At 60.0% G+C, this 57,671-nt stretch carries 49 protein-coding genes and 1 tRNA gene (1 of these 50 only partly in view); 28 read left to right on the top strand and 22 right to left on the bottom strand.

Features of this window, described 5'->3' with window-relative positions; translation table 11 throughout:
• Both AC3IT9_RS26585 and AC3IT9_RS26590 read left to right on the top strand, forming a co-directional pair.
• Positions 1–2,923, top strand: partial view of a bifunctional diguanylate cyclase/phosphodiesterase gene (locus tag AC3IT9_RS26585; protein ID WP_489271359.1) — the 3' portion only. The gene continues 824 nt to the left of window position 1, outside the view; 2,923 of the gene's 3,747 nt are visible here — the last part of the coding sequence; its start codon lies beyond the left edge, outside the window; its stop codon occupies positions 2,921–2,923.
• 15 nt (positions 2,924–2,938) lie between these two features.
• Positions 2,939–3,015 (top strand) — tRNA-Ile (locus AC3IT9_RS26590).
• Positions 3,016–3,090: 75 nt separating this feature from the next.
• On the opposite strand, the gene AC3IT9_RS26595 is transcribed toward AC3IT9_RS26590, so the two are convergent.
• Positions 3,091–3,396 carry an XRE family transcriptional regulator gene (locus tag AC3IT9_RS26595; RefSeq protein WP_150725189.1) on the bottom strand — a complete coding sequence of 102 codons (306 nt, stop codon included), beginning with the start codon at positions 3,394–3,396 and terminating at the stop codon, positions 3,091–3,093.
• Positions 3,389–3,754 (bottom strand): type II toxin-antitoxin system RelE/ParE family toxin, encoded by a 366-nt coding sequence (locus AC3IT9_RS26600; RefSeq protein WP_150756409.1) that lies wholly within the window; start codon positions 3,752–3,754, stop codon positions 3,389–3,391. The genes AC3IT9_RS26595 and AC3IT9_RS26600 overlap by 8 nt, the downstream gene beginning before the upstream one ends.
• A gap of 581 nt (positions 3,755–4,335) precedes the next feature.
• On the opposite strand from AC3IT9_RS26600, the gene AC3IT9_RS26605 reads away from it, so the two are divergent.
• Positions 4,336–4,644: a DUF3077 domain-containing protein gene (locus tag AC3IT9_RS26605; protein ID WP_489271360.1), complete on the top strand. Its 309-nt coding sequence runs from the start codon at positions 4,336–4,338 to the stop codon at positions 4,642–4,644.
• A gap of 7 nt (positions 4,645–4,651) precedes the next feature.
• Here the strand turns inward: AC3IT9_RS26605 and AC3IT9_RS26610 are convergent, their stop codons facing one another.
• Both AC3IT9_RS26610 and AC3IT9_RS26615 read right to left on the bottom strand, forming a co-directional pair.
• Entirely contained in the window at positions 4,652–5,329 is a 678-nt protein-coding gene (locus AC3IT9_RS26610; RefSeq protein WP_489273541.1) for a zinc metalloprotease, read from the bottom strand.
• Between the two features lie 158 nt (positions 5,330–5,487).
• Positions 5,488–7,839, bottom strand: a complete 2,352-nt coding sequence (locus AC3IT9_RS26615; protein ID WP_489271361.1) for a glucose/quinate/shikimate family membrane-bound PQQ-dependent dehydrogenase — start codon at positions 7,837–7,839, stop codon at positions 5,488–5,490.
• A 185-nt stretch (positions 7,840–8,024) separates the two neighbouring features.
• Between AC3IT9_RS26615 and AC3IT9_RS26620 the strand changes: the two genes are divergently transcribed.
• The 10 genes from AC3IT9_RS26620 to AC3IT9_RS26665 all read left to right on the top strand — a co-directional run bounded on the left by AC3IT9_RS26620 (position 8,025) and on the right by AC3IT9_RS26665 (position 18,998).
• Positions 8,025–8,486 carry an Lrp/AsnC family transcriptional regulator gene (locus AC3IT9_RS26620; protein ID WP_046039454.1) on the top strand — a complete coding sequence of 154 codons (462 nt, stop codon included), beginning with the start codon at positions 8,025–8,027 and terminating at the stop codon, positions 8,484–8,486.
• 222 nt (positions 8,487–8,708) lie between these two features.
• Entirely contained in the window at positions 8,709–10,391 is a 1,683-nt protein-coding gene (locus tag AC3IT9_RS26625) for a flavin monoamine oxidase family protein (protein WP_057713046.1), read from the top strand.
• Between the two features lie 12 nt (positions 10,392–10,403).
• Positions 10,404–11,198: a carbon-nitrogen hydrolase family protein gene (locus tag AC3IT9_RS26630; protein WP_489271362.1), complete on the top strand. Its 795-nt coding sequence runs from the start codon at positions 10,404–10,406 to the stop codon at positions 11,196–11,198.
• Between the two features lie 38 nt (positions 11,199–11,236).
• Positions 11,237–13,666 (top strand): pyrroloquinoline quinone biosynthesis protein PqqF, encoded by a 2,430-nt coding sequence (pqqF, locus tag AC3IT9_RS26635; protein ID WP_489271363.1) that lies wholly within the window; start codon positions 11,237–11,239, stop codon positions 13,664–13,666.
• A gap of 158 nt (positions 13,667–13,824) precedes the next feature.
• Positions 13,825–13,899, top strand: a complete 75-nt coding sequence (gene pqqA / locus AC3IT9_RS26640) for a pyrroloquinoline quinone precursor peptide PqqA (RefSeq protein WP_003444522.1) — start codon at positions 13,825–13,827, stop codon at positions 13,897–13,899.
• Positions 13,900–13,980: 81 nt separating this feature from the next.
• Positions 13,981–14,892, top strand: coding sequence for a pyrroloquinoline quinone biosynthesis protein PqqB (gene pqqB, locus AC3IT9_RS26645; RefSeq protein ID WP_489271364.1), 912 nt, complete (start codon positions 13,981–13,983; stop codon positions 14,890–14,892).
• A gap of 139 nt (positions 14,893–15,031) precedes the next feature.
• Positions 15,032–15,784, top strand: coding sequence for a pyrroloquinoline-quinone synthase PqqC (gene pqqC, locus AC3IT9_RS26650; RefSeq protein WP_007993179.1), 753 nt, complete (start codon positions 15,032–15,034; stop codon positions 15,782–15,784).
• The gene (gene pqqD, locus AC3IT9_RS26655; protein ID WP_008051583.1) at positions 15,781–16,056 is read left to right on the top strand and encodes a pyrroloquinoline quinone biosynthesis peptide chaperone PqqD; all 276 of its coding nucleotides are present in this window, start codon (positions 15,781–15,783) and stop codon (positions 16,054–16,056) included. Before pqqC ends, pqqD begins: the two co-directional genes overlap by 4 nt.
• Positions 16,057–16,063: 7 nt before the next feature.
• Positions 16,064–17,200 carry a pyrroloquinoline quinone biosynthesis protein PqqE gene (gene pqqE / locus AC3IT9_RS26660; RefSeq protein ID WP_489273542.1) on the top strand — a complete coding sequence of 379 codons (1,137 nt, stop codon included), beginning with the start codon at positions 16,064–16,066 and terminating at the stop codon, positions 17,198–17,200.
• Positions 17,166–18,998, top strand: coding sequence for a S9 family peptidase (locus AC3IT9_RS26665; protein ID WP_489271365.1), 1,833 nt, complete (start codon positions 17,166–17,168; stop codon positions 18,996–18,998). The genes pqqE and AC3IT9_RS26665 overlap by 35 nt, the downstream gene beginning before the upstream one ends.
• A gap of 145 nt (positions 18,999–19,143) precedes the next feature.
• On the opposite strand, the gene AC3IT9_RS26670 is transcribed toward AC3IT9_RS26665, so the two are convergent.
• From AC3IT9_RS26670 to AC3IT9_RS26685, 4 genes are all read right to left on the bottom strand, one after another.
• Complete coding sequence (locus tag AC3IT9_RS26670; protein WP_003228885.1) at positions 19,144–19,302, bottom strand: YqaE/Pmp3 family membrane protein; 159 nt, start codon at positions 19,300–19,302, stop codon at positions 19,144–19,146.
• A gap of 83 nt (positions 19,303–19,385) precedes the next feature.
• The gene (locus tag AC3IT9_RS26675) at positions 19,386–19,706 is read right to left on the bottom strand and encodes a helix-turn-helix domain-containing protein (RefSeq protein WP_046039442.1); all 321 of its coding nucleotides are present in this window, start codon (positions 19,704–19,706) and stop codon (positions 19,386–19,388) included.
• Positions 19,699–20,055, bottom strand: a complete 357-nt coding sequence (locus AC3IT9_RS26680; protein WP_095944832.1) for a type II toxin-antitoxin system RelE/ParE family toxin — start codon at positions 20,053–20,055, stop codon at positions 19,699–19,701. Before AC3IT9_RS26680 ends, AC3IT9_RS26675 begins: the two co-directional genes overlap by 8 nt.
• Positions 20,056–20,306: 251 nt before the next feature.
• Positions 20,307–21,590: an aspartate aminotransferase family protein gene (locus AC3IT9_RS26685; RefSeq protein ID WP_489271366.1), complete on the bottom strand. Its 1,284-nt coding sequence runs from the start codon at positions 21,588–21,590 to the stop codon at positions 20,307–20,309.
• 169 nt (positions 21,591–21,759) lie between these two features.
• On the opposite strand from AC3IT9_RS26685, the gene AC3IT9_RS26690 reads away from it, so the two are divergent.
• Positions 21,760–22,689, top strand: a complete 930-nt coding sequence (locus tag AC3IT9_RS26690; protein ID WP_150725177.1) for a LysR family transcriptional regulator — start codon at positions 21,760–21,762, stop codon at positions 22,687–22,689.
• A gap of 227 nt (positions 22,690–22,916) precedes the next feature.
• On the opposite strand, the gene AC3IT9_RS26695 is transcribed toward AC3IT9_RS26690, so the two are convergent.
• The 10 genes from AC3IT9_RS26695 to bioB all read right to left on the bottom strand — a co-directional run bounded on the left by AC3IT9_RS26695 (position 22,917) and on the right by bioB (position 35,369).
• Positions 22,917–24,695 carry an acyl-CoA dehydrogenase C-terminal domain-containing protein gene (locus AC3IT9_RS26695; protein WP_150725176.1) on the bottom strand — a complete coding sequence of 593 codons (1,779 nt, stop codon included), beginning with the start codon at positions 24,693–24,695 and terminating at the stop codon, positions 22,917–22,919.
• 175 nt (positions 24,696–24,870) lie between these two features.
• Positions 24,871–26,667, bottom strand: coding sequence for an acyl-CoA dehydrogenase C-terminal domain-containing protein (locus tag AC3IT9_RS26700; RefSeq protein ID WP_489271367.1), 1,797 nt, complete (start codon positions 26,665–26,667; stop codon positions 24,871–24,873).
• 85 nt (positions 26,668–26,752) lie between these two features.
• On the bottom strand, positions 26,753–28,045 hold the full coding sequence (locus tag AC3IT9_RS26705; protein ID WP_489271368.1) for a GGDEF domain-containing protein: 1,293 nt from the start codon (positions 28,043–28,045) through the stop codon (positions 26,753–26,755).
• Between the two features lie 198 nt (positions 28,046–28,243).
• Positions 28,244–30,049, bottom strand: coding sequence for a phenylacyl-CoA dehydrogenase (locus tag AC3IT9_RS26710; protein ID WP_150756146.1), 1,806 nt, complete (start codon positions 30,047–30,049; stop codon positions 28,244–28,246).
• 278 nt (positions 30,050–30,327) lie between these two features.
• Positions 30,328–30,624, bottom strand: coding sequence for a pyrroloquinoline quinone biosynthesis protein PqqE (locus AC3IT9_RS26715; RefSeq protein ID WP_489271369.1), 297 nt, complete (start codon positions 30,622–30,624; stop codon positions 30,328–30,330).
• A gap of 123 nt (positions 30,625–30,747) precedes the next feature.
• Entirely contained in the window at positions 30,748–31,428 is a 681-nt protein-coding gene (gene bioD, locus AC3IT9_RS26720; protein ID WP_150725171.1) for a dethiobiotin synthase, read from the bottom strand.
• Positions 31,425–32,237 carry a malonyl-ACP O-methyltransferase BioC gene (bioC, locus tag AC3IT9_RS26725; protein WP_489271370.1) on the bottom strand — a complete coding sequence of 271 codons (813 nt, stop codon included), beginning with the start codon at positions 32,235–32,237 and terminating at the stop codon, positions 31,425–31,427. Before bioC ends, bioD begins: the two co-directional genes overlap by 4 nt.
• Positions 32,230–32,961 (bottom strand): alpha/beta fold hydrolase, encoded by a 732-nt coding sequence (locus AC3IT9_RS26730; protein WP_150725169.1) that lies wholly within the window; start codon positions 32,959–32,961, stop codon positions 32,230–32,232. The genes bioC and AC3IT9_RS26730 overlap by 8 nt, the downstream gene beginning before the upstream one ends.
• Positions 32,954–34,132: an 8-amino-7-oxononanoate synthase gene (gene bioF, locus AC3IT9_RS26735; RefSeq protein ID WP_150756150.1), complete on the bottom strand. Its 1,179-nt coding sequence runs from the start codon at positions 34,130–34,132 to the stop codon at positions 32,954–32,956. The genes AC3IT9_RS26730 and bioF overlap by 8 nt, the downstream gene beginning before the upstream one ends.
• 181 nt (positions 34,133–34,313) lie before the next feature.
• Positions 34,314–35,369: a biotin synthase BioB gene (bioB, locus tag AC3IT9_RS26740; protein WP_150725167.1), complete on the bottom strand. Its 1,056-nt coding sequence runs from the start codon at positions 35,367–35,369 to the stop codon at positions 34,314–34,316.
• Between the two features lie 93 nt (positions 35,370–35,462).
• Here bioB and AC3IT9_RS26745 point away from each other — a divergent pair, with 93 nt between their 5' ends.
• The 5 genes from AC3IT9_RS26745 (at position 35,463) to rarD (ending at position 41,275) form a co-directional block, all read left to right on the top strand.
• Positions 35,463–36,203: a ComFC family protein gene (locus AC3IT9_RS26745; protein ID WP_489271371.1), complete on the top strand. Its 741-nt coding sequence runs from the start codon at positions 35,463–35,465 to the stop codon at positions 36,201–36,203.
• A 63-nt stretch (positions 36,204–36,266) separates the two neighbouring features.
• Positions 36,267–37,031, top strand: a complete 765-nt coding sequence (locus tag AC3IT9_RS26750; RefSeq protein WP_150756152.1) for a TOBE domain-containing protein — start codon at positions 36,267–36,269, stop codon at positions 37,029–37,031.
• A gap of 67 nt (positions 37,032–37,098) precedes the next feature.
• Entirely contained in the window at positions 37,099–39,000 is a 1,902-nt protein-coding gene (locus AC3IT9_RS26755) for a PhoX family protein (RefSeq protein WP_489271372.1), read from the top strand.
• A 196-nt stretch (positions 39,001–39,196) separates the two neighbouring features.
• A complete protein-coding gene (locus AC3IT9_RS26760) occupies positions 39,197–40,171 on the top strand; it encodes a serine/threonine protein kinase (RefSeq protein WP_150756154.1) in 975 nt (324 codons plus the stop codon).
• Between the two features lie 216 nt (positions 40,172–40,387).
• A complete protein-coding gene (gene rarD, locus AC3IT9_RS26765) occupies positions 40,388–41,275 on the top strand; it encodes an EamA family transporter RarD (protein ID WP_046039417.1) in 888 nt (295 codons plus the stop codon).
• A gap of 215 nt (positions 41,276–41,490) precedes the next feature.
• On the opposite strand, the gene AC3IT9_RS26770 is transcribed toward rarD, so the two are convergent.
• On the bottom strand, positions 41,491–42,009 hold the full coding sequence (locus AC3IT9_RS26770; protein WP_095944918.1) for a glycine cleavage system transcriptional repressor: 519 nt from the start codon (positions 42,007–42,009) through the stop codon (positions 41,491–41,493).
• Positions 42,010–42,577: 568 nt separating this feature from the next.
• Here AC3IT9_RS26770 and AC3IT9_RS26775 point away from each other — a divergent pair.
• Positions 42,578–44,755, top strand: a complete 2,178-nt coding sequence (locus AC3IT9_RS26775) for a malate synthase G (protein ID WP_489271373.1) — start codon at positions 42,578–42,580, stop codon at positions 44,753–44,755.
• Between the two features lie 74 nt (positions 44,756–44,829).
• On the opposite strand, the gene AC3IT9_RS26780 is transcribed toward AC3IT9_RS26775, so the two are convergent.
• Together AC3IT9_RS26780 and AC3IT9_RS26785 are read right to left on the bottom strand one after the other, a co-directional pair.
• A complete protein-coding gene (locus AC3IT9_RS26780; RefSeq protein ID WP_150725160.1) occupies positions 44,830–45,741 on the bottom strand; it encodes an EamA family transporter in 912 nt (303 codons plus the stop codon).
• Between the two features lie 361 nt (positions 45,742–46,102).
• Positions 46,103–46,561, bottom strand: coding sequence for a response regulator (locus AC3IT9_RS26785; RefSeq protein WP_489271374.1), 459 nt, complete (start codon positions 46,559–46,561; stop codon positions 46,103–46,105).
• A 253-nt stretch (positions 46,562–46,814) separates the two neighbouring features.
• Between AC3IT9_RS26785 and AC3IT9_RS26790 the strand changes: the two genes are divergently transcribed.
• The 8 genes from AC3IT9_RS26790 (at position 46,815) to AC3IT9_RS26825 (ending at position 56,043) form a co-directional block, all read left to right on the top strand.
• Complete coding sequence (locus AC3IT9_RS26790; protein ID WP_489271375.1) at positions 46,815–48,755, top strand: putative nucleotidyltransferase substrate binding domain-containing protein; 1,941 nt, start codon at positions 46,815–46,817, stop codon at positions 48,753–48,755.
• Positions 48,752–49,459, top strand: a complete 708-nt coding sequence (locus AC3IT9_RS26795) for a 3'-5' exonuclease (RefSeq protein ID WP_489271376.1) — start codon at positions 48,752–48,754, stop codon at positions 49,457–49,459. The genes AC3IT9_RS26790 and AC3IT9_RS26795 overlap by 4 nt, the downstream gene beginning before the upstream one ends.
• Positions 49,460–49,685: 226 nt before the next feature.
• Positions 49,686–50,204, top strand: coding sequence for an RNA polymerase sigma factor (locus AC3IT9_RS26800; RefSeq protein WP_008048225.1), 519 nt, complete (start codon positions 49,686–49,688; stop codon positions 50,202–50,204).
• A complete protein-coding gene (locus AC3IT9_RS26805; RefSeq protein WP_489271377.1) occupies positions 50,201–51,175 on the top strand; it encodes a FecR domain-containing protein in 975 nt (324 codons plus the stop codon). Before AC3IT9_RS26800 ends, AC3IT9_RS26805 begins: the two co-directional genes overlap by 4 nt.
• A gap of 243 nt (positions 51,176–51,418) precedes the next feature.
• Positions 51,419–53,863 (top strand): TonB-dependent siderophore receptor, encoded by a 2,445-nt coding sequence (locus AC3IT9_RS26810; RefSeq protein ID WP_489271378.1) that lies wholly within the window; start codon positions 51,419–51,421, stop codon positions 53,861–53,863.
• A 72-nt stretch (positions 53,864–53,935) separates the two neighbouring features.
• A complete protein-coding gene (locus tag AC3IT9_RS26815; RefSeq protein ID WP_489271379.1) occupies positions 53,936–55,066 on the top strand; it encodes a PepSY-associated TM helix domain-containing protein in 1,131 nt (376 codons plus the stop codon).
• Positions 55,063–55,242, top strand: coding sequence for a hypothetical protein (locus tag AC3IT9_RS26820; protein ID WP_489271380.1), 180 nt, complete (start codon positions 55,063–55,065; stop codon positions 55,240–55,242). The genes AC3IT9_RS26815 and AC3IT9_RS26820 overlap by 4 nt, the downstream gene beginning before the upstream one ends.
• A gap of 171 nt (positions 55,243–55,413) precedes the next feature.
• Positions 55,414–56,043 (top strand): glutathione S-transferase family protein, encoded by a 630-nt coding sequence (locus AC3IT9_RS26825; RefSeq protein WP_489271381.1) that lies wholly within the window; start codon positions 55,414–55,416, stop codon positions 56,041–56,043.
• 181 nt (positions 56,044–56,224) lie between these two features.
• On the opposite strand, the gene creD is transcribed toward AC3IT9_RS26825, so the two are convergent.
• Positions 56,225–57,595: a cell envelope integrity protein CreD gene (creD, locus tag AC3IT9_RS26830; RefSeq protein ID WP_489271382.1), complete on the bottom strand. Its 1,371-nt coding sequence runs from the start codon at positions 57,593–57,595 to the stop codon at positions 56,225–56,227.
• Positions 57,596–57,671 lie beyond the last annotated feature (76 nt).

Below are 57,671 nucleotides of genomic sequence, written 5' to 3' on the forward strand. Positions count from 1 at the left end.
ATTGCTGCTGCTGACTATCGTGCTGGCGGTGGTTATCCGCATCAACCGCCGCTTGAGCTCGGAAATCGCCCGCCGGGTCGACCTTGAACAGGAACTGCGCAGCAGCGAATACCACTACCGTGGCCTGGTGGAGAGCCTGTCGGCCATCGCCTGGGAAGCAAAAGTCACCGACTTCACCTACAGCTATGTATCGCCCCACGCCGAAGACCTTCTCGGTTATCCCCTGTCCCATTGGCTGATTCCGGGCTTCTGGCGCAACATCATTCACCCCGCCGACCTGACCCGCGCCCAGACCTTCTGCGATCACGAAGTACTGGCCGGGCGCGATCACCGACTCGATTACCGGGTGATCACCGCCGACGGCCGCTGCCTGTGGGTGCGCGATATCGTCAGCCTGATCGAACACGGGCATGAGCCGGTTCTGCGCGGGTTGATGATCGATATCACCGACGCCAAGCGCACCGAAGAAGCATTGCGCCTGTCGGAACAGAAATTCGCATCCGTGTTCCAGCAATGCCCGGACATGCTGGTGATCGCGCGCCTGAGCGACGGCTGCCTGCTGGAAGTCAACGAAGCGTTCGAAGAACAGATCGGCCTCAAGGCCGAGGACGTCATTGGCCAGACCGCCACCAACCTGAACATCTGGGGGATTCCCGGTGTTGGGCCGGGCCTGTTGCAACGCTTGCAGGCCGGCAGCATCCGCAACCTGGAAATGCCCTTTCGTCGTAGCAACGGCCAGGTGTTTACCGGCCTGATCTCCGCCGAACCGTTCAACCTCGACATGACACCGGCGCTGGTGGTCGTGGTGCGGGACATCACCCAGCTCAAGGAAACCCAGCAACAGCTGCAAACTTCCGAAGAAAAATTCGCCAAGGCCTTCCACGCCTCTCCCGACGGCTTGCTGCTGTCTCGGCAAAGTGATGGCTTGCTGTTGGAGGTCAACGATGGTTTTAGCCGCATCACCGGGTTCAACAGCGCCATGTCGGTGGATCGTTCGGCGCTGGACCTGGGAATCTGGGTCAACCTCAATGAACGCAAGCAAATGCTCGACTTGCTGCACCGCGACGGCTTTGTCCGCGACTTCAGCTGCCATATCCGCCGCAGCGACGGGCAGATCCGCCTCTGTGAAGTGTCCAGCCGTCCGCTGCCGATTGGCGATGAAGACTGCATGCTGACCATCGCCCGGGACATCACCGAGCGGCACCTGATGCAGGAAAAACTGCAACAGGCCGCCACCGTGTTCGAAAGCACCGCCGAAGGCGTGTTGATCACCGATACCCAACAGCACATCAGCGCGGTCAACCGCGCGTTCACCGAAATCACCGGTTACAGCGAAAACGAAGCCCTGGGCCACACGCCACGCCTGCTCGCCTCAGGCCTGCATGACAGTGCGTTCTACGCGGCCATGTGGCATCAATTGACCGCCGAAGGTCATTGGCAGGGTGAGATTTCCAATCGGCGCAAGAATGGCGAGCTGTACCCGAGCTGGCTGACCATCAGTGCCGTGCGCAACCGCGACAAATTCATCACCCACTTTGTCGCGGTGTTCGCCGACATTTCCAGCCTCAAGCATGCCCAGGCCAAACTCGACTACCAGGCGCACCACGACCCGCTGACCGGCCTGCCGAACCGCACGCTGTTCGAAAGCCGTTTGCTGACGGCGCTCAACAACCAACAGGAAAACGGTGGCCAGGGCGCCGTGCTGTTCCTCGACCTTGACCGCTTCAAACACATCAACGACAGCCTCGGCCACCCGGTCGGCGACTTGCTGCTCAAGGGCATTGCCGTGCGCCTCAAGGAGCAGTTGCGTGACATCGACACCGTGGCGCGCCTGGGGGGTGACGAATTCATCATTCTGTTGCCGGGCTTGCAACAATCCAGCGATGCCGACCACATCGCCACCAAATTGCTCAATTGTTTCGCCGCGCCGTTCCAGGCTGGCGAACACGAGTTTTTCATCAGCGCCAGTATCGGCACCAGCCTCTATCCGAAGGATGGCTGCGACGTTGCCACACTGATCAAGAACGCCGACGCCGCGATGTACCGCTCCAAGGCCAAGGGCCGCAACCGCGTCGAAAGCTACACCCGCGACCTCACTGCCCAGGCCAGCGAACGCGTGGCGCTGGAACACGAACTGCGCCGCGCCATCGAACGCAACGAGTTGCACCTGTGCTACCAACCGAAAATCAGCCTCGTGGACTACAGCCTGGTCGGCGCCGAAGCCCTGATCCGCTGGCGCCATCCGACGTTTGGCGACGTGCCGCGGGAACACTTCATCCCGCTGGCTGAAGAAAACGGCATGATCCTGCAAATCGGCGACTGGGTCCTGGAAACCGCCTGCCGGCAGATGGCCGAATGGCACCGGCTGTACGACAGTCCCGGCCCACTGTCGGTCAACCTTGCCGGCGCCCAATTGCGCCAACCCAATCTGCTGGGCCGTATCGAACAGTTGCTCAAGGACAACGGCCTCAACCCCGGTTTCCTGCAACTGGAAATCACCGAAAACTTCATCATGAGCCAGGCCGAGGAAGCGCTGGCGGTGCTGCATCAACTCAAAAAACTGGGCGTGCAACTGGCCATCGATGACTTCGGTACCGGTTACTCGTCCCTGAGCTACCTCAAGCGCCTGCCACTGGACATCCTCAAGATCGACCAGTCCTTCGTCCGCGGCCTGCCGGACGATCCCCACGATGCGGCGATCGTACGCGCCATCATCGCGCTCGGACGGAGCATGCCATTCACCGTGATTGCCGAAGGGGTCGAGACCCTGGCGCAACAGCAATTCCTCGCTGCCGAGGGCTGTGAACAAATCCAGGGCTACATCGTCAGCCTGCCCCTGCCCCCCGACGAATTTGCCGCGACGTTTCTTCGTACAACCGTATTGGATTTTTCGGATAGCACAGCCGCGAAACCATCGCTATAATCCGCGACCTACTGAGGGCCTATAGCTCAGTTGGTTAGAGCAGAGGACTCATAATCCTTTGGTCCACGGTTCAAGTCCGTGTGGGCCCACCAAACAAGAAAGCCGCGCATTGCGCGGCTTTTGCGTATCTGAATAGCCCGAAACAGTAGAGCCATTTTTTAAATCGTTCAGTTGGCAAAGTTTTCGATCTTTACCTGGCCCTCGGGGAAGGTGGCGATGATTTCCAGCTCGCCACCCATGGCGCGGATGTAGTTGCGCAAAGTACTGATGTACATATCCGTTCGCCGCTCCATCTTGGAGATCGCCGCCTGGTTGACATGCAGCGTCCTGGCCAGAGTGTCCTGACTCAACGCTTGCGCCTGGCGCAACTCGTGCAGCGGCATTTGTTCTCGTAGCTTCTGATGCAAGGCCTCAACACGCGCTTTAGACTCTGGAGAGCGACGTGCCACCAAATCAGCAAATTTTTTAGCCATTGTCATAGCCCTCTTTCTTCAATGTTTCCAAGTGCTCGTCGTAGAGACGTTCGGCCAGTGGCACGTGTTCCGTATACCAACGCTCCTGGCCGGTTTTATCACCGCCAATCAGCAGAATCGCGCTGCGCCGTGGATCAAACGCGTACAGCACACGGTACGGCCTGCCAGCGTGCTGCACCCTTAACTCACGAAGGTTGCCATGCCGTGAACCCTTGATATCGCTGGTATGTGGAAAACCCAAGTGTGGGCCATCCTCGCCCAGCAACATCACCGTGGCCTGAACCGAGTCCTGTTCGGCCTCGTTCAGGTGATCCCACCAGGCCTCAAATTCATCCGTGTATTCGACGTCCCACTTCATACAAATATGCCACCAAAGGAATATAACCTCAAAGGAATAAATGTATGAGCTTCAGAGGTGCCCAACCACCCTGATTCCTCTGTCAATTGTTAACGATGGTTACTGGTAGAGGGTTTGCCGTTTCGCCAATTGCTTCAGTGCCCTCATGACAACGCGGGAACCAGGCGTTTGGCTCAACTACTCAGAGGATGCACCGGCCTGGAAAATCGCTCGTCGCGCCAGTCTTCGTTTACAGAGGGTGTCGCAATATCGGATGACGTCCGTAAACCTTGTAGGCAAACTCCGAACCTTGCTTTTGGGCACTTTGCTGCCTTGTTGCGCTTTTCTTTGACGGGATAGTCTCCGGACGTCGCTGACCATTCAGCGATCGGGCTTGGAAACCCGTCGAACCGCTACGCAATAGCGCCCAATCAAGACTGCAGACGTTTTTACGACTGCAATCCTGTGTCATGGCAGCTGTGCGTGGGACGTCTTCGGGCGTGCCGGTTTCTCTGGTTCCCGGTTTTCCAACCTGCGCACAGCTGCCACCCATTCGCTTGGAAACGAAAGTGGCGGCTCCTTGAATAACCAGGAGTAATCTCATGAATAAAACGGATTCGCACGCACCCTCAGAACTAAAAACCGTCGGCTTCACACCCTTCCTGTGCCTCTCGAATCAGCCGCTGTTCCACGTCTGTCGCGACGTCCCCATCGCCGACGCCCTGGCCCAAGCCTCCGACCTGCTGTTCCTCGCCAAATCCCTGACCGTCGATGCCGCCTACGCCCAAGACTCCGACCGTCACGCCTGGGCTGCGCACTACCTGACGACGATGAGCAAAGCGGTGATTGATGATGTAGTGAAGGTGCTGACGCGAAGGCCCGTTCAGGCGGCGACGAACGCCAAAGACTAGCGGCGGCTCAACTCTCGAAAACACGCCTCGATTTTTCGGGGCTTCCAATGCTTATAGACGGAATAGCCTGCACCGCCCGCAGCCGTTCCAGCATCTGCCCCGTCAACACAACCTCATACGTATCAGCCGCCCGCCCCCATTGCTCCACAAGGGCCATACCGTCCACCAGCGCCGCAGCCAATTCGGCAATCGTCCCGGCCTGATACTCGATGATTTTTTGCGTCCGAATCCAAACCCGATCTGTCATCGCTTTAAGCTCCGCCGCTATCTGCTCAGACGACGCAGGATCGGTATCGGGGCAAGTGATATTGCGCAGCAGATGCTGAAGCTCCCTGACCTTTGCGTAATCCTGCTCCGCGCCCTGCTCGCCTTTGAGAATGGCTATGGCTTTCGACTTATCGACGCGTTTTGCAGCTGTAGGTTTGGAAGGCAGTGTCTGCGCCATAGCGCCAGCCAGGAGCACCATCATTCGGGCTTCCAGATGTTCCTTCATGGCTTCCATCGACGAAATTGGGCGCACCAGGGTAATGGAGGCCCCTCCGTGGTGCCGCAAATCCTTGGTCACTGTCAGGGTTACGCCGCCCGTTTCAAATCCCAGGGCGCGGGCCACCACGTAGTGCCCCATTTCGTGATGGGCGATCTGCAACGCACGGTCGCGTACTGCGGGAGGCAGCTTCCTCGTCATTTCCATTGCATCTGAACCTTCGTTCCAGCATTCGTCTACGAGTAACTCTAGCGCCCCGCGCACTGTAGGAGCGAGCTTGCTCGCGATGAACTCAAGAGCGACGCGTTTATTCTGCAAGTACGCGTTATCGTTAACGTCCATCGCGAGCAAGCTCGCTCCTACGGCAAAGCGTAGGCAATCACATAATCCCCACGATCCGTCGACTGACGCGCACCGCCCACCGTGAGCAGGATGTACTGCCTTCCGGTTTTCGGTGAAACGTAAGTCATCGGCCCGGACTGGCTGCCCACCGGCAAACGCGATTTCCAGATTTCGTTGCCGTTGCCGGTATCGAAGGCGCGCAGATAGAAGTCCTGGGTGCCGGCGAAGAACAGCAGGCCCGACTGGGTGGCCAGCGATGCGCCGAGGGTCGGCATGCCGATCGGGATCGGCAGGTGCATGCGGATGCCCAGCGGGCCGGTGTCCTGCACGGTGCCGACCGGAACTTGCCACATCAGCTTGTGGGTTTTGAGGTCGATGGCCGACATGGTGCCGAACGGTGGTTTCTGGCACGGAATGCCGACCGCCGAGAGGAAGCGTTCGCGCATGGCGCCGAACGGTGTGCCTTCCTGCGGTACCACGCCCATTTCGATACCGCTGGCCCCGGCTTTGATCTTGTCGCGCGGGATCATGTAGTTGGCCAGGCCCAGGCGCATGTCGTTGACGAACATGTAGTGGGTGTTCGGATCAACCGAGACGCTGCCCCAGTTCATGCCGCCCAGTGAGCCCGGGAATTGCAGGGCGCGATCCATGCCCGGCGGGGTGTAGACGCCTTCGTGGCGCATGCCTTTGAACTGAATGCGGCACATCAACTGGTCAAACGGCGTGGCGCCCCACATGTCGGATTCGCTCAGGGTCTTGTTGCCGATTGACGGCATGTCCACCGAGAACGGCTGGGTTGGCGAGTAACGTTCGCCGGGCACCTTGCCTTGCGGCACCGGGCGCTCTTCGACGCGGGCAATCGGCACGCCGGTTTCGCGGTTGAGCAGGAAGATCTCGCCCTGCTTGGTGACTTGCGCCAGGGCTGGCTGGGTGCCGCCCTTGTCGTCCGGCACGTCGTACAGCAGCGGCTGTGCAGGCAGGTCGAAGTCCCACAGGTCGTGGTGCGTGGCCTGGAAGTGCCAGCGTACCTGGCCGGTCTTCACGTCGATGGCGACGATAGACGAACTCCACTTATCGTCGAACTCGGTACGTTGGCCGCCGAAGAAGTCCGGGGTGGCGTTGCCGGTTGGCAGATAGACCAGACCGAGCTTGGCGTCGTAGGACATGGCCGACCAGACGTTCGGCGTACCACGGGTATAGGTCTCACCGGCCGGTGGGCGTTTGGTGGTGTACGGGTTGCCCGGATCCCATGCCCATACCAGTTCGCCGCTGTGCACGTCGTAGGCACGAACCACGCCCGGCGGTTCGCCGGTGGAGTAGTTATCGGCCACACGGCCACCGACGATCACCACGTCCCCGGCGACCAATGGGGTCGAGGTTTGCTGGTAGTAACCGGGCTTCACTTCGCCCATGTCAGTGGTCAGGTCAACGGTGCCCTTGTTGCCGAATTCTTCACAGGGCTTGCCGGTGTCGGCATTGATGGCAATCAGACGGGCATCGCCGGTTGGCAGAAACAGACGTTTCGTACAGGCGGTTGGCTGACTGTCCGAAGAAGCCGGGGTTTCGGAATAGCCCAGGCCACGGCAGCGCTGCCAGTTGGGCGCGGTGCCTTGCGGGTCGAACTTCCAGCGCTGGGCGCCGGTGTCGGCATCCAGGGCGAAGACTTTGCCGTAGGCGGTGCAGGTGTAGACCGTGTCACCGATTTGCAGCGGGGTGTTCTGGTCTTCGGCGCCAGCACCGGTGCTTTGCGGGATGTCGCCGGTGCGGAAGGTCCAGGCGACCTGTAACTTGTCGATGTTGCCCTTGGTGATCTGGTCCAGCGCGGCAAAGCGGTTGCCGGCGGTGGTGTTGCCCCAGTGGGCCCAGTCTTTCTGTTCGGTGCCTGGAGTGACCGGCGTTACCGCAGGTACAGTGGTGTTTTTGACCACATGGGTCGGCACGAACATGTAGGCCATCGTCGCAACGACGCCCACGCCCAGAATGCCAGCCAGACCGTAGGCGCCACGCCCACCGGTCGCGCCCGAAGCGCGGACCAGGGTCGGATAGATCAACGCCACCACCAGCCCGATCACGGCGAAGGTCAGCACCCGCGAGACCAGCGGCCAGTATTCGAGGCCCGCATCCCAAACGGCCCAGATCGCAGTGAGGAGCAACGCCACACCATACAGCCAGGCGCCGAGCGGCTTGCGCCGGACAATCATCAACCCGGACGCCAGCATCGCCAGCCCCATCAGCAGGAAATACCAGCTGCCACCCAGCGCGATCAGATAACCACCGCCACCGGCCAGGCCGAGCCCGATCAGTGCAATCAGCACACCCAGCCCCGCCAGCAACCATTTGCTGCCGGCGGCAGCCCCAGAATTGTTCATGTCGGAAATTTTCCCCATTTGTGACAAGGGCGGAATAATGTACTACCTAGTTACTTATGGCAATTTGTCGCAGGCAAAAATGTCATGAACGGTATTGAGGCCAGATCAAATCTCCGTCGCGAGCGTCCTGCAGGAACTGCCTGTAACATGCTTGCGCACTGATCCATGCCACTGGAGATAACCCTTTGCCTGACACTCGCACGCCTGTTCTCGATGAAATCGACCGCCAATTGATTGCCGCCCTGCAGATCAACGCCCGCGAGAGCGTGGCCATGCTCGCCCGGCAACTGGGCATCGCCCGTACCACCGTCACTTCGCGCCTGGCGCGGCTGGAAAAGGCCAAGGTGATCACCGGTTACGGCGTGCGCCTCGGGCAGCGGGTGGTGGATGGCGGGCTGCAGGCGTATGTGGGGATAACCGTGCAACCGCGTTCCGGTAAAGAGGTTTTGCGCCGACTGAGTGCGATGGCACAGGTGCAGCAGTTGTGTGCGGTGAGTGGCGAATTTGATTATGTGGCGTGGCTGCGCACCGATTCGCCGGAGCAGCTGGATCAGTTGCTGGATCAGATTGGCAGTGTGGATGGGGTGGAGAAGACCACGACCTCGATCATCTTGAGTAGCAAGATTGATCGGGGGCAGCCGGTTTGAGTTTCTGCCTGTAGTTTTTTTGGTGCCAGGGCTGGCCTCTTCGCGAGCAAGCCCGCTCCCACAGTGGTCAGTGTGCATTGATAGATCGTCATACTGATCAAACAAATAGCATAATGACGACACTTTGCGTCTTATTAACGTGTTCTGTGCTCTCTAGAATGGCTGGCATCTTTTCCTATACTCAGATGCGCATTCCGCGTCGGGTCGCCAGCAAGGTCAGCCATGAACAAGAACAATCGCCATCCTGCAGACGGTAAGAAACCAGTCACCATTTTCGGCCCGGATTTTCCTTTCGCCTTCGACGACTGGATTGAACACCCAGCCGGTCTGGGCAGCATTCCCGAGCACAATCACGGTGCCGAAGTGGCGATTGTCGGTGGCGGGATCGCCGGCCTGGTGGCGGCGTATGAGCTGATGAAGCTGGGCCTGAAACCGGTCGTCTACGAAGCCTCGAAAATGGGTGGCCGCCTGCGTTCCCAGGCATTCAATGGCGCCGAAGGCATCGTTGCCGAACTGGGCGGGATGCGCTTCCCGGTGTCGTCTACCGCGTTCTATCACTACGTCGACAAGCTCGGCCTGGAAACCAAACCCTTCCCTAACCCGCTGACACCCGCGTCGGGCAGCACGGTGATCGACCTCGAAGGCCAGACCCATTACGCACAGAAGCTGTCGGATCTTCCTGCACTGTTCCAGGAAGTGGCTGACGCCTGGGCCGATGCACTGGAAGCTGGCTCGCAGTTCTCCGATATCCAGCAAGCCATTCGTGACCGCGACGTGCCACGCCTCAAGGAACTGTGGAACACCCTGGTGCCGCTGTGGGACGACCGCACCTTCTACGACTTCGTCGCCACCTCCAAGGCCTTCGCCAAGCTCTCGTTCCATCACCGTGAAGTGTTCGGCCAGGTCGGTTTCGGTACCGGCGGCTGGGACTCGGACTTCCCGAACTCGATGCTGGAAATCTTCCGAGTCGTCATGACCAACTGCGACGATCACCAGCACCTGGTGGTCGGCGGCGTGGAACAGGTGCCACAAGGCATCTGGCGCCATGTGCCGGAGCGTTGTGCGCATTGGCCGGCCGGCACCAGCCTCAGCTCGCTGCACAACGGCGCACCGCGTACCGGCGTGAAGAAAATTGCCCACGCGCCGGGTGGCCGTTTCGCCGTCACCGACAACTGGGGCGACACCCGCGAATACGCCGCGGTGCTGACCACCTGCCAAAGCTGGCTGCTGACCACCCAGATCGAATGCGACGAAACCCTGTTCTCGCAAAAGATGTGGATGGCTTTGGACCGCACCCGCTACATGCAGTCGTCGAAGACTTTCGTGATGGTCGACCGCCCGTTCTGGAAGGACAAGGATCCGGAAACCGGCCGCGACCTGATGAGCATGACCCTCACCGACCGCCTGACCCGTGGCACCTATCTGTTCGACAACGGCGACGACAAGCCGGGGGTGATTTGCCTGTCGTACTCGTGGATGAGCGACGCGCTGAAAATGCTGCCGCAACCGGTGGAAAAACGCGTGAAGCTGGCATTGGATGCGTTGAAGAAGATCTACCCGAAAGTCGACATCGCCGCGCGGATCATCGGCGATCCGATCACTGTTTCGTGGGAAGCCGACCCGCATTTCCTCGGCGCGTTCAAAGGCGCCCTGCCCGGCCACTACCGCTACAACCAGCGCATGTACGCGCACTTCATGCAGGACGACATGCCAGCCGAGCAGCGCGGGATCTTCATCGCCGGTGACGACGTTTCGTGGACCCCGGCCTGGGTTGAGGGCGCGGTACAGACCTCGCTCAACGCGGTGTGGGGCATCATGAAACATTTCGGCGGTGCAACTCACGCCGAGAATCCGGGTCCAGGAGATGTGTTCAACGAGATCGGACCGATCGCCCTGCCCGAGTAAGAGGAATCCGAAATGCGCGTAGCCCTTTACCAATGTCCACCGCTGCCTCTGGATGTCGCCGGCAACCTGCAACGCTTGCAGCAGCTTGCGCTGGAGGCAAAAGGTGCCGACCTGCTGGTGCTGCCGGAGATGTTCCTGACCGGCTACAACATCGGCGTCGATGCCGTCAGCGTGTTGGCGGAGGTGTACAACGGTGAGTCGGCGCAGCAGATTGCGCGCATTGCCAAGGCAACCGGGATCGCCATTTTGTATGGCTATCCCGAGCGCACCGAGGACGGGCAGATCTACAACGCCGTGCAGTTGATCGACGCTAACGGCGAGCGCATCTGCAACTACCGCAAGACCCATCTGTTCGGCGATCTGGATCACTCGATGTTCAGTGCAGGTTCCGACGAGTTTCCCATCGTTGAGCTCAACGGCTGGAAGCTCGGTTTCCTGATCTGCTACGACCTGGAGTTTCCGGAAAACGCCCGACGCCTGGCCCTGGCCGGTGCAGAGCTGATTCTGGTGCCGACTGCCAACATGATTCCGTTCGATTTCGTCGCCGATGTCACCGTGCGCTCCCGCGCCTTCGAAAACCAATGCTATGTGGCCTACGCCAATTACTGCGGCCATGAAGGCGACATCCACTACTGCGGCCAGAGCAGCATTGCTGCGCCGGATGGCAGTCGTATCGCTCAGGCGGGTCTGGATGAATCGCTGATCGTCGGAGAGCTGGATCGACAGTTGATGCTCGACTCCCGCGCCGCCAATCGCTACCTGATCGATCGCCGCCCTGAGCTTTACGGCGAGCTGAACAAGTCCTAATCCGCTAGCATTGGCACTTCACTGTTCTGGAAGTGCCAATGCCCGCGCTGAATCCCCTTCGCCCCCACACTGAAACCCTGGCCAATGGCTTGCGGGTGACGCTGCGTCATGCCCCGAATTTGAAGCGTTGCGCAGCAGCGTTGCGGGTCGCCGCGGGTAGCCATGATGTGCCGCTGGCGTGGCCTGGTCTGGCGCATTTTCTTGAGCATCTGCTGTTTCTGGGGACTGAGCGTTTTCCCGTGAGCCAGGGGCTGATGGCTTACGTCCAGAGCCATGGTGGACAAGTGAATGCGCGGACCAGCGAACGGACCACCGACTACTTTTTCGAATTACCGCCTCAAGCATTCGTTGGCGGATTGGAGCGTCTGTCAGACATGCTCGCCCATCCGCTTATGAATCCGGACGATCAACTGCGGGAACGGGAAGTGCTGCACGCGGAATATGTCGCGTGGTTGCAGGATCCGACAGAGCAGCAGCAGTTTGCACTGTTCGACGGACTTTCACAGGTTCATCCACTGCGGGGATTTCATGCCGGTAACCGCGACAGTCTGCCTGTTGCGCAACCCGAGTTTCAGCAGGCCTTGCAGGATTTTCACCAGCGCTACTATCAGACCGGGCAAATAACCTTGAGCCTCGCTGGTCCACAGAGCCTTGATGAGTTGAGGGTGATGGCCGAAGCGTTTGGCGGCGTCCTCACCAAGGGTGAATTTGCACCACAACAAGCCCCAATGCCGCTGATGGAAACGTCGGATAAAAGTTATCAACAGGCCGGCGAGCGACGGCTGGACTTACTGCTCACGCTCGAAGCGCTGCCCCAGTCGTCTGCCGAAGCGCTGGCGTTCCTGTGTCATTGGCTGAATACCGAGAAACCGGGCGGTTTACTGGCGGATTTACGCGAGCGCGGGTTAGCTCTGAAACTCAAGGCCACCCCGCTGTACCAGTTCGCCGGGCAAGCCTTGCTGCACGTCGAATTCACCCTGCCCACCCATGCAGCGGCTACCGGAATTCCTGAACGGCTCATGGATTGGCTGAACTTCGTCGCCCGGCAAGACTGGAGCCGGTTGCGCGAAGAATACGCGGCATTGCTTGAGCGCCAGCAACAGGTCAGCAGTGCGCTGCAATTGGCCCGCCAGGACAGCGAACAACGCGAATTCGGGTTAACCGAGCAGGGCGTTACAGCCCTCAAGCAAATCCTTCAACAAATCAGCGTTGTGGATAACTTCAGCGGCCCATGGCAATTGCCGGCGCCCAACCCGTTTCTGCGCGCCGATGCACCGGCATCGAACGCCGGACTGATTCGCGGCCAGACCAGCGCCCACCGTGGCCTGCGCACTTTTGCCCAGGATCGTTCGCGCAGCCGTCGTGAACGTTCGCCGATGCAATTCAGCCAGGCATGGCCGGACAACGGTACTGAAGGTTCGATTTATCTGCGCTGGCGTCTGGACTCGACTCCCGACAGCCACCTTCAATCACGGCTGGAGAACCACCTGCAACCGTTACGCGAAGACGCGCGTCAGGCCGGTGTGGATTTTTCCTTCAGTGCGTCGGGCAACGAATGGCTGCTCAAACTGAACGGGCTACAGGAGCCGATGCCCAGCGTCCTGGAGCACGTGCTGAAAGAACTGATAAAACCTGATGCCGCTGTCTCACAAGCCGAATCGACCAGCGTTGCGTTGATACCGATTCGACAACTGCTCAAGGCATTGCCCGATCACTGCCTCAGGCAAACCGCGAACTCGGACGACGTGCAGCAACTCTGGTCGAGTGCGCGATGGGATGGGCTGGCCATCGGATTATCGGCTCAGACTCAAGCAGCCATGGGCCTGGCCTTGAGCCGCATACCCGGCACGCCGGACAATCAACTGACGCCGCCCTCTTCGATCCTTGCACAGCATCTGTGGAGCACTGCCGATACTGCCTCCAACGAACACGCGTTGCTGCTGTTCTGTCCGACAGCCACCCAGGAAATGGCCGACGAAGCCGCGTGGCGTTTGCTCGCGCATGTCTGCCAGACACCGTTCTACCAACGCCTGCGGGTGGAGCTGCAACTTGGCTATGCGGTGTTCAGCGCCCTGCGGCAGATTCACGGGCAAACCGGGCTGCTGTTCGGTGTGCAATCGCCAGGCATTGCGCCGGAGGGGTTGCTGCAACACATCGAGCAATTCCTGAATCGATTGCCGGAGCTGATCCACGCGCTCGACGACACCACCTTCAACGCTCAACGCCAGGCCCTGGCGGATCAGTTTTGCAGCGCTGCGCTCACCACGGGTCAAGCGGCCGAATTGCTCTGGCAGGGCAAGCTGGCCAGCCGTTCGTCGGATTATCTGACGCAATTGCCCGAGGCCATTTTGCGCATTGACCGGACCGCTCTACTGGCTGCGGCCCAACGCCTGAATCAGGCCGAAGGCGGCTGGCTGTGCCTTGCCAACAGCGCAGCCCCTGGCGCGCCATGGCAAGCGGCAAAATGATCATTACCGGGGCTGCAAGGAGCTTTCTCAAAGTTTCACGGGCAATTTCTTTGAAATTTTGAGTAACATAGCAACCTAACTATCTTGAACATCTCTGACTTGAGGTGGACTATACCTATAGATAGCGCTATCCCACCCTACCTGAAGGAGTTCAATTTATGGCCTGGACCAAACCTGCCTACACCGACCTGCGTATTGGCTTTGAAGTCACCATGTACTTCGCAAGCCGCTAATCTCAGCTTTGACAGAGATGCAGCACAACGCCTCGGTTATCCGAGGCGTTTTATTTTCAGCGTTGAAATGATGGAGCGTCCATGTTTGTCCAGATTCTAGGTTCCGCTGCTGGCGGCGGCTTCCCCCAGTGGAACTGCAACTGCGTGAACTGCGCGGGCTTTCGCAACGGCAGCCTGCGGGCCAAGGCGCGGACGCAATCGTCCATCGCGATTTCCGATGACGGCGTGAACTGGGTGCTGTGCAACACCTCCCCGGACATTCGCGCCCAGCTCCAGAGCTTCGCCCCGATGCAACCGGGCCGCGCCCTGCGCGATACCGGGATCGGCGCGATCATCCTGATGGACAGCCAGATCGACCACACCACCGGCCTGCTTATGCTGCGTGAAGGCTGCCCGCATCAGGTCTGGTGCACCGACATGGTCCACGAAGACCTGAGCAGCGGTTTTCCGCTGTTCACCATGCTCAACCACTGGAATGGCGGGCTGACCTGGAACCAGATCGAGCTCGACCAGAGCTTCAGCGTACCGGCATGCCCGAACCTGCGCTTCACCCCGCTGCCTTTGCGCAGTGCCGCGCCGCCCTACTCCCCGCACCGCTTCGACCCGCATCCGGGCGACAACATCGGCCTGATCGTCGAAGACCTCAACACCGGCGGCAAACTGTTCTACGCACCGGGCCTGGGCAAGGTGGATGCAGCGCTGCTGGAGATCATGGCCGGCAGCGATTGCCTGCTGGTGGATGGAACCTTGTGGGATGACGATGAAATGCGGCGTCGTGGCGTCGGTACCCGCACCGGTCGCGAGATGGGACATCTGGCGCAGAACGGCCCCGGCGGCATGCTCGAAGTCCTTGAGCAATTGCCCAACCAGCGCAAAGTACTCATCCACATCAACAACACCAACCCGATTCTTGATGAGGATTCGCTGGAGCGCGCAGAGCTGGATCGGCGCCAGGTTGAAGTGGCGTATGACGGCATGAGTATTGTTTTGTAAGTAGCCGAGACCGCTGCGCGGTCTATCGCGAGCAGGCTCGCTCCCACAGGGGTATGCGATCAACTGTGGGAGCGAGCCTGCTCGCGATGAGGCCAGCTCAGGCACTGAAGAATCCACCGGTCCATCCCGGAGAACCGCAATGACCGACACCCCGATGTCCCCCGCCGAATTCGAAGCCGCCCTGCGCGCCAAGGGCGCCTATTACCACATCCATCACCCTTACCACGTGGCGATGTATGAAGGCCGGGCCACCCGCGAGCAGATCCAGGGCTGGGTCGCCAACCGTTTCTACTATCAGGTGAACATCCCCCTGAAGGACGCGGCGATCCTCGCCAACTGCCCTGATCGCGAGATCCGCCGCGAATGGATTCAGCGCCTGCTCGACCACGACGGTGCGCCCGGTGAAGACGGCGGCATCGAAGCCTGGCTGCGCCTGGGCCAGGCCGTGGGCCTCGACCCGGATCAATTGCGTTCCCAGGAGCTGGTGCTCCCCGGCGTACGCTTCGCCGTGGACGCCTATGTCAATTTCGCCCGCCGCGCCAGTTGGCAAGAAGCAGCGAGCAGCTCGCTGACCGAACTGTTCGCCCCGCAGATCCATCAATCGCGCCTGGACAGCTGGCCCCAGCATTACCCTTGGATCGACCCGGCCGGCTACGAGTATTTCCGCACGCGCCTGGGCCAGGCACGGCGTGATGTCGAGCATGGCCTGGCGATCACGCTGCAGCACTACACCACCCGTGAAGGCCAGGAGCGCATGCTGGAAATTCTCCAGTTCAAACTGGACATTCTTTGGAGCATGCTCGATGCCATGAGCATGGCCTACGAACTGAAACGCCCGCCGTATCACAGCGTGACCGGGGAACGGGTCTGGCACAAAGGAATCACCTTATGAGTTTCGATCGCAGCAAGACCCCGACCTGGCGTCCTGGCTACCGCTTCCAGTACGAACCGGCGCAAAAAGGCCATGTGCTGCTGTACCCGGAAGGCATGATCAAGCTCAATGAAAGCGCCGCGTTGATTGGTGGCTTGATTGATGGCGAGCGAGACGTGGCTGCCATCATCGCCGAACTCGATCAGCAGTTCCCCGGCGTGCCCGAGCTCGGTGACGACATCGAGCAATTCATGGAGGTTGCCCGTGCGCAGCACTGGATCGAACTTGCCTGATTCATCGGTGCAAGTACCGCCCAAACCCGAGATCGGCCTGCCGCTGTGGCTGCTCGCCGAGCTGACCTATCGCTGCCCGCTGCAATGCCCGTACTGCTCCAATCCGCTGGATTTCGCCGAGCAAGGCAAAGAGCTGAGCACCGAGCAGTGGATCAAGGTGTTTCACGAAGCGCGGGAATTGGGTGCCGCGCAACTGGGCTTTTCCGGTGGCGAACCGCTAGTGCGCCAGGACCTCGCCGAGCTGATTACCGAGGCCCGCAAACTGGGTTTCTACACCAACCTGATCACCTCCGGTATCGGCCTCACCGAGCAGAAAATCAGCGACTTCAAGAAGGCCGGTCTCGATCACATCCAGATCAGTTTCCAGGCCAGCGACGAGCAGGTGAACAACCTGCTGGCCGGTTCGAAAAAGGCCTTCGCACAGAAACTGGAAATGGCCCGGGCGGTGAAGGCCCACGGTTATCCGATGGTGCTGAACTTCGTCACCCATCGGCACAATATCGACCAGATCGACCGCATCATCGAGCTGTGCATCGCCCTGGAAGCAGACTTCGTCGAGCTCGCCACGTGCCAGTTCTACGGCTGGGCACAACTCAATCGCGTCGGGCTTTTGCCGACCAAAGAGCAACTGGTGCGCGCCGAACGCATCACCAATGAATACCGCGCCAAACTGGAAGCCGAAGGGCATCCGTGCAAGCTGATTTTCGTCACGCCGGACTATTACGAAGAACGCCCGAAAGCCTGCATGAACGGCTGGGGCAGTATTTTTCTGACGGTCACGCCAGACGGAACCGCCCTGCCCTGTCACGGTGCCCGACAGATGCCGGTGCAGTTTCCCAACGTGCGCGACCACAGCATGCAGCACATATGGTACGACTCGTTCGGCTTCAACCGCTTTCGCGGTTACGACTGGATGCCCGAGCCGTGCCGCTCCTGTGACGAGAAAGAAAAAGACTTCGGCGGCTGCCGCTGCCAGGCGTTCATGCTCACCGGTGATGCCAGCAACGCCGACCCGGTGTGCAGCAAGTCGCTACAACACGGCGTGATCCTCAAGGCCCGCGAAGAAGCCGAGCACGCCACCCAGACCATCGACCAACTGGCCTTTCGCAATGAACGAAACTCACGCCTCATCGCCAAAAGCTGAACCATTCAGCGCTGCCAAAGCCGTGGCCGCCGGTATCGACTTTGCCGAATTGCAGGTCGGTCCTCAGGGCCTGTTCTGGAACGAGTACCGCCCCGAAGACGCCGCATGCCGGATCTGGCATTGGCGCGACGGTGCAGCGAAATGCCTGACGCCACCGGGGTTCAGCGTGCGCAGTCGGGTGTACGAATATGGCGGCGGCGCGTTTTGTCTGACGGATGACGGCATCGTTTTCGTCAACGAGGCAGACCAGCAGTTGTATCGGCAATCACTGCAAGGCGAAGCGCCCGAAAGGCTGACGTCCGGTGCGTGCCGTTATGGCGATTTACAGTTCGCCAACGGGCAAGTGCTGGCGGTCGAGGAGCATCGCAATCAACACCGACTGGTGGCAATCGATCTGCTCAATGGCGCACGTCACCTGCTGGCCGAGGGTGCCGATTTCTACGCGGCACCGACGCTGAGCCCTGATGCCCGGCGTCTGGCCTGGATCGAGTGGAGTCGCCCGGATCAGCCATGGACAGCGACCCGTTTGATGGTTGCCGAACGCCTCGCCAACGGCGGCTTTGCCAAGGCTCGTTGTGTGGCGGGCGACGGCGTTCAAGAATCTGTGCAGCAACCGCGGTTTGATGCCGACGGGCGCTTGTATTGCCTGACGGATCGCGCGGGTTACTGGCAGCCATGGAAAGAATCTGAACAAGGCTTGAGCCCTTTGCCAAGTGCCAGCGCCGACCATGGTCCCGCGCCCTGGCAACTCGGCGGCAGCACCTGGTTGCCGCTGAGCGACGACAGTTATCTGGCCAGTTGGACCGAAGGCGGATTTGGCCGATTGGGCATAGGCGGCAATTCCAGCGCCGACTTCACCGGCGACTACAGCCGCTTCCGACATCTCGCAGTGGATGAGCAGTACATCTATTGCATCGCCGCGTCGCCCGTCAGTTCAACCGCCGTCATCGCCATCGACCGCCTGAGCCGGCAAGTGCAAGTGCAAGTGCTGGCTGGCGGAATCACGCCGCTTCCCCCCGAACAGATCAGCCGCCCGCAAACCTTGCGCTACCCAAGTGGCTCAGGCGAAGCACACGGCTTCTTCTACCCGGCGATGACCGGCGCGGCGAAACCGCCATTGGTGGTGTTCATCCATGGTGGCCCGACCTCGGCGTGCTACCCGATGCTCGATCCGCGTATCCAGTACTGGGCACAGCGGGGCTTCGCCGTGGCCGACCTCAACTATCGCGGCAGCAGCGGTTATGGCCGGGCCTATCGCCAGGCACTGCACCTGAGTTGGGGCGACGTGGATGTGCAAGACGCCTGCGCCGTGGTCAGTTACCTCAGCGACCGCGGCTTGATCGACGGCGACCAGGCGTTCATTCGCGGCGGCAGCGCCGGCGGCTACACCACCCTTTGCGCCTTGGCCTTTCACAACGTGTTCCGTGCCGGCGCCAGCCTGTATGGGGTCAGCGACCCGGTGGCGCTGGGGCGCGCGACCCACAAATTCGAAAGCGACTATCTGGATTGGCTGATCGGTGATCCGCAACTGGATGCCGAACGCTACGCCGCACGCACACCGCTGCTGCATGCCGGCAACATCCGCGTGCCGATGATCTTCTTTCAAGGAGAACTGGATGCCGTGGTCGTCCCGCAGCAGACCCGCGACATGGTCACGGCGCTGCAAGACAACGGCATCCTGGTCGAAGCGCATTACTACGCCGATGAACGTCATGGTTTTCGCAAGGCCGGCAATCAGGCCCATGCGCTGGAGCAGGAGTGGTTGTTTTATCGGCGGGTGATGGATTCAGTGGACTGAAGCCTGCGTTCATTGCCGAAACGGTGGCGCCGCCTTCGCGGGCAAGTCGGATCGCCGCACCGCCGCTCCCACAGGTTCTGTGGCGTGCACAAATCCTGTGGGAGCGAGCCTGCTCGCGAAAGCGGCCGACCCGCCGACGCTCAACTCAGCGCTTGGCGATGATGTACACCGCATGCACGATCCCCGGAATGTAACCGCACAACGTCAGCAGAATATTCAGCCAGAACGCCCCGCCGAATCCTACTTGCAGAAACACACCCAGTGGCGGCAACAGGATGGCGATGATGATGCGAATAAAGTCCATGGGACAGCTCCTGATTGGGGTGGACTCGTTCGAGCCCTACAGTTAATCGACCTGTGCCGTTTGTCAGGGTTCAGCCCGATTCCTCAGGCCAGTATCTCCAGACCGTGTTTGCGCACGATACTCAGCAACTTCAGCGCCATGCCACTGGGGTGCTTATCCCCTGCTTCCCATTGCTTGACCGTGGAAGCACTGGTGTTCAGGTAGCGCGCAAACACCGGTTGACTGACATTGTTGCGCTCGCGCAATGCCTTGATCTCCTGCGCGGGAATCGCATCCGGCACCCTTGCAAGACAAGACTCATCGAACTCACGCATGGTCGCCTTGCTGATTGCACCAATGGCGTACAAGGCACTGGCAGATTCGTGGATCGACTCCGATAGCTCGCTTTTGAATTTTTTACTCATTTGGTATCTCCACAAACTCCTTTGCATCCAGCAAACGCTGAATTTCCATTTCGGTCAGTCCACCATATGTCTTGGCCAACTCTCGCAAGTCGAGCAAATGCCTGGGACTGATATTGCTCTGATCTTTCTTTGCGTACAGGAACTGATAGACCCAGTGAGCACCGCCCTTGGCCAGGATAATCGAGCGATGGCGGTTGGCATTCAAACGCTTCTTCCAGACCCCGCCGCCCAAATTGTCAGCCTGACCATTGAGCATTTCGGTGAATGCCTCCCGGAGCTCGTCATCACCGATCCAGGCCTTGGCGGCCTGCATTGCGAAGCGCTTTGTCTTGAACAGCCTTGGTGACATCGGCATCCCTTCCACAAAACATACCACCCAGTGGTACAGAAATCAAAACCAACGCGACAGCAATACCGTTTCGCTGGCACCGGCACTCCCTGCCGATGCACGCTAGAAAGCCATTGATGTGCTAACCGCTCAAGCCGAAATTGCCTTTGGAAAAAACCGGCCACAAAAAAACGCCCCACGCCAAAAGTGTCGGGCGTGGGGCGTGCGTATTACCGCGAGACGGTTCTGGAATGCGTGCAGGGCGCGTCTGATCAGACGGCAATCCCTTTGCGGCACTGCAATTGCGCGGTGCGTACTCGGGAGAAAGCGCGCGCCAGGCGCAGGAGCATTTCATCGATGTTGGCGTTGCTGACATTCAGCGCAGGGGTAAAGCGCAGGCAGTCGGGTTGCGGGGCATTGAGCAGCAAACCTTCGTACAGAGCGGCCTTGACCACCGAGTCGGCGGAATCGTCCGATAGCGTCAGCCCCCAAAGTAGCCCTTGACCGCGCAACTCACCGTGATCGTAACGATGGGCCAGACGCTCCAACCCTTCACGCAGGTGTTGACCTGCTTCTGCGACGTGCTTGAGGAAAGCCTTGTCCTGCACCGTATCGAGCACCGAGAGTCCCGCCGCGGTCATCAACGCATTACCGTGATGAGTGCCTGTCACCTCGCCAATGTCGAAACAGCAAGCCTTGCCCCGCGCCAGCAGCGCGGCCAATGGCACACCGCCGCCCAGCCCTTTGCCGAGCACGACGATATCCGCCGTGACGCCGCAGGACTGTTCCGCGAGCAAGGTGCCACAACGGCCGATGCCGGTTTGCACTTCGTCAAGGATCAGCAAAATGCCGAGTTCACGGCACAAGCGTTCGACGCCCTTGAGGTAGTGCGCGGTGGCCGGGATCACTCCGGCTTCGCTCTGGATCGGCTCGAGCATGATCGCTACGGTCCGTTCATCCACGGCCGCATGCAACGCTGGCAGATCATTGAAAGGAACACGACTGAAGCCTGGCAATTGCGGCTCGAATCGGTTGGCCAATGTCGAACTGTCCGACGCCGAAATCGTCGCCAGGCTGCGGCCATGGCATCCGTTGTTGGCCACAATGATTCGCGATGCACCGCCGCGATGCTGTTGACCCCATTTGCGCGCCAGTTTGATCGCTGCCTCACAGGCTTCGCTGCCGGTATTGAGCAGGTAGGCCTGATCACTGCCGGTGCTGGCACACAGATGTTCGGCGAGGCTGAGCATGCCGCGGTTATGCAGGCCGAAGCCCGGATTGATCAGCGACTGAGCCTGGGCAGTGATTGCGTTGACCAGTACCGAAGGACTATGACCAAGGCTGTTGGCCCCGCCACCCTGGGAAAAATCCAGGTACGCACGGTCATCGCTGTCCCACAACCATGAACCCTGGCCACGCACAAACACCTGTTTCGGCCGCTCGACACTGGGCATCAAGTACTCGCTGGAAAGGTTAACGCCTTGGGATGGCCGGGAAGCGTCCATGACCAGATCGTCAAGACTGGGAGGACTGCGGCGTAGACTGAACAGATTCATTTGAAAAAAACCCTTTTGAGGTTTTTTGCCTTGCCTATGTAAATACCATCGAAGCAAAGGGTATTCATCGCGCTCTGTGACCCTGTAAGCCCTGTGAATGCGGTTAGACTAGGCTCAGGCGAGGCGTTCAGCCATTTCGATTTCCCAGTATTTTCGATAAGTAACACTTATGGATTTCAAGCAACTGCGTTATTTCGTCGCGGTTTATGAAGAAGGTCACGTCGGCCGGGCCGCCGAGCGCCTGTCCATCTCCCAGCCGGCGCTGTCCCAGCAAATCCGTCACCTCGAACAAAACCTCGATGTGAGCCTGTTCGAGCGCAGCAGCAAACGTCTGTTGCCGACCCTCGCGGCCCATACGCTGTACAACCACGCCCTGCCTTTGCTCGATGGCCTGCAACGGGCACGGGAGGCGCTCGGCAACTTCAAGGGTCAGGCGCTGCGCACCTTGGCCATCGGTGTATTGCAGACCGTGCATACCAGTCTCGTTCCGCAGATGCTCGAACGGGTGCGCAAGGCGCAGCCGCATCTGGTGGTGCAAATCTATGAACTGACCGGCCTGGAAATCGAGCGGCGACTGCTCAACGGTTCTCTGGATATCGGCATCGGCTACCTGCCGCCCCGCCAGCCTGGCTTACATGGCGTGATGCTGTACGAAGATGAACTGACCCTGGTCATCCCGGCAGAGCATCCGCTGCGTGAATTCAAGAAAGTGTCCATGAGTCAGGCTGCCGAACTGCCGATGTTACTGCTGGGCGAGGAATTTCAGATCAGGCAGATCTGGCAGGCACAGCTGACAAGCCTCGGACGTCGCCCACAGGTGCAAGCCGAGCTGAACAACATGGCCGGCATCCTCGACAGCCTGCCGCACACGCGCCTGGCGACAGTGCTGCCCGGTCGCTCGCAAAAGACCCATGGCAACCACGAACTGCTGTGGAAACCCCTGAGCGAACCCCGAGTGCCGCTGAAAGTCGGTTTGGTGTGTCGGGATGTGCAACGGCAGCAGGCCTCGCTGGCATTGCTGCGGACATTGCTGGAAGAGGTGATAAACGGCCCGGATGGGCGCTTGAACGGCGCACAGGCTCTGGATGGGGCTAGCTGAAAACTTTTCTTCAGGCAAAAGAAAACCCCGCCGAAGCGGGGCTTTGCAGACTGTTTCCCTGACATCCATTTCACTCCACCGTCCTGGCAGAATCCTACGTGTCCCTGTTGTTGCTTTGCGCTTCCTGCGCTACGTCCATGTGAAGTAGATTAGCTGTGGATCCAATTTGCATCCATGGGAGAACAGCAGCACGTCATGTAAGAGAATGCTTACATAACGTTACTTCATCAGAATTGTCCTGCATCCAGCAGAAACAACGATTCGCTACCGGCCTTCACTGACGCGCTCAACGAGTGAATGCGCGGCAACAGGCGGGCAAAATAGAACCGCGCCGTGCCCAGTTTGCTGGCATAGAAATCGTCTTGCGCTTCCTTGCCGAAAGCCGCCTTGGCCATCAGTGCCCACATGTAGGCGTACGCCACGTAACCGAACACCTGTAGATACTCGACCGACGCCGCGCCGATTTCGTTCGGATTGCTCTTCGCACGATCCAGCAACCACGCGGTCAGTTCATCGAGGGTGGTCACTGCGTCGTTCAGCGGCTTGGTGAACTCGGCGAGGTCCGTGCTGGCGGTCGCCGTGAAGTGGCGAATCTCGTCGGCGAACAGGTTGTAGAACGCCCCGCCGCTGCCCACGATCTTGCGCCCGACCAGGTCCAGCGCCTGAATGCCGTTGGTGCCTTCGTAGATCTGGGTGATGCGCACGTCACGCACCAGTTGCTCCTGACCCCACTCACGGATGTAACCGTGGCCGCCAAAGACTTGCTGGCCGTGTACGGTGGTTTCCAGGCCGAGGTCGGTCAGGAACGCCTTGGCCACCGGGGTCAGCAACGCCACCAGGTCTTCCGCACGCTTGCGGGTGGTTGCATCTTCGCTGAACTTGGCGGTGTCCAGTTGCATCGCCACGTAGGTGGAGAACGCACGACCACCTTCGTTCGAGGCTTTCATGGTCAGCAGCATGCGACGCACGTCCGGGTGGACGATGATCGGGTCAGCCACTTTGTCCTTGTTCTGCGCGCCGGTTGGCGAACGGCTTTGCAGACGGTCACGGGCGTATTCCACGGCGTTCTGGTACGAGCGTTCGCCAGTGGCCAGGCCCTGGATACCGACACCCAGTCGCTCGTAGTTCATCATGGTGAACATCGCCGCCAGGCCTTTGTTTGGCTCGCCGACCAGATAACCCACGGCTTCATCGAAGTTCATCACGCAGGTCGCGGACGCCTGGATGCCCATCTTGTGTTCGATCGAACCGCAGTTCGCCGGGTTGCGCGCGCCCAGGCTGCCATCGGCATTGACCATGAACTTCGGCACCAGGAACAGCGAAATGCCTTTCGGCCCCGCCGGTGCATCCGGCAGCTTGGCCAGCACCAGGTGGATGATGTTTTCGGTCAGGTCGTGTTCGCCACCGGTGATGAAGATCTTGGTGCCGCTGACCTTGTAGGAGCCGTCGGCCTGAGGCTCGGCTTTGGTACGGATGATCCCCAGGTCTGTACCGGCGTGTGGCTCGGTCAGGCACATGGAACCCGCCCAGATGCCGGCGTACATGTTCGGCAGGTACGCGGCTTTGAGCTCTTCGCTGGCGTGGGCGTTGATCGACAGGCAAGCGCCGGCGGTCAGCATCGGGTACAGGCCGAACGACAGGCTGGCGGAGTTGACCATTTCTTCGACCTGGGCCGAAACGGCTTTGGGCATGCCCATGCCGCCGTAGGACGGATCGCCACCGACACCGACCCAGCCGCCTTCAGCGTAGGTCTGATAGGCCTGTGGGAAACCTGCCGGCGTGGTGACGGCACCGTCCGCCCAATGGCAACCTTCTTCGTCAGCGGCACGGCTCAGCGGTGCGATGCTTTTGCTGGTGACTTTGCCGGCTTCTTCCAGGATGGCTTCGACCGTTTCTGCATCCACGGTTTCAGCCAGTGCAGGCAGTTCGGCCCAGAGTTTGGCGACCTCGAAAACTTCATTGAGGACGAAGCGCATATCGCGCAGGGGCGCTTTGTAGTCAGCCATGGCAAACCTCGCAAGATCTATACAGGTGATTCACAGGAAGAGTGTTTTCGTTGGGTCGGAGTGTACCCCAACAACTTTTGCGACACATAGGGTCAACTCGTGACCATTTTGTTATTTTTAGTCATCAACAAAAAAGCCCGCGCAAGGCGAGCTTCTTTGTAACGGATTTACATGACTAAAGCGCAAACAACTCCGCTGGCAGTTGCATCAGGCAATCGCTACCCGCCTCTATGGCCGCCCGATGAGCAGCAGTGCGTGGCAACAGACGCTTGAAGTAAAACTCATTGGTCGCCAGTTTACCCCGGCAGAAGTCGCCATCGTCGCTGCCCGCATCAAGCTGCGCCTGAGCCACCAGCGCCATGCGCAACCACAGGTAGCCGAGGATGATGTAACCGCTGTACATCAGGTAATCCACCGACGCGGCACCGACTTCGTCCGGGTTTTTCATCGCCGCCATGCCGACCTTGGTGGTCAATTCACCCCACTGCTGGTTCAGTTGATTGAGTTGCGCCACATACCCGGCCAGTTGTGGATGCTCGACGTTCGCCGCGCAGAACTTGTGGACGATCTTGGTGAAGCCGCGCAGCAGCTTGCCCTGGCTGCCGAGCACCTTGCGCCCGAGCAAGTCCAGCGCCTGAATGCCGTTGGTGCCCTCATAGATCGGCGCGATCCGGCAGTCACGGACCAGTTGTTCCATCCCCCATTCGCGAATGAACCCGTGGCCGCCAAACACCTGCATGCCATGGTTGGTCACCTCCAGCCCGGTGTCGGTCATGAAGGCTTTGCAGATCGGCGTGAGGAACGCCAGCAAGTCTTCGGCATCCTGACGCGCCGTTTCATCCGGGCTCAGGTGCGCCACATCCAGTAGCTGCGCGGTGAAGTAGGTCAGCGCGCGGTTGCCTTCGTTGAAGGCTTTCATGGTCAATAACATCCGCCGCACATCAGGGTGCACGATGATCGGGTCGGCGGCTTTTTCCGGCGCTTTCGGGCCGGTCAGCGAGCGCATCTGCAAACGGTCGTTGGCGTATTTGATCGCGCCCTGGAAGCTCGCCTCACCCAGACACAGCCCTTGCATGCCAGTGCCCAGCCGCGCGTGGTTCATCATGGTGAACATGCAGTTGAGGCCCTTGTTCGGCTCGCCGATCAGGAAGCCCTTGGCCTCGTCGAAGTTCAGCACGCAGGTGGCCGAGGCCTTGATGCCCATTTTGTGTTCGATCGAGCCGCAGGACACGCCGTTGCGCTCGCCCGCTTCGCCCGTCGCATCGGGCAGGAACTTGGGCACGATGAACAGCGAAATGCCTTTGGTCCCGGCCGGAGCGTCAGGCAACTTGGCAAGCACCAAATGAATGATGTTGGCGCTCATGTCGTGCTCGCCGGCGGAGATGAAGATCTTGCTGCCGGAGATCGCGTAACTGCCATCGACCGCAGGTACGGCGCGGGTCTTGATGATGCCCAGGTCAGTGCCGCAATGGGCTTCGGTCAGGCACATGGTGCCGGTCCATTGGCCAGCGGTGAGCTTCTTCAAATAGGTCTGCTTCTGCGCCTCGGTGCCGTGGGCGTGGATCGCCGACATCGCACCGTGGGTCAGGCCGGGGTACATGCCCCATGAGGTGTTGCTGGAACCCACCATCTCGCTGATCACCAGGCCCAGAGAGATCGGCAACCCTTGACCGCCGTAAAGCGGATCCGCCGCCAGGCCATGCCAGCCGCCCTCGACATACTGGGCGAATGCCTGCTTGAAGCCCGCCGGCGTGGTGACCACGCCATTGTCGAAATGGCAGCCCTCTTCATCGCCACTGCGGTTGAGCGGCGACAGCACGTTTTCGCAGAACTTCGCCCCTTCTTCGAGGATCGCATCGACCATGTCCGGGCTGGCATCGGTGGCCCCCAGCGCGGCGTAGTTACTGTGAAAGTCGAAGACGTGGTCGATCAGAAAGCGCATGTCGCGCAAGGGAGCTTTGTACTCGGGCATGGTCATTCTCCGTCGGCAGATTTCTCCAACCTACTGCTGCCGACCACGCCTCACAATCACTTTGCGCTCGCTGAATGCGCCATCATCACTCAACCGTAGCGGCGTCCATGCGCACGGCGCCACGGCGGTTCTGCCCGAACGCCATCACGCAGTTGCGCCCGGCGCCCTTGGCGCTGTAGAGCGCCTGGTCAGCGGACTTGAGCACCTCTTCGGTGGTGCGTTGATCGATCCGTTCGGCAACGCCGATACTGACTGTCACCGATACACTCGACGCACCCGAACCGGCACGCCGCTGGCGCCCCTGACTATCGTCCTGCGGGCGGTTTTCCTGGTTTCGCAGTTGAATGTTGTAAGTGGCGATGGACTCGCGGATGACTTCCAGGTGCGGCATGCACTCTTCGAGAGTCTTGCCTGCAAACACCAGGGCAAATTCCTCGCCGCCATAGCGATACGCCTTACCGCCGCCGCCGATTTTCGACAGCTTGCTGGCCACCAGCCGCAGCACCTGGTCGCCGACGTCGTGGCCGTAGGTATCGTTGAATTTCTTGAAGTGGTCGACGTCGCTCATGGCCAACACGTAGTTGCGCCCCAACCGTTGCATGCGTTCATTCAGCGCACGACGGCCCGGCAACCCGGTCAGTTCGTCGCGGAAGGCCATTTGATAGGCTTCGTGGGCAACGGCGGCGGCGATCATCAGCATCACCTGGCTGCACATGATGTTCAGCGTGAATGGCAAGATGAAGGTTTTCGGCAACATCCAGAACAACCCGAGCAGCCCCACCCATTGCGCGGCATGCAGCGGGCGCGGGTTGCGCCAGTATTGCCAGGCCAGCAGCAGGAACGCCGCAATGAACACCGGATAGGACAACTGGATCAGGCTCATCCAGGCGCCATGCAAGGCAGGCCAGCGAATCTCCGACAGCCAGATCAGCAGCGCATGTGGATAACTTTGCTCAAGCCCCAGCGCCACGCTGCCGACCGCGAGCAAGACCGCAAATCGCGCCACCATGTCCTGGAACAGATGGGTGCGCTCCCGCCACGCCGCGAACACGCCAAACAGCAGCGGCAGCAGCAGGCAACACAAATGAAAGACCACGGCGGCATCGTCACGCACCTTGCCGTTGTCGCGGTAATAGTCGGTCTGGGTGTCGAGCAGAAAGTAGGCGATGTACACCGTGACCATCAGAAACAGTTCACGCTGGCGTCGGTACACCGCGCAATAGGCGCCACCGAGCAACAACACCAGGGTGGGCAGCACGTTGAACAGCGACGTGAAGAAGACGTTCAGATCCTTGATGTATGCAGCCGCAAGCCCCGCCAGCAACAGCACTAATGACGGCAGGAAATGGCTGAAACGCACAGCGGAAGAACGCAGCAAGGGTAAAGCTCCGACCCGTCAGTTCAATAGATGGCAATGTGCCAACTACTGTAACGGCAGAAAGTCCGAGTTGCTGAGTGAATTACTGAGGTATTTTTCAAAGGGCGTTACAAGTATTTTTTCCACCGACAACCTTTAAAGCAAAAAAAGCCGCTGGTCCCGAAGGCGCAGCGGCTTTTTCAAGTACTTCGTTAAGGCTTAGTAGCCCAGGTCGAAGTTCTCTTCTTTCATGTCCATCAGGTTGTTGGCGCCCGACAGCATGGTTACGACGTGAGTGCGGGTACGCGGCAGGATGCGCTGGAAGTAGAAACGCGCAGTCTGCAGCTTGGCGGTGTAGAACGCCTCTTCGGAAGTGCCGGCAGCCAGTTTCTCGGCCGCCAGGCGCGCCATGTCAGCCCAGAAGTAGGCCAGGCAGGCGTAACCGGAGTACATCAGGTAGTCCACGGAGGCCGCGCCGACTTCTTCGCGATCTTTCATGGCGGCCATACCGACCTTCATGGTCAGCTCGCCCCATTCCTTGTTCAGCGCTGCCAGCGGAGCGACGAACTCTTGAACCGCTTCGTTGCCTTCGTTGGTCTGGCAGAACTTGTGGACGATCTTGGTGAAGCCTTTCAGAGCCTCGCCTTGGGTCATCAGCACTTTACGGCCCAGCAGGTCGAGTGCCTGGATACCGGTGGTGCCTTCGTACAGCATCGAGATGCGGCTGTCGCGGACGTTCTGCTCCATGCCCCACTCGGCGATGAAGCCGTGACCACCGTAGATCTGCACGCCATGGTTGGCCGATTCAAAACCGACTTCGGTCATGAAGGCTTTGGCGATTGGCGTCATGAAAGCCAGCAATGCGTCGGCTTTCTTTTTCTCTTCTTCGTCCACGCCGTACTTGACGATGTCGACCTGCTTGGCGGTGAAGTAAACCATCGCACGATTGCCTTCGGCGAATGCCTTCATGGTCAACAGCATGCGGCGTACGTCAGGGTGGACGATGATCGGGTCAGCGGCTTTGTCCGGCGCTTTCGGGCCAGTCAGCGAGCGCATTTGCAGACGGTCGCGAGCGTATTTCAGGCCGCCCTGGAAACCGACTTCGGCGTGGGCCAGGCCTTGCAGCGCGGTACCCAGACGTGCGGTGTTCATGAAGGTGAACATGCAGTTCAGGCCTTTGTTCGCCGGGCCGATCAGGAAACCGGTAGCGCCGTCGAAGTTCATCACGCAGGTGGCGTTGCCGTGGATGCCCATCTTGTGTTCCAGGGAACCGCAGGACACTGCGTTACGCGCGCCAACCGAACCATCGGCGTTCGGCATGAACTTCGGCACGATGAACAGGGAGATGCCTTTGGTGCCAGCCGGTGCATCCGGCAGGCGGGCCAGTACGATGTGGACGATGTTGTCGGCCATGTCGTGTTCACCGGCCGAGATGAAGATCTTGGTGCCGGAAACCTTGTAGGAACCGTCGGCCTGAGGCTCGGCCTTGGTGCGCAGCATGCCAAGGTCAGTGCCGCAGTGCGGCTCGGTCAGGCACATGGTGCCGGTCCACTCGCCGGAAACCAGCTTGGTCAGGTAAGCCTCTTGCTGCTCAGGGGTGCCGTGCTCGGAGATGGTGTTCATCGCACCGTGCGACAGGCCTGGGTACATGCCCCACGACCAGTTGGACTCGCCAACCATTTCGCTGATGGCCAGACCCAGGGACTCCGGCAGGCCTTGGCCGCCGTGCTCTACGTCGTGAGCCAGACTCGGCCAGCCGCCTTCGACGAATTGCTTGTAGGCTTCCTTGAAGCCAGTCGGGGTCTTGACGCCGGACTCGCTCCAGGTGCAACCCTCGATGTCGCCCACGCGGTTCAGCGGAGCCAGTACCTGCTCACAAAACTTGGCGCCTTCCTCGAGAATGGCGTCAACCATGTCCGGAGTTGCGTCGGCACAAGCCGGAAGGCTCTGATAGTGCGCTTCGTAGCCGAGCAGCTCGTCACGAACGAAGCGAATATCACGCAAGGGGGCCTTGTAGTCAGGCATAGCGATAAACCTCTGCTGATGTAACCGGGAATGAACGACCGCATGGATTTGTTGTTGCGATCAAACAGTTGTTTGAAACATACGTTTACGCCCAAATCTTGTCAAGCGTCGATCTTTTGCCGTTCGTCATCGCAGGTTTGGACACACAGGCACACGACAGCGCAGCCGCGCTTTCGAAGCAGCCCGCCACACTGAAAAGATTAGTTGAGCAAGAAAGACTTACGCAGAAAAACGCCGCGAACAGACGCGGCGCAGGAGAGTGCGGATTCTTTAAAGAATCAAGCGTAGGTATCGATCAACGTCCCGAGCACTTCGTCGGCTGCCTTGGCGACTTTCACGCCCAGCTCCGCCTGCATCTTGCCTTGGGCCAATTCGACCACGTTGCTGGCCAGGTCCGATTGCTGGCTGCGATCAACCGATCGCAGACGATCGACCTGCGCCTCGGAAGACTGACTGGTGACCGAACGCTCGATCGTCGTGTTGGCGATCTGCCCAGCGGCTTGATCGACACGGTTCTGCCCTGTCTGAAGAGTGCTCAGACCGGCATAAAAAGCGGTGCTTCCTGAGATTTCCATGGGAGAACTCGTCCTTGCAAAGGATCAACAGCGGCCATTGAAGCAGAGTGGCCGGCAAAACACTCGACAAAAACACTAATGGCACAGTGCCTTGTCATAGGCAAAGCCCGCATGCGACAAACCTCAGTCCAACAGGTCCAGTTGCAAGTGCTCGGCCACTGCCTCGGCCGTAACGGACTTGAGTTTAGGCACACGCCCCAGACACGGCGCCGGGATGCGCTCGGCAAGGGTGGCCAGGTTTTCTTCCAGCCGCGAGGTCTTGGGGTCGATGATATTGGCCACCCATCCCGCCAGCTGCAAACCATCCCGGGCAATCGCTTCGGCGGTCAACAAGGCATGGCTGATGCACCCCAGCCGCACGCCGACCACCAGGATCACCGGCAGCTTCAATGCGATGGCCAGGTCCGACAGATTGTCCTGATCCGCCAAGGGTACGCGCCAGCCGCCAGCGCCTTCGATCAGGGTGAAGTCCGCCTGCATGCTCAAAATCTGCCGCATCGGCGCCAGCAACGACTGCACCGTCAGCGCCACGCCCGCCTCTCGCGCCGCCAGATGCGGGGCAATCGCCGGTTCGAAGGCCATCGGATTGACCTGTGCATAGGTCAGCGGCAGCGAACACTCCGCCAGCAAGGCCAGTGCATCGGCGTTGCGCAAGCCTTTGGGCGTCACATCACAACCGGACGCGACCGGCTTGCCCGCCGCCGTGCTCAAACCCGCCGAACGCGCCGCATGCAGCAGCCCCGCGGCGACCGTGGTTTTACCGACATCGGTATCCGTGCCGGCGACGAAATAGGCTGCGCTCATAAGGGTTTCTCCAAAACGGCGTACACCACTTGATAAGTCGCCGGCAGTCCCTGGGCCTGACGAAACTGCTCGTAAGCCTCAATCAGACCCAGAATTCGCGCCCGGCCGGTCAAGCCACCGGGCCGCCCGGGATTGAGATTGTGCGCACCCAACGCCTTGAGTTCATGGGTCAGGCTGCGCACATCCGGGTAATGCAGCACGTGCGCGAGGTTTTGCAGACTGAGCACCCTCAAGCCGCTGGCCGCACACAACTGCTGATAAACACCAAACGCCCGGAAGCGATTGACGTGCACCATGCCGTCGACCTGCCGCCAGCTGTCGCGCAATTCGAACAATGTCCCTACACACAGACTAGCAAACGCGAAAATGCCACCCGGTTTCAGCACCCGAAAGGCTTCACCGAGCACCGAGTCGAAGTCTGCGCACCACTGCACCGCCAGGCTGGAGAAGATCAGGTCGCAGGTCGAATCCTGCAGTGGCAATCGCTCGGCATCGCCGGCCACGAAGTGCGCGGCACCGCCCAATGGCCGGGCGTGGTTGAGCATGCCCTCGGCGATGTCCAGCGCCACACCGTGACTGCTCGGGAACTGCTCACCCAAGGCACGACTGAAATGCCCGGTGCCGCAGCCCAGATCCAGCCAGCGCTGCGGTACAAAGTCCTGCGGCAAGCGCTTGAGCAATTGGCTGCCGACATTACGCTGCAACTCGGCCACGCTGTCATAGCTGGCCGCCGCGCGGGAGAATGATGCTGCTACCTGGCGCTTGTCAGGCAAGGCGCCGGGCAGGTTGGGAAAGGATAGATCAGTCATCGCCGGACTCATGCAAAAAGGCCTGGATCGCCCCCGCCACACCGTGGGGATCCTCCAGGAGAAACGCGTGGCTGGCCTGTTCAATCAGACCGATTTCGACATCCGGCAGCAATGCCAACAACTCGCCCGCCGCTTGCGCCGGCACCAGCCCGTCGAGGCCGGCGAACAGATGCAGTTGCGGACCGCGGAACGCTTGTAAAGCCTGTCGGGTATCCAGTTGCGCGAGCACTTGCAGACCACTGAGCAGCACCGGCGCGGCGGTGTTCGGGGCGCCACCGAGCAACAACCGCGACAATCCGCGCGGGTCTTCGGCGCCCTGGGCGCAGAGCAGTGAAAAGCGTTTCAACGTCGCGCGCGGATCGGCTTCGCATCCCGCCAGAAACGCATCGAAGGTTTCCCCGGGCATGGCGCTTGACCATTGTTCATGAGCGACAAAAGAAGCATTGCTGGCCAGGGTGAACACACCACAACAGCGATCGCCACGCCGGGCCGCCAACTCGCAGGCGAGCATGCCGCCCAATGACCAACCGCCAAGCCAGGCGTCTTGCGGCAAGGTCGAATCAAGCTCATCGAGCCACTCTTCAAGATCGCTCGACGCCAGTTCCGGCAACGGCTCGATCTCGACGTGCAGGTGCTCATCCAGGCCTCGCAAGGCCGCCGCCAGAGGCTCCAGCGGTGAAACGCCAAGACCCCAGCCGGGCAGCAGAATCAGACGATCACGCATGGCTTGGCTCCGGCTTCAGTTGTTGAAAACAATCGGCCAGTCCGTTTAACAATAGCTGTACCTGGGCTTCACTGTGGGCAGCCGTCAGCGTGACCCGCAGCCGGGCACTGCCGGCGGGTACGGTCGGTGGGCGAATCGCGGTCACCATCAAACCGCGTTCGCGCAGCATCTGCGAAAGACGCACCGCACGCCCCGCGTCCCCGATCATGATCGGCTGGATCGGCGTGAAGCTGTCCATGAGTTCCAGGCCAATCTGTTCGGCACCGTGGCGGAACTGGCGGATCAGCGTCTGCAAATGCTCGCGGCGCCAGTGTTCGCTGCGCAGCAGTTCCAGGCTTTTCAACGTGGCGCAGGCCAGCGCAGGTGGCTGGCTGGTGGTGTAGATGTAGGGACGGGCGAACTGGATCAGGCTTTCGATCAGCTCTTCGCTGCCAGCCACAAAGGCACCCGCCGTACCGAACGCCTTGCCGAGGGTGCCGACCAGCACCGGAACGTCATCCTGGCTCAAGCCGAAGTGTTCGACGATACCACCACCGTTGGCACCCAGCGGTCCAAAACCATGGGCATCGTCGACCATCAACCAGGCGCCTTTGGCCTTGGCTTCTCGGGCCAGCGCTGGCAAGTCGGCGATATCACCGTCCATGCTGAACACGCCGTCGGTGACCACCAGCGTATTGCCGGTGGCTTTTTCCAGGCGTTTGGCCAGGCTCACCGCGTCGTTGTGCAGATAACGATTGAACCGCGCACCGGACAACAGCCCTGCGTCGAGCAGCGACGCATGATTGAGCCGGTCTTCGAGCACCGTATCACCCTGCCCCACCAGCGCCGTGACCGCGCCGAGGTTGGCCATGTAGCCGGTGGTGAACAGCAACGCGCGCGGGCGACCGGTCAGGTCGGCCAACGCTTCTTCCAGGGCATGGTGCGGGGAGCTATGGCCGATGACCAGATGTGATGCCCCTCCGCCCACCCCCCACTTCGAAGCGCCGGCACGCCAGGCTTCGATCACTTGCGGATGATTGGCCAGGCCCAGGTAGTCGTTGTTACAGAACGCCAGCAACGGCTGGCCATCGACCACCACTTGCGGCCCCTGCGGGCTTTCCAGCAGCGGACGCTGGCGGTAGAGGTTTTCGGCACGACGGGCGGCAAGGCGTGCGGCGAGATCGAAAGACATGCAGGCCTCGGACAGTCAGATCACATAAATCAGGGTAGGCACACAATCCAATGTGGGAGCGGGCTTGCTCGCGAAGACTGACTGACATTCAACATCGATGTCGACTGAACCGACGCTTTCGCGAGCAAGCCCGCTCCCACAGGTGGTTTTGCATTCCACTCAGAGGAGTCGGTGGATGGACTCAAACCGCCGCGTTATAGAACTGCTCGCTGCTCTTCTGCTCCACCAGCGCCTGCTCGATAGCTGCCTGATGCACTTCATCGGCATGCTCTTCGCGGGCTTCCGGCAGGATGCCCAGGCGAGAGAACAGTTGCATGTCCTTGTCGGCCTGCGGGTTGGCGGTGGTCAGCAGTTTGTCGCCGTAGAAAATCGAGTTGGCACCGGCGAAGAACGCCAGGGCCTGCATCTGCTCGTTCATGGCTTCGCGGCCGGCGGACAGGCGCACGTGGGATTGCGGCATCAGGATGCGCGCGACGGCGAGCATGCGGATGAAGTCGAACGGATCGACGTCGTCGGCATTTTCCAGCGGCGTACCGGCGACTTTCACCAGCATGTTGATCGGCACCGACTCCGGATGCTCCGGCAGGTTGGCCAGCTGGATCAGCAGGTTGGCGCGGTCGTCCAGCGACTCGCCCATGCCGAGAATGCCGCCGGAACAGATCTTCATCCCCGACTCACGCACATAGGCCAGGGTCTGCAGGCGCTCACTGTAGGTGCGGGTGGTGATGATGCTGCCGTAGAACTCAGGCGAGGTGTCGAGGTTGTGGTTGTAATAGTCGAGGCCGGCATTGGCCAGCGCTTCGGTCTGCTCCTGATCCAGGCGACCGAGGGTCATGCAGGTTTCCAGACCCATGGCCTTCACGCCTTCGACCATTTTCAACACGTACGGCATGTCCTTGGCCGACGGGTGTTTCCACGCCGCGCCCATGCAGAAGCGGGTCGAGCCGATGGCCTTGGCACGAGCGGCCTCCTCGAGGACCTTCTGCACTTCCATCAGTTTTTCTTTTTCCAGGCCGGTGTTGTAGTGACCGGACTGTGGACAATATTTGCAATCTTCCGGGCAGGCGCCGGTTTTGATCGACAGCAGGGTCGACACCTGGACGCGGTTGGCGTCGAAATGCGCACGGTGCACCGTCTGCGCCTGGAACAGCAGGTCATTGAATGGCTGAACGAAGAGTGCTTTGACTTCGGCCAAAGTCCAGTCATGACGCAGGGTTGCAGTGGTGCTGGCACTCATGGGCGTTTCCTTTGAATTATGCTTTGGCATGCGGCTGGGTAATGGAATGTCACAGCCGCTTCACAGTTGTTTCGGCATATTTAAGGAAGAGCGATGCGCTGTCAACCACGATACGAAGGACCGGTTTACATCTGGTTAAAAAACAAACAATCATGCCTTTTGTGCGATGAACCGTCCGACGGCATCCCTCCTGTCTGCACGGCCTGCGAAATTGAGTTGCCCTGGCTCGGCGATCACTGCCTGACCTGCGCCCTGCCGCTCCCGACTGCGGGCCTGACCTGCGGCCATTGCCTGAAGCAGCCGCCGGCCTTCGAACAGGTCATTGCGCCGTGGACCTACAGCTTTCCGGTAGACAGCCTGATCACCCGCTTCAAACACAACGCCAAGTGGCCATTTGGCCGCCTGCTCGCCGAACTTCTCGTTCAATACCTGCAACATCGCTTCGAAGACGATCTGCAGCGCCCCGATGCGCTGATCCCGGTACCGCTGGCCAACCGACGCCTGCGCCAGCGCGGGTTCAATCAGGCGGCGATGCTGGCTCGCTGGTTGAGTGCGAGTCTCGATATCCCTTGCGACGAACGATTGCTGCTACGCACCCAAGACACCGACGCTCAACAGGCCTTGAACGCCCAAGACCGCCGAAAAAACCTGCGCAACGCTTTCGCCCTGGCACCCGGCGCCGTCGTCAAAGGCCTGCACCTGGCCCTGGTCGACGACGTACTGACCACCGGCGCCACGGCCCAGGCCCTGGCTCGCCTGCTGATGGACGCCGGTGCGGCGAGGGTCGACGTCTATTGCCTGGCCCGTACGCCCAAACCCGGCGAGACACCCTGACTTGACTCGCGCGGCCCAAGCGACCAACGTCCTCACCATCGTCACCACCCAAAGCGACTTGTCATGTCTTTGCCAACCTTGTTGTCCCAGCACATTGTCCGCCGTCCGCAGCGCATCGCCCTGCTGCAGCACATCGCCGAACAAGGCTCGATCACCCGCGCGGCCAAAAGCGCGGGCCTGAGCTACAAGGCCGCTTGGGATGCGATCGATGAGCTGAACAACCTGGCGCAGAAGCCGCTGGTGGAGCGGATCGTCGGCGGCAAGGGCGGCGGCGGTGCGCGCCTGTCCAACGAAGGTGAGCGGGTGTTGCGCCTGTACCAGAAGCTGCAAGCCTTGCAGGCCCAGGTGCTGGAAGCTGCTGAAGACGCGAGCGACCTCGACCTGCTCGGGCGCCTGATGCTGCGCACCAGCGCGCGCAACCAGTTGCACGGCAAGGTGGTGGCGATCGAACCTCAGGGGCGCAACGACCTGATTCGTCTGGAAGTTGCCGAAGGCGTGATCGTCGCCGCGCAAATCACCCACGACAGCACCGAGCGCCTGGAGCTGCAAATCGGCAGCGAAGTCGTGGCATTGATCAAGGCCGGCTGGCTCGACGTGCTGGAAATCGACTCCGTCGAAACCCCTGGACACAATTGCCTCAGCGGCATCATCGAAAAAATTCTCGACGCCGACGATGGCCCCAGCGAAGTGCGCATCACCCTGCCCAACGGCCTGACGCTGTGCGCATTGGCCGAATCGAGGCATCTGCAGGCATTGGGGCTGACGTCCGGCAAACCGGTGCGCGTGGAGTTTTCGCCGTCCAGGGTTCTGCTGGGCACGCCGCTTTAAACAAAACTGCAACAAAAGGTTCATTACTCTTCATTAAGGTGTCTGCACAAATCGCAGGGAGCCTGAAATGGGCCTATTAGAAGAAAACCAGTCCACCGACCTCGAAAACATGGTCGGCCTCAGCCGTCGCGGCTTCATCAGCGCAGGTGCCCTGTGCGGCGCGGCGATGTTCCTCGGCGGCAACCTGCTGAGCCGCAGCGTGATGGCCGCCAGCGTCAGCGCCGGCAACAGCCAGTTACTGGGCTTCGACAGCATTGCCGCCGCCACCAGCGATTCCATCACCCTGCCAGCGGGCTACAAGTCCTCGGTGCTGATCAGCTGGGGTCAGCCTCTGCACAAGGACGGCCCCGCGTTCGACCCGAGCGGCAACGGCAGCGCCGAACATCAGGAAGCCCAGTTCGGCGACAACAACGACGGCATGAGCCTGTTCGAATTTCCGGGTGAAAAAGACCGGGCGCTGATGGCGATCAACAACGAATACACCAACTACCGCTACCTCTACGCCCACGGCGGCATGCCGCAATCGGCGCAAGAAGTGCGCAAGGCGCTGGCCTGCGAAGGTGTGTCGGTGATTGAAGTACAGCGCAAGAACGGCCAATGGCAATTCGTCCAGGGCTCGCGCTACAACCGCCGCATTCACGGCAACGCACCGATCACCCTGAGCGGCCCGGCCGCCGGACATACCCTGCTCAAAACCAGCGCCGATCCGCACGGCAAGAACGTCCTCGGCACGTTCCAGAACTGCGCCAATGGCAAGACGCCGTGGGGCACCTATCTGACCTGTGAAGAGAACTTCACCGACTGCTTCGGCAGCAGTAACGCCGAGCAGAAATTCGACCCGGCGCAAAAACGCTACGGCGTGGTGGCCACCAGCAAAGAGATCAACTGGCACCAGCACGACGAGCGCTTCGACATGGCGAAGAACCCCAACGAACTCAACCGTCACGGCTGGGTGGTGGAGATCGATCCGTTCGATCCGAAATCGACTCCGGTCAAACGCACAGCCCTGGGGCGCTTCAAACACGAAAACGCAGCCCTTGCGGAAACTGGCGACGGTCATGCCGTGGTGTACATGGGCGACGACGAACGCGGGGAGTTCATCTACAAATTCGTCAGCCGCGACAAGATCGACCACAAGAACCCCAAGGCCAACCGCGACATTCTCGACCACGGCACCCTGTACGTGGCGCGTTTCGATGCGGGCGACGGCAACGTCGATCACCCGAAAGGCCAAGGTGAATGGATCGAACTGACCCACGGTAAAAACGGCATCGACGCCAGCAGCGGTTTTGCCGATCAGGCCGAAGTGCTGATCCACGCCCGTCTCGCCGCCAGTGTGGTGAAAGCCACGCGCATGGACCGCCCGGAATGGATCGTGGTCAGCCCCAAGGATGGCCAGGTCTACTGCACGCTGACCAACAACGCTAAACGCGGCGAAGAAGGGCAACCGGTGGGCGGGCCAAACCCTCGCGAGAAGAACGTCTACGGACAGATCCTGCGCTGGCGCACCGAGCGTGACGATCACGGCTCGAAAACTTTTGCCTGGGACCTGTTCGTCGTCGCCGGTAATCCGGGTGTTCACGCCGGCACACCAAAAGGCGGGTCGTCGAACATCACGCCGCAGAACATGTTCAACAGCCCGGACGGGCTGGGCTTCGACAAGGCCGGGCGCTTGTGGATTCTCACCGATGGCGATTCGAGCAACGCCGGAGACTTTGCCGGCATGGGCAACAACCAGATGCTCTGTGCCGACCCGGTAACTGGCGAGATTCGCCGCTTCATGGTTGGCCCGGTAGGTTGTGAAGTGACGGGGATCAGCTTCTCGCCGGATCAGAAGACCCTGTTTGTCGGGATCCAGCACCCGGGCGAAAATGGTGGTTCGACCTTCCCAGAGCACCTGCCCAATGGCAAACCGCGGTCTTCGGTGATGGCGATTTCGCGGGAAGATGGCGGGATCGTCGGCGCCTGACAGACCCTCATCGCGAGCAAGCTCGCTCCCACAGGATTGGCGCGATTTCAAATCTGGCGCATGACCTGTGGGAGCGAGCTTGCTCGCGATGGCGTCAGCGCAAACAACGCACATCTCAAGCCCACCCCCTAAAACCGCGCCGTCTGCGCTACCATGCCTGGCCGGACGCAGCAGCCTGCTGCGCGCAGGAGTCAGCATGGCCCACCCGTTTGAAACCCTCACACCAGACCTCGTGCTCGATGCCGTCGAAAGCATCGGCTTTCTCAGCGACGCGCGCATCCTGGCCCTCAACAGCTACGAGAACCGCGTCTATCAAGTCGGTATCGAAGACGCCGAGCCGCTGATCGCCAAGTTCTACCGGCCGCAACGCTGGAGCAACGAAGCGATTCTGGAAGAGCACCAGTTCACCGCCGAACTCGCCGACTGCGAGGTGCCGGTCGTGGCGCCGTTGATCCACAATGGCGAAACCCTGCACGAACACAACGGATTCCGTTTTACCCTGTTCCCCCGCCGTGGCGGCCGCGCGCCGGAGCCGGGCAACCTCGATCAGCTGTATCGCCTGGGCCAGTTGCTCGGGCGGCTGCATGCGGTCGGATCGACCCGGCCATTCGAGCACCGTGAAGCACTGGCGGTGAAAAATTTCGGCCATGACTCGCTGGCCACGTTGCTCGACGGCAATTTCATCCCCCGCAGCCTGCTGCCGGCCTACGAATCTGTGGCCCGCGATCTGCTCAAGCGTGTGGAAGATGCCTACAGCAACACGCCGCACCAGAACATCCGCATGCACGGTGACTGCCACCCCGGCAACATGATGTGCCGCGACGAGATGTTCCATATCGTCGACCTCGACGACTGCCGCATGGGTCCGGCGGTGCAGGACATCTGGATGATGCTCGCCGGCGATCGTCAGGATTGCCTGAGCCAGTTGTCGGAACTGATGGACGGCTACAACGAGTTCCACGACTTTGACCCCCGTGAACTCGCCTTGATCGAACCGTTGCGCGCCTTGCGCCTGATGCACTACAGCGCCTGGCTCGCCCGCCGCTGGGAAGACCCGGCCTTCCCCCGCAGTTTCCCGTGGTTCGGCACCGAGCGTTATTGGGGGGATCAGGTGTTGGCGTTGCGCGAGCAGTTGGCCGCGCTCCAGGAAGAGCCACTGAAACTCTTCTGACTCACCCGCCCCCCCTGTAGGAGCGAGCCTGCTCGCGATGGACGTCAACGATAACGCGTGCTGTCTGGATAAACGCATTGCCCTTGCGTTCTTCGCGAGCAGGCTCGCTCCTACAGAGACCGATGTTCACAAATGACCTACCTATTCAGTCAGGACATTCGCAGACAAATCTCCTTACAATCCCCTCTTTGTTAGCTGCCTAAGCAAGGATTCTGCATGCAAGCCGCCAACCCGCGTCGCGGGTACATTCTAGGCCTGAGTGCCTACATCATCTGGGGGCTTTTCCCCCTCTACTTCAAAGCCATCGCCAGCGTGCCCGCCGTGGAAATCATCATCCACCGGGTGCTATGGTCGGCGCTGTTCGGCGCCTTGTTGCTGATGGTCTGGAAGCATCCAGGTTGGTGGCGCGAGCTGCGGGAAAACCCGCGGCGCCTGGCGATCCTGGCCCTGAGCGGTGCGCTGATCGCGGCCAACTGGTTGACCTACGTCTGGTCGGTGAACAACGGACGCATGCTGGAGGCCAGCCTCGGCTACTACATCAACCCGTTGGTGAACGTGTTGCTGGGCATGCTGATCCTCGGCGAACGGCTGCGGCGCATGCAATGGATTGCCGTCGGTCTGGCAGCTGTCGGTGTGGCACAGCAGGTCTGGCAAGTCGGCAGCCTGCCATGGGTGTCGCTGGTGCTGGCACTGACCTTCGGTTTCTATGGCCTGATTCGCAAGCAGGCGCCGGTCAAGGCGCTGCCGGGGCTGGTGGTGGAAACCTGGATGCTGGTGCCGATTGCCCTCGGCTGGTTGCTGCTCAATCCGACGGCCAGCAGCGCCCAGGCCGAATTCTGGACCACCTCCCAAGCCTGGTGGTTGGTCGCCGCCGGCCCGATCACGCTGGTGCCGCTGGTCTGCTTCAACGCTGCTGCACGGCATTTGCCCTACACGACATTGGGCTTTCTCCAGTATCTGGCGCCGACACTGGTACTGCTGCAAGCGGTCCTGCTGTTTGGCGAGCACCTGTCGTCCAGCACCTTGGTAGCGTTCATGTTTATCTGGGCCGGCCTGGCGGTTTACAGCATCGATGCGTGGATAAGTTTGCGCCGCCGCAGCTGATCAAAAAACACACAAAACTCTACAGACCACGTCTCCCGTGGTCTGCATCATTCCTTCCCAAGGTTATCCACAGCGTGATCCCCGCCGATTGTGCGCAAGTGGCTGAAACTGCTGGTTTTTTGATCAGACTCTGAAGAACCCCGGCCGGCGTGGGCTGGCGGGGTGTCTCTACAGGTTATCCACAGGCGGGTGCACGTTTAACTTGGATAACCTGATCAGGGTTCACTGCGCAGCACCAATTCGACCATCAGGTCGTCAGCCAGGGTTTCCAGGCGCGATTGCAGCACGTCCAGCGACAGCGTCAGCGGGACCGCAAGAATCGCTTCGGCGTGAAACAGCGGCTCGCTGCTCATCGGTGCCGGACGCACTTCGGTGACCAGCCGTTCCAGATTCACCCCCTGCTCGCTCAGCAAGCGCGTGATGTCACGCACGATCCCCGGACGATCATTGCCCACCAGTTCCATGGCGATCGGTTTCCAGGTGCAGGATTGTTCGATACCGCTTTCAGCGATCAATACGCGAATATCCTGGGCGGACAAACCCTGCAGGGCATCGACCAATTCGTCGTAGGCCTCGGCCGGCACCCCCACTCGAAGAATCCCGGCGAATTGTCCCGCCATGCGCGACATGCGGCTTTCCAGCCAGTTGCCGCCGTGCTCGGCAATGCATTGGGCAATGCGCTCGACTTGCCCGGGCTTGTCCGGAGCAAAAACAGTGAGTACGAGGTGGTCCATGGCACAGCCCTCTAGTCATGACTTTTGTTATAGAGAACCAAGTATAGGCAAGGGTTGGAAGGTGCCTGGGCAGATCCGGAATCAATGGTGTATCGACTGGCCTCTTCGCGGACAAGCCCGCTCCCACAGGGTCATGCGCTGTCCTTGTGGGAGCGGGCTTGCTCGCGAATGGTTGCACCGCCGATCTGACTGACCCAACAAATCGTGTACAACTTTTGATATTTAACTGGAACAATCTACTGGTTTTTTGAGAACATCCTGCTCCGCGCCGTGACCGCAATGCGTCATGGGGTCGCAGAACGACGTAATTAGTCTAATTTTCACAACCGCAATTCATCATGTAGTATGCCGCAGCGCGCACTACATAACGTTGGATCGATGTCTGCCGCAGGCACGTTCGCAACCCTGAAAGCCCTGTCAGCAAGGCCCCAAGCCGTTGATTGGTCCCAACCCAGCCGCCTGTCATGGGCATGTACTGGTAGAGGGGTTTGTGGTTTAAATGGCCAACGGCTTCATTGTTAAATTGAAGAGCTGAAAAGCGAAATAGCTGAGCAGAGTGAGGCAAGCAATGACTGAACACGTTCAAGTCGGTGGCCTGCAGGTCGCCAAAGTCCTGTTCGACTTCGTGAACAACGAAGCCATTCCCGGTACCGGCCTCACCGCCGATAAGTTCTGGGCCGGTGCCGACAAGGTCATCCATGACCTGGCGCCGAAGAACAAAGCCCTACTCGCCAAACGCGATGATTTCCAGGCTCAAATCGATTCCTGGCATCAGGAACGTGCCGGTCAGACGCACGACGCCGTGGCCTATAAAGCCTTCCTGCAAGACATCGGTTATCTGCTGCCAGAAGCGGCCGATTTCCAGGCAACGACGCAAAACGTCGATGAAGAAATCGCCCGCATGGCCGGCCCGCAGCTCGTGGTGCCGGTGATGAACGCCCGCTTCGCACTCAATGCCTCGAACGCCCGCTGGGGTTCGCTGTACGATGCGCTCTACGGCACCGACGCCATCAGCGAAGCCGACGGCGCGGAAAAAGGCAAAGGCTACAACAAGGTGCGCGGTGACAAGGTCATCGCTTTCGCCCGTGCCTTCCTCGACGAAGCGGCGCCTTTGGCGGCCGGCTCCCACGTCGACTCCACCGGTTACAAGATCGTCGACGGCAAACTGGTGGTCGCCCTTAAAGGCGGCAGCAACAGCGGCCTGCGCAACGATGCGCAACTGATCGGCTACCAGGGCGATGCCGCTGCACCGACCGCGATCCTGCTGAAAAACAACGGCCTGCATTTCGAAATCCAGGTCGACGCCAGCACCCCGGTCGGCCAGACCGACGCGGCCGGCGTCAAAGACATCCTGATGGAAGCGGCGCTGACCACCATCATGGACTGCGAAGACTCGGTTGCCGCCGTCGACGCCGATGACAAAGTGGTGATCTACCGCAACTGGCTCGGCCTGATGAAGGGCGATCTGTCGGAAGATGTCGCCAAGGGCGGTCAGACCTTTACCCGCACCATGAACGCCGACCGCACCTACACAGCGGTCGATGGCAGTGAACTGAGCCTGCACGGTCGTTCGTTGCTGTTCGTGCGTAACGTCGGTCACCTGATGACCATCGACGCGATCCTCGACAAAGACGGTAACGAAGTGCCGGAAGGCATTCTCGATGGCCTGGTGACTTGCCTGGCATCGATGCACAACCTGAACGGCAACACCTCGCGCAAAAACACCCGCACCGGCTCGATCTACATCGTCAAGCCGAAGATGCACGGTCCTGAGGAAGCGGCGTTCACCAACGAGCTGTTCGGTCGCATCGAAGACGTGCTGGGCCTGCCGCGCAACACCCTCAAAGTCGGGATCATGGACGAGGAGCGTCGTACCACGATCAACCTCAAGGCCTGCATCAAGGCAGCGAGTGAGCGCGTGGTGTTCATCAACACCGGTTTCCTCGACCGCACGGGCGATGAAATCCACACCTCCATGGAAGCCGGCCCGATGGTGCGCAAGGCGGACATGAAGGCGGAAAAATGGATCGGCGCCTACGAGAACTCCAACGTCGATATCGGCCTGAGCACCGGCCTGCAAGGTCGCGCACAGATCGGTAAAGGCATGTGGGCCATGCCTGACCTGATGGCGGCGATGCTCGAACAGAAAATCGCTCACCCGATGGCCGGTGCCAACACCGCCTGGGTACCATCGCCGACCGCTGCTGCGCTGCACGCGCTGCACTACCACAAGGTTGACGTGTTTGCCCGTCAGGCCGAACTGGCCAAACGTGCCCACGCTTCGGTGGACGACATCCTGACCATCCCGCTGGCGGTGAACCCGCAGTGGACCTTTGAGCAGATCAAGAACGAACTGGACAACAACTCACAGGGCATTCTTGGTTATGTGGTGCGCTGGATCGACCAGGGCGTTGGTTGTTCGAAAGTGCCTGACATCAACGACGTCGGCCTGATGGAAGACCGTGCAACGCTGCGTATTTCCAGCCAGCACATCGCCAACTGGCTGCGCCATGGCATCGTCACCGAAGAGCAAGTGATGGAAAGCCTCAAGCGCATGGCGCCGGTGGTTGACCGTCAGAACGCCGGCGACGCGCTGTACCGTCCGCTGGCCCCGAACTTCGACAGCAACATCGCCTTCCAGGCGGCGGTCGAACTGGTGGTCGAAGGTACCAAACAGCCGAACGGCTACACCGAGCCGGTCCTGCACCGTCGTCGTCGCGAGTTCAAGGCGAAGAACGGGTTGTAAACCAGCTCCCTCCACAGCAATCCCCCGGTTGAAGAACCGGGGGATTTTTGTTTCTACGTCCTGCAAATGCAGAACTATCTCCTGAAACGCAACGCGTTTGCAGCGATGTGGCGGCCTATTCTCGTTGCATTCATGAACAAGGCAATTCCAAGGACCGTAATGATGAGCGCAAACAGTTTTTCGCCACCAATGGGCTCGTCGAGCACATACCACGAGGTCAAGATACCCGATATCGGAACAATCACTGACAACGGTGCAACCTGGCTCGCCGGATACTTCTCAATCATTCGGTTCCACACCCAATACCCGAATACCGTCGCCACATAGGCCTGGAACAGGACAGATGCCAGCACTGGAGCAGTTATGTCCGTTAGCAACGACTGGAAAGGGGCTGCGCCCTTGACCCAGTAAGTCATCAGGTATAGAGGCGGTGTTGCATACAGACTCGACCAAACGACAAAGGAAAATATATCAGCCACTTTGCTTCTCTTGACCAGCACATTGCAAAGACTCCAGAACAATGCGCCGAGCAGTACCAGAAAAAGTCCAAAGCTTTCGGCATCACCGTGTGTTACATGAATAATGAACATCAGCCCCACCAACGCCATGAGAATACCGGCCACTTGTATTGCCGTCATTTTCTCGCCAAACAGCAACACTCCCCAGATAACCGTGAAAAAAGCACTGAATTGCAAGAGCAAAGATGTCACGCCGGCACTGACGCCAAGAAACATGCCGTAGTTCATCAGCCAGCACATTCCGATACCAAACAACAAACCGTAGACGATAGTTACAAAAGTACTGACACCTTTCGGTTTCGGGATGAAGAACACCAGTGGCAATGCACAGAAAGTAAAGCGCAACGCTGTCAATATGAACGGATCGATACCGTCTAGACTGATATCAATGACCGTAAAATTACTGCCCCACATGACTGTCACACCGACAATAAGTACAAGATCGCGAAATTCAATTTTCTTTATCATACCGTCCTCATAGCGACACACAACCACACAATCCAGGAGGAGTAATGACCTTTGTCGGTATTTTATCCACAGGAACTAGCCGCAGACTGAATACACGACAACCATCGGCATACTCAAGCCACTAAAAAGCGGAGTGCCAAACTGATAACCCGGATAGTGCTACGACAGATTTTATTAAACCAAGTACAACATCAAATAGATGCCTGCATTGGCTTTCAAGAACTGAACGATAACTGAATAATCGAAAGAAGAAACAAGCTATTTGTGAGTAGCCTTTTCGCAGACCAATTAGATAAACTTAATTACAAGTTAAACCCACCAAAACAACTCCAGCCTGTAACTAACAATTACAGGCGCCCAGTTATTTAATGCCCAATTCGCGCTTTACCAGTGTCAGCAGATGACTGGCATCAATCGGTTTGAGTAGAAAGTCCACCACGCTCAAATGCATCGCGGCGATCGCATCCTTCACGTCGGCGTCACCCGAGACAATGATGATCGGCAATGCCGCTCTTACCGATTCGCGTACCTGACGGATCAGTTCCAAACCGTCAACGCGGCCCATCCGCAGGTCGGTGATCAGTAAACCGATCGAAGGCTTTTTGATCTCAGCCTCGGCTTCCAGGATCTTGAGTGCCGCTTCGCCACTGGCCGCGGTCAGGCAGCGAATGCCCTCTAACGCGAGGATCTCTGACAGCAGCGTCCGGGCGTCTTTATCGTCGTCGACGATCAGCACCCGTTGCAACGGCAGGTCAGGTTCCAGCATGACGGCACTGAGCGCTTCGCGCTCGGCGTCACTCAAAATATCGTGGTCGGACATGGCGTTCCCTACATGTTCAATTCATTTCCCTGGCACAGTGCTGAATCATCACTGAGCAGACCACCAATGTGCACTTCGTCGGATATTTTTCCAATAGCAGAATAGAGAGGTTTTTCTCACCGTTGCGTAAGGTTTTTCCGACATTCCATCACCCTGATTGCCTACCTAGACTTACGTCCAATGGGCACCCCGGCCACAGGGGTCGACCATGTCTGGGTCATCCGACTACAACAATTCAAAAAAGACTGCGGTAATGGTTATGAGTAAAGCGGACGCCTTCACACAGGCAGGGAAAACCGCGGTGTTGCAGAACATCCAGGGCACGTTGCAATTCCTTCAGCGCTTCCCGCCCTTCAACCAGATGGAACACGCTCACCTGGCGTATCTGGTCGAGCAATGTCAGCTGCGTTTTTACGCCCCCGGCGAGAGCATCATCAAACCTGCCGACGGGCCGGTCGAGCACTTCTATATCGTCAAGCAAGGCCGGGTCGTAGGCGAGCGTCCGCATACGGCAAAAGGTGGCACCGAAACGGTCTTCGAGATCACCACCGGCGAGTGTTTCCCCCTTGCGGCATTGCTGGGTGAACGGGCGACCCGCACCGAGCACCTGGCCGGCGAAGACACCTTCTGCCTGCAATTGAACAAACCGGCGTTCGTCCGCCTGTTTTCGCTATCGGACGCCTTCCGCAACTTCGCCCTGCGCTGCGTCAGCAGCCTGCTGGATCAGGTCAACCAGCAAGTGCAGCAAAAAGCCGTAGAAACCCTGGGCACCCAATATTCGCTCAATACCCGACTGGGCGAATTGGCCATGCGCCACCCGGTGACATGCGCCCCGCAGACGCCATTGCGCGAAGCCGTGACGTTGATGCATGAACAACAGGTCGGCAGCATCGTGGTGGTCAATGATCTCAAGGCGCCACTGGGAATTTTCACCCTGCGTGACCTGCGTCAGACCGTGGCCAACGGCAGCAGTGATTTCAACGAAGCCATCGAAGGGCACATGACCCGGGCGCCGTTCTTCCTGTCGCCGGATCACAGTGCGTTCGACGCGGCGATTGCCATGACCGAGCGTCACATTGCCCATGTCTGCCTGGTCAAGGACCAACGCTTGTGCGGCGTGGTTTCCGAACGCGACCTGTTTTCCCTGCAACGGGTCGACCTGGTGCACCTGGCGCGCACTATCCGCAATGCCCAGAAAGTGGAAAACCTGGTGGCGCTGCGGGGCGAAATCGGTCAACTGGTCGAGCGCATGCTGGCCCACGGCGCGTCTTCGACGCAGATCACCCACATCATCACCTTGCTCAACGACCACACCGTGTGCCGGGTGATCGAACTGACCCTCGCCGAAAAAGGCGACCCCGGCGTGCCGTTCAGCTGGCTGTGTTTCGGCAGCGAGGGCCGTCGCGAGCAGACCCTGCACACCGATCAGGACAACGGCATTCTGTTCGAAGCCAGGGATGCGGCCCATGCCGCCGAGATTCGCGGCAAGCTGCTGCCCATCGCCCAGCAGATCAACCAGAGCCTGGCGCTGTGCGGCTTCACCTTGTGCAAGGGCAATATCATGGCCGGCAACCCCGAGCTGTGTCTGTCCAGGGCCGAATGGGCGCGGCGCTTTGCAGCGTTTATCCGCGAGGCCACCCCGGAGAACCTGCTGGGTTCGAGCATCTATTTCGATTTGCGCGTGGTCTGGGGCAGCGAGCAAGGCTGTGAGCAGTTGCGTCGGGGCATTCTCGATCAGGTCGGCGACAACCGTTTGTTCCAGCGCATGATGGCCGAGAATGCGCTGCGCAATCGCCCGCCCGTAGGGCGTTTCCGCGAATTCGTGCTGGCGCGCAAAAATGGCGAGAAGGCCACCCTGGACTTGAAGATTCAGGGCTTGGCACCCTTTGTCGATGGCGCCCGGTTGCTGGCCCTGGTCCACGGTATCGAAGCGAACAACACGCTGGAGCGTTTTCGCCAGTTGGTCGACAAGGAAGTCATCGACCCCCTGGACGGCGCCGCGTACGAAGAGGCCTATCACTTCATCCAGCAAACCCGCATGCAGCAACACCAACTACAGACCCGGGAGAATTTTCCTTACTCGAATCGGGTCGATCCCGACAGCCTCAATCATCTGGACCGGCGCATCCTGCGTGAGTCCCTGCGCCAGGCACAACGCCTGCAAAGCAGCCTGACTTTGCGGTATCAGTTATGAGCCTGTTTTCGTGGTTGCGCCCGCCGAGCCTTACCCTGCCCGCCCACCTGCAACATCGGCTGGAACAATTACCGACGGCTGCCGACCTGGCGCAGTGCAGCCTGCGCGAGCAACGCTGGGTGGTGCTCGATCTGGAAACCACCGGATTGAACCTGAACAAGGACCACGTGTTGTCCATCGGCGCGGTGGTAATCGAGGACGGGGCCATCGACTTTCGCCAGCAGTTCGAACGCACCCTGCAATATCCGCAAGTGAAACTCGGCCCCAGCGTACTGATCCATGGCATTGGTCCCAGCGCCATTGCAGCGGGCAGCGACCCGGCAGAAGCACTGCTCGATCTGATGGAGTACATCGGGGACAGTCCGGTGCTGGCCTTCCACGCGCCGTTTGACCAGCACATGCTCGGCCGTGCGCTGAAAGATCATCTGGGTTTCAAGTTGCAGCATCCGTTTCTGGACGTGGCGGACATTGCACCGTTGCTATGCCCCCAGGCGCACATTCGCGAGGCCGGGCTGGACGACTGGATCGACTGGTTCAAACTCGAAGTCTTCGAGCGCCACCACGCCAGCGCCGACGCCCTGGCCACCGCTGAACTGGCGCTGATCCTGTTCAGCCGTGCGCGGCAGCAGCAGATTCATAGCCCGTTGAATCTGCAACAGCGCTTGAATCAGTGGAAGCGCCGGCAGCAGGCGCCGTCCTTCTGACCTATACGCAACCCCTGTAGGAGCGAGCCTGCTCGCGAAAATCGTCAACGGCGACACGTTTTTCTGGCAAGACCGAGGTGTCAGATAGTTTTTCGCGAGCAGGCTCGCTCCTACAGGGGTCGTCGCCTAATTCCCACCCGACCAACGCCAATTGCTTACCTCCCTCGCCTCTGCCACAATCGCGAACAATTCTCGTTAGTTAATATTTCCCAATCGGTGATGCGGCGTGTCGTCAGTCCCAAGCCCTCAAAGTGAGCTCGTCGGTGCGTTATATCGCGACCATCGCGGCTGGCTATTGGCCTGGCTTCGACGCAACGTCGCCTGCCCGCAGCGGGCCGAAGACCTGAGCCAGGACACTTTCGTACGTTTGCTGGGTCGAGAGGAACTGAAGGTTCCGCGCGAGCCGCGGGCGTTTCTGGTGGCGATTGCCAAGGGCCTGCTGTTCGATTATTTCCGTCGCGCCGCACTGGAACAGGCCTACCTCACCGAGCTGATGCTGATTCCCGAAGCCGAACAACCGTCGGTGGAAGAACAGCAAATGATCCTCGAAGACCTGAAAAACATCGACCGTTTGCTCGGCAAGCTATCCAGCAAGGCCCGGGCGGCGTTTCTCTACAATCGTCTCGACGGCCTCGGCCACGCAGAAATCGCCGAGCGCCTCGGTGTGTCGGTGCCGCGGGTGCGCCAGTACCTGGCCCAAGGCATTCGTCAGTGCTACATCGCACTGTATGGTGAGCCGACATGAATCCACTCAGTTCCAAACCGGTATCGGCCAACGTGCTGGACGCGGCGATTGCCTGGCAGTTGTCCATGGACTCCGCCAATCCGATAGAGCGCGAAGAGTTCGCCAAGTGGCACGCGGCCCACGAAGAGCACGCCCGCGCCTGGCGCCAGTTGGGCATGCTCGACCAGCGTTTCAGCGTGGCCAGCGGCCCGGCCCGCACGGCCTTGCTGCAATCGCGCGAAGGCATTCGCCGGCGAGTGCGCACGCTTGGCAACGGTGTCGCCAGTGTCGTTGCCGTGATCGGCCTGGCCCTGTTCGCCGGGGATCGTTACCTGCCGATCGACTATTGGCTGGCCGACCAGCGCACCGCCGTTGGCGAGCAGCGCACCTTGCGCCTGGCTGATGGCACGCTGATCAATCTCAATACCCACAGCGCGCTGGATCTGCGTTTCGATGAAAAGCAGCGGCGCATCGTGCTTCAAGAAGGCGAAATCCTGGTCGAAACCGGCCATGGCGATCCCCGGCCGTTCATCGTCGAAACTCGCGAAGGCAGCATGCGTGCGCTGGGTACGCGGTTTCTGGTCAAGCGCGAGGAAGACGGAACGCGCCTGAGCGTCTTGCAGTCGGCGGTGGCGGTTCACCCTGAGTCCAACCCTGACGAACTGATTCTGCGTGAAGGCCAGCAGGTATTGATCCGCAACAACGGCCTGGGTCCGGTTCTGGCCGTCAACCTCGGCGCGGATGCCTGGACCCGCGGCATGCTGGTGGTGGACAACACCCGGCTGGAAGATCTGGTGCATGAAATCGGTCGCTATCGAAACGGTTACGTCGGGGTCGCGCCGGAAGTGGCCGACCTGCGCATCACCGGCAGCTTCCCGCTGCGCGACACTGACCTGGCACTCAACGCCCTGCTGCCGACCCTGCCGGTGCAGATCGAACAGCACACGCAGTGGTGGGTGAAGGTCGTGGCCAAGGCCGATACCAAACCCTGAAATGCTTTGTGTCTGATTAACCGTCATCGCGAGCAAGCTCGCTCCCACATTGGAATGCATTTCAAAATGTGGGAGCGAGCTTGCTCGCGATGACGGCGTTCGACTCCCCGCAAAAACCGGTTTGACCCAATACCAGCCGCAACCGACTTCTGAATCGAAATTATTTTCATCCAGCCCTATCACTTTTTGATTTTCATTCGGCACACAGGCAATTGAGAAATGTTTCCATTCAGGAGCCGCTGTATGCCTCGTTCGCTTGACTCCCTGTTGCGCCGCAGTTTGCTGGCAGTCGCCATTGCCCTTTGCACCCCGTTGGCCAGTAGCCAACTGGTCGCCGCTGAACAGGTGTCCAGCGTCCGCGCCTACAACCTGCCGGCCGCGCCGTTGGCCAACACCCTGAACCAGATCGCCAGCCAGGCCGGTTTGGCCCTGTCGCTGAATCCATCCCTGGCGGCGGGCAAGACCTCGGCGCCGGTCAAAGGCCAGTTCGACGCATCCGGCGCCCTGCGCGAAGCCCTGCGAGGCACCGGGCTGCAACTGGAGCTGAGCAGTGCGGGCACCTATAGCCTGGTGGCCGTGCCCGAGGGTGTGATGGACCTGCCGGCCACCAGCGTGATCGGCGTGCAAGACACTGAAAGCGCCTGGGGCCCGGTACAGGGCTACCTGGCCAAGCGCACCGCCGCCGGCACCAAGACCGACACCGCGCTGGTCGAGGCGCCGCGTTCGATTTCGGTCGTCACTCGTGAACAGATGGACGACCGCAACGCGCACACCCTCGACGATGCCGTGCGCTACTTGCCGGGCATCACCTCCAGCAGCTTCGGCAGCGACACCCGCGCCGACTGGTTGCGCGTGCGGGGTTTCGAGCCGACTCAATTCCTCGACGGCCTGCCTCTGCCAAAAGGTGTGTACTCCAACCCGAAACAGGAAACCTGGAACCTCGACCGCCTGGCGCTGCTGCGCGGACCGGCCTCCTCGGTGTACGGCCAGACCCCGCCGGGCGGCCTGCTGGACATGGTCAGCCGCCGCCCAAGCGCTGAAGCCAGCAGTGAGATCCAACTGCAATACGGCAGCGACAATCATCGCCAGATCAACTTCGCCAGCACTGGCAAGATCGACGACGAAGGCCAGTTCCTGTACAGCCTCAGCGGCGTGCTGCGCGACGGCGGCACGCCCATCGACCACATCGATGACAAGCGCTACAACATTGCGCCCAGCCTGACCTGGAACATCGACGATGACACCAAATTCACCCTGCTCACGCAGTTCACCCGTGACGATACCGGTATCACCAGTCAGTTCTATCCGATCCAGGGCACCAAGATCGACATGCCGTTCGGCGATATCTCCCACCACAAGAACCTGGGTGACCCGAACTACGACTTCTACGACCGCACCTACTACGCGCTGGGTTATGCCTTCGAACACCGCCTGAACGATGTCTGGCAGTTCCGGCAGAACCTGCGCTACACCAAGTCGGAGCTGTCGTTCCAGGCCGTGACCGTCAATAGCTACAATCCTGACTTTGCCGAGTTCGGATTTGTCGTCGACGATCAAGGCAACACCGGCCGTGGCACCACCAATGTCGACGAAGACATCGCCCAATTCGCCGTGGACAACAACTTCCAGGGCGACTTCGTCATCGGCGACGTCAGTCACACCCTACTGATCGGCCTGGATCACCAACGCAACACCACCAACTACCTCTCGATCTTCGGCACCGCACCAGACATCAACGTCAACGACCCGATCTATGGTTTGCCGATCGAACGTCCGGCACGCTCCACGGCGTTCTACGACTACGAACAGAAGACCCAGCAGACCGGCCTGTACATCCAGGACCAGATGGCCCTCGGCCAATGGCGCCTGACCCTCGGCGGTCGTGAAGACTGGGTCCACACCGGTACCACGTTCTTCAACAAGGGCGATGCCACCAACACCGAACGCGACAAGAACTTCAGCGGCAACGCAGCGATCAGCTACGTGTTCGACTCGGGCTTCGTGCCCTACCTGTCCTACGCCGAATCGTTCCAGCCGACCAGCAATGCCGTCGCCTCGCCGACCGAGTCGTTCAAGCCGACCGAAGGCAAGCAATGGGAACTGGGGATCAAGTACCAGCCACCGGGCAGCAACACCCTGCTGACGGCGGCTGTGTATGACCTGACCCAGAAAAACGTTTCCGTCACCAACAACGTGGGCAACGTGACAGTCACCAGCCAGACCGGCGAAGTGAAAGTCAAAGGCCTGGAGCTGGAAGCCGTTTCCGACGTGACTGAAAACCTCAAGGTCACCGCTGCCTACACCCTGGCCAAATCCGAAGTGCAAGAGGGCATCTACAAGGGCAATCGCCTGCAACTGATGCCTAAACAGCAAGCGTCGGTGTGGGGCGACTACACCTGGCACGACGGCGTGCTGGACGGCTTCGGCATCGGTGCCGGCGCGCGCTATACCGGCAATACCTATGGCGACCAGGCCAACACCTGGCTGGGCAAGGCCGACGCCTACACGGTGTTCGACGCAGTGGTTCACTACGACCTCGGTCGCCTGGACAACAGCCTCAAAGGCGCTTCGCTGGCCGTTAACGCAACCAACCTGTTCGACAAGGACTACATCTCGACTTGCGACAGCTACTACTGCTACTACGGCGACCAGCGCAGTGTCGTCGCAAGCGCAACCTACAAGTGGTAACGCGTTGAGCTGACACGCCCAATGACCAGGCCGTCCTTCGTGGGCGGCTTTGGTTTTTCTGAAGGCTATGAAATGAAAAGTAAAACAATTCGCCGCTGGTCCGCTGTTCATACCTGGACCAGCCTGATTTGTACGGTGTTCCTGTTGCTGCTGGCACTGACCGGCCTGCCATTGATCTTTCACCACGAGATCGACCACTTGCTGGGCGATGCGCCTGACGTGAAGGAAATGCCGGCGGACACCCCGCACCTGAATTTGCAGCAGCTGGTGGAAGCGGCCGAGAAGCACCGCCCCGGCGAAGTCATGCAGTATTTCGGCTTCGAGGACGATGAGCCCAACGCGGTGCTGACCATCATGGCCGCGACCGCGGGCACCGAGCCGAATTCGTCCCACACCTTCATGCTCGACGCCCGTACCGGCGAAGCGCTGGAGACGCCATCGGCCAACGGCGGCTTCATGATGACCATGCTGCGCCTGCACGTGGACATGTTCGCCGGCTTGCCGGGCAAGTTGCTGCTGGCGTTCATGGGGATTCTGTTCGTGGTGGCGATAGTTTCCGGCACGGTGTTGTACTTGCCGTTCATGCGTCGCTTGAAGTTCGCCACCGTGCGCCAGGACAAATCCGCGCGCCTGCGCTGGCTCGACCTGCATAACCTGATCGGCGTGGTGACGTTGACCTGGACCCTGGTGGTCGGCGTGACGGGTGTGATCAGTGCCTGCGCCGACCTGATCATTGCCGCTTGGCGCAACGACAGCCTGAGCGCGATGATCGCACCGTACCGCGATGCGCCACCGCTGACGCAACTCGCGCCGGCCACCCGTTTGCTCGACATCGCCAAGGAAGTCGCACCGGGCATGCAGCCGGACTTCATCGCCTTCCCCGGCACGCGGTTTTCCAGCGAGCACCATTACGCGGTGTTCATGAAAGGCAGCACGCACCTGACCTCGCACCTGTTGACGCCGGTACTGATCGACGCCAGCACCCTGCAAGTCACCGCCGTGGCCGAACGACCGTGGTACATGGACGCCATGGGCATGTCGCAACCGCTGCACTTCGGTGACTACGGCGGCATGCCGATGAAAATCCTCTGGGCGACCCTGGATGTGCTGACCATCATCGTGCTCGGCAGCGGGGTCTACCTGTGGGTGGTACGGCGCAAGGCGACCAGGCCTGTGCTGGAAAAAGCGGAGAGCGTGGCATGAAACCCCGGCAGTCGAACTTCTGGAAAGTGTTTGCCGTTCCGACCGTCATCGCGGTGCTCAGCGCGGCAGGCTTGTTTGCCGCGTTGCTCGGGGATGGTGTTTGGGATTCGCTGAGCTGGTTGGGCTTGGGCATCCCCGCAGCCCTGGCCGTGCGCGGTCTCTTCCAACGCCGTTGATCCCTGTGGGAGCGAGCTTGCTCGCGATGGGGCCATGTCAGTCACCATTGTCGTATCTGACACACCGCCATCGCGAGCAAGCTCGCTCCCACAAGGGTCCAAGCCATGACGCTTGAGCTATCAGGCCAACGCGCTATGCTGCCCGACACTGCCACCGACCGAGACACTGCCATGTCCGCCCCGAGCATGACCCTGTACCACAACCCGCTTTCCCCCTTCGTTCGCAAAGTCATGGTGCTGCTGCACGAAACCGGCCAGCAGAACCGCGTGGCGTTGCAGACCAGCGTGCTCTCCCCGGTCAACCCGGATCTGAGCCTGATCGACGACAACCCCCTGAGTAAAATCCCGGCACTGCGCCTGGCCGATGGCAATGTCATCCACGACAGCCGGGTCATCCTCGACTACCTCGATCACCAGCACGTTGGCAACCCGCTGATCCCCCGCGAAGGCTCGGCCCGCTGGCGGCGCCTGACCCTCGCGTCGCTGGCCGACGGGATCATGGACGCGGCCGTACTGGTGCGCTACGAAGTCGCCCTGCGCGCCCCGGAAAAACACTGGGACGAATGGCTCGACGGCCAGCGCGACAAGATCCGTCGCGCCCTGGCTTTGCTGGAAAAGGACGCGATTGCCGAGCTGACCTGCCACTTCGACGTAGCCGCGATCAGCGTGGCCTGTGCGCTGGGTTACTTGGACCTGCGCCATCCGGATCTGGACTGGCGCACTGCGAATCCACAGTTGGCGGCGTGGTATTTCGAGGTAAGTCAGCGGCCTTCGATGATTGCGACGATGCCGAAGATTTAGAACTTCGCCGGCTGTACTGGTCTCTTCACGAGCAGGCTCACTCCCACCTTTGACTGCGGTCCCATGTGGGAGCGAGCCTGCTCGCGATGGCACCACAACGGATCCAGCGAAAACAACCCGGCAATCAGTGTCGCCAACACCCTCCCCTCCCGCTGGTCTTCCCGCAACCCCACCGACCGGCTCATTTCACCGCTCCAATATCGAAGTCCAACGGTTTCACCGTTTTTTGCCCAACTCCGTACCAGTCCAGCTTGCGGGTCAGCACCATGAACACGCCCAGCAAGCAGAACAGCAGCAGCGAGCCCATCAGCAGCGCGTAATCCTCGGCGCTCAACAGCCCGTAGAGCAGCCCATACAACGCCGCCAATCCCGCGGAAAAGCTCAGCCCGTGTCGCACGCTGCGCAACACGTGGCAAACGTAGAACCCGATCAACAACACACAACCGCTGGCTGACAACAGATACGCCAGGGCAAAGCCGATATGCTCGGATAACGACAGCAACAACAGATAGAAGAACGCCAGTGCCACACCTACCAACGCATATTGCATCGGGTGCACGGCCAGGCTTTTGAGCACTTCGAAGAGGAAGAATCCGGCGAAGGTCAGGACGATGAACAGCAGCGCGTATTTGATCGCCCGTTCACTTTTCAGGTACTGGTCCACCGGGTCGATGAAGCCCACGCCGAAGCTGCGGCCGGACAACGCCTCACAACCGCCGCGGGACACGCAGCTGTTCAAGGTTTCTTGCAGGTTGGTGGAGAAAAACGAGGTCTGCCAATGGGCGGTAAATCCTTGATCAGTGATCTCGCGCTGGGCCGGCAGGTAGTTGCCGATGAAGCTTGGATGAGGCCAGTTGGCATTCAGCGAAACTTTGCTGGTCTTGCCCACCGGCAGGATCTGTAACTGACCAGTGCCTTGCAGCTTCAGGTCAAAACCGAAGGCCAACTCCGTGGCCTGCTTTGTCTCCAACGCCGGCAGGGTCACGTGAACGCCCTCACCCAGCCAGCCCACCTGGCTGCCCGGAATGAAATCCAGTTTCTGGCCGTTGAGTTCAAGCTTCAAGGCGTTTTCGATACCCCGAATGTCGCTGATACCAACGGCGAGGAACGGCTGGTCGAATCGGTAGTCGGCGAAATCTTCCTTGATGCCCAGTTGAACCGGCAGGGCAAAGTGGCCGCTGATGCGGTTGTCGGCATGGAACAGCCGCGCCTGGTAGATACCTCGGGAACGCAGTTCGGTCTGAACGTCTGCGTCGACTTCGAAGCGCTCCGGCAGAAAATACAACCGACCGCGCTCCTCACCGATCTCCTGATAACGCTTGTTGGTTTTTTCGTGGATCTTCCAGGTGCGCACGACTTTACGATACGGCACCACCATCAGCGGCCCGCTCAATTGCTGGCTGTAACTGGAACTGCGGGCAATGTCTTCGAGCACGCCGTCTCGCAATTGCTGGCGGTCCTGGATCACGCCATTGATCATCAGCAGTGGAACCAGCAATAACAGAATCAACAGGGCAATCGCCCCGAATTTTAGGGCCAGGCTACGGTTCATGGGACTCTCCCTGTTTTGGATGGGGAAAGTCTGGGTGGGCTGTGTGAGGAATGAATGGAGGGAGTGTGGAGACTTT

It is taken from the genome of Pseudomonas sp. KH_046_1 (genome assembly GCF_057839025.1).

Coding starts and splice junctions, on each gene's coding strand:
- AC3IT9_RS26595 (WP_150725189.1), bottom strand. CDS start 3,396: ATGGCTAAAAAATTTGCTGATTTGGTGGCACGTCGCTCTCCAGAGTCT.
- AC3IT9_RS26600 (WP_150756409.1), bottom strand. CDS start 3,754: ATGAAGTGGGACGTCGAATACACGGATGAATTTGAGGCCTGGTGGGAT.
- AC3IT9_RS26605 (WP_489271360.1), top strand. CDS start 4,336: ATGAATAAAACGGATTCGCACGCACCCTCAGAACTAAAAACCGTCGGC.
- AC3IT9_RS26610 (WP_489273541.1), bottom strand. CDS start 5,329: ATGACGAGGAAGCTGCCTCCCGCAGTACGCGACCGTGCGTTGCAGATC.
- AC3IT9_RS26615 (WP_489271361.1), bottom strand. CDS start 7,839: ATGAACAATTCTGGGGCTGCCGCCGGCAGCAAATGGTTGCTGGCGGGG.
- AC3IT9_RS26625 (WP_057713046.1), top strand. CDS start 8,709: ATGAACAAGAACAATCGCCATCCTGCAGACGGTAAGAAACCAGTCACC.
- AC3IT9_RS26630 (WP_489271362.1), top strand. CDS start 10,404: ATGCGCGTAGCCCTTTACCAATGTCCACCGCTGCCTCTGGATGTCGCC.
- pqqF (WP_489271363.1), top strand. CDS start 11,237: ATGCCCGCGCTGAATCCCCTTCGCCCCCACACTGAAACCCTGGCCAAT.
- pqqB (WP_489271364.1), top strand. CDS start 13,981: ATGTTTGTCCAGATTCTAGGTTCCGCTGCTGGCGGCGGCTTCCCCCAG.
- pqqC (WP_007993179.1), top strand. CDS start 15,032: ATGACCGACACCCCGATGTCCCCCGCCGAATTCGAAGCCGCCCTGCGC.
- pqqD (WP_008051583.1), top strand. CDS start 15,781: ATGAGTTTCGATCGCAGCAAGACCCCGACCTGGCGTCCTGGCTACCGC.
- AC3IT9_RS26665 (WP_489271365.1), top strand. CDS start 17,166: ATGAACGAAACTCACGCCTCATCGCCAAAAGCTGAACCATTCAGCGCT.
- AC3IT9_RS26670 (WP_003228885.1), bottom strand. CDS start 19,302: ATGGACTTTATTCGCATCATCATCGCCATCCTGTTGCCGCCACTGGGT.
- AC3IT9_RS26675 (WP_046039442.1), bottom strand. CDS start 19,706: ATGAGTAAAAAATTCAAAAGCGAGCTATCGGAGTCGATCCACGAATCT.
- AC3IT9_RS26680 (WP_095944832.1), bottom strand. CDS start 20,055: ATGTCACCAAGGCTGTTCAAGACAAAGCGCTTCGCAATGCAGGCCGCC.
- AC3IT9_RS26685 (WP_489271366.1), bottom strand. CDS start 21,590: ATGAATCTGTTCAGTCTACGCCGCAGTCCTCCCAGTCTTGACGATCTG.
- AC3IT9_RS26690 (WP_150725177.1), top strand. CDS start 21,760: ATGGATTTCAAGCAACTGCGTTATTTCGTCGCGGTTTATGAAGAAGGT.
- AC3IT9_RS26695 (WP_150725176.1), bottom strand. CDS start 24,695: ATGGCTGACTACAAAGCGCCCCTGCGCGATATGCGCTTCGTCCTCAAT.
- AC3IT9_RS26700 (WP_489271367.1), bottom strand. CDS start 26,667: ATGCCCGAGTACAAAGCTCCCTTGCGCGACATGCGCTTTCTGATCGAC.
- AC3IT9_RS26710 (WP_150756146.1), bottom strand. CDS start 30,049: ATGCCTGACTACAAGGCCCCCTTGCGTGATATTCGCTTCGTTCGTGAC.
- AC3IT9_RS26715 (WP_489271369.1), bottom strand. CDS start 30,624: ATGGAAATCTCAGGAAGCACCGCTTTTTATGCCGGTCTGAGCACTCTT.
- bioD (WP_150725171.1), bottom strand. CDS start 31,428: ATGAGCGCAGCCTATTTCGTCGCCGGCACGGATACCGATGTCGGTAAA.
- bioC (WP_489271370.1), bottom strand. CDS start 32,237: ATGACTGATCTATCCTTTCCCAACCTGCCCGGCGCCTTGCCTGACAAG.
- AC3IT9_RS26730 (WP_150725169.1), bottom strand. CDS start 32,961: ATGCGTGATCGTCTGATTCTGCTGCCCGGCTGGGGTCTTGGCGTTTCA.
- bioF (WP_150756150.1), bottom strand. CDS start 34,132: ATGTCTTTCGATCTCGCCGCACGCCTTGCCGCCCGTCGTGCCGAAAAC.
- bioB (WP_150725167.1), bottom strand. CDS start 35,369: ATGAGTGCCAGCACCACTGCAACCCTGCGTCATGACTGGACTTTGGCC.
- AC3IT9_RS26745 (WP_489271371.1), top strand. CDS start 35,463: ATGCGCTGTCAACCACGATACGAAGGACCGGTTTACATCTGGTTAAAA.
- AC3IT9_RS26750 (WP_150756152.1), top strand. CDS start 36,267: ATGTCTTTGCCAACCTTGTTGTCCCAGCACATTGTCCGCCGTCCGCAG.
- AC3IT9_RS26755 (WP_489271372.1), top strand. CDS start 37,099: ATGGGCCTATTAGAAGAAAACCAGTCCACCGACCTCGAAAACATGGTC.
- AC3IT9_RS26760 (WP_150756154.1), top strand. CDS start 39,197: ATGGCCCACCCGTTTGAAACCCTCACACCAGACCTCGTGCTCGATGCC.
- rarD (WP_046039417.1), top strand. CDS start 40,388: ATGCAAGCCGCCAACCCGCGTCGCGGGTACATTCTAGGCCTGAGTGCC.
- AC3IT9_RS26770 (WP_095944918.1), bottom strand. CDS start 42,009: ATGGACCACCTCGTACTCACTGTTTTTGCTCCGGACAAGCCCGGGCAA.
- AC3IT9_RS26775 (WP_489271373.1), top strand. CDS start 42,578: ATGACTGAACACGTTCAAGTCGGTGGCCTGCAGGTCGCCAAAGTCCTG.
- AC3IT9_RS26780 (WP_150725160.1), bottom strand. CDS start 45,741: ATGATAAAGAAAATTGAATTTCGCGATCTTGTACTTATTGTCGGTGTG.
- AC3IT9_RS26785 (WP_489271374.1), bottom strand. CDS start 46,561: ATGTCCGACCACGATATTTTGAGTGACGCCGAGCGCGAAGCGCTCAGT.
- AC3IT9_RS26790 (WP_489271375.1), top strand. CDS start 46,815: ATGGTTATGAGTAAAGCGGACGCCTTCACACAGGCAGGGAAAACCGCG.
- AC3IT9_RS26795 (WP_489271376.1), top strand. CDS start 48,752: ATGAGCCTGTTTTCGTGGTTGCGCCCGCCGAGCCTTACCCTGCCCGCC.
- AC3IT9_RS26805 (WP_489271377.1), top strand. CDS start 50,201: ATGAATCCACTCAGTTCCAAACCGGTATCGGCCAACGTGCTGGACGCG.
- AC3IT9_RS26810 (WP_489271378.1), top strand. CDS start 51,419: ATGCCTCGTTCGCTTGACTCCCTGTTGCGCCGCAGTTTGCTGGCAGTC.
- AC3IT9_RS26815 (WP_489271379.1), top strand. CDS start 53,936: ATGAAAAGTAAAACAATTCGCCGCTGGTCCGCTGTTCATACCTGGACC.
- AC3IT9_RS26820 (WP_489271380.1), top strand. CDS start 55,063: ATGAAACCCCGGCAGTCGAACTTCTGGAAAGTGTTTGCCGTTCCGACC.
- AC3IT9_RS26825 (WP_489271381.1), top strand. CDS start 55,414: ATGTCCGCCCCGAGCATGACCCTGTACCACAACCCGCTTTCCCCCTTC.
- creD (WP_489271382.1), bottom strand. CDS start 57,595: ATGAACCGTAGCCTGGCCCTAAAATTCGGGGCGATTGCCCTGTTGATT.